General features: G+C 63.3%; 51 protein-coding genes and 3 riboswitches (1 of these 54 running past the window's edge). Of the genes, 11 read left to right on the top strand and 40 right to left on the bottom strand.

Features of this window, described 5'->3' with window-relative positions; translation table 11 throughout:
• The 14 genes from H8S62_RS13420 to H8S62_RS13355 all read right to left on the bottom strand — a co-directional run.
• Positions 1–636, bottom strand: partial view of an ATP-binding protein gene (locus tag H8S62_RS13420; protein ID WP_173023798.1) — the 5' portion only. It extends 150 nt beyond the left edge of the window; 636 of the gene's 786 nt are visible here — the first part of the coding sequence; the start codon lies at positions 634–636; its stop codon lies beyond the left edge, outside the window.
• A 49-nt stretch (positions 637–685) separates the two neighbouring features.
• Entirely contained in the window at positions 686–970 is a 285-nt protein-coding gene (gene eutM, locus H8S62_RS13415; protein WP_155145878.1) for an ethanolamine utilization microcompartment protein EutM, read from the bottom strand.
• A 39-nt stretch (positions 971–1,009) separates the two neighbouring features.
• A complete protein-coding gene (gene eutM / locus H8S62_RS13410) occupies positions 1,010–1,294 on the bottom strand; it encodes an ethanolamine utilization microcompartment protein EutM (protein ID WP_155145880.1) in 285 nt (94 codons plus the stop codon).
• Positions 1,295–1,355: 61 nt separating this feature from the next.
• Positions 1,356–2,837: an acetaldehyde dehydrogenase (acetylating) gene (locus H8S62_RS13405; RefSeq protein WP_186919792.1), complete on the bottom strand. Its 1,482-nt coding sequence runs from the start codon at positions 2,835–2,837 to the stop codon at positions 1,356–1,358.
• A 34-nt stretch (positions 2,838–2,871) separates the two neighbouring features.
• Complete coding sequence (locus H8S62_RS18385; protein ID WP_186919790.1) at positions 2,872–3,432, bottom strand: BMC domain-containing protein; 561 nt, start codon at positions 3,430–3,432, stop codon at positions 2,872–2,874.
• Between the two features lie 55 nt (positions 3,433–3,487).
• A complete protein-coding gene (eutL, locus tag H8S62_RS13395; RefSeq protein WP_155145887.1) occupies positions 3,488–4,138 on the bottom strand; it encodes an ethanolamine utilization microcompartment protein EutL in 651 nt (216 codons plus the stop codon).
• Between the two features lie 20 nt (positions 4,139–4,158).
• The gene (eutC, locus tag H8S62_RS13390; RefSeq protein ID WP_186919789.1) at positions 4,159–5,043 is read right to left on the bottom strand and encodes an ethanolamine ammonia-lyase subunit EutC; all 885 of its coding nucleotides are present in this window, start codon (positions 5,041–5,043) and stop codon (positions 4,159–4,161) included.
• Between the two features lie 16 nt (positions 5,044–5,059).
• Positions 5,060–6,430, bottom strand: a complete 1,371-nt coding sequence (locus tag H8S62_RS13385) for an ethanolamine ammonia-lyase subunit EutB (RefSeq protein WP_186919787.1) — start codon at positions 6,428–6,430, stop codon at positions 5,060–5,062.
• A 27-nt stretch (positions 6,431–6,457) separates the two neighbouring features.
• Positions 6,458–7,888: an ethanolamine ammonia-lyase reactivating factor EutA gene (eutA, locus tag H8S62_RS13380; protein ID WP_186919785.1), complete on the bottom strand. Its 1,431-nt coding sequence runs from the start codon at positions 7,886–7,888 to the stop codon at positions 6,458–6,460.
• Positions 7,889–7,978: 90 nt separating this feature from the next.
• Entirely contained in the window at positions 7,979–9,403 is a 1,425-nt protein-coding gene (locus H8S62_RS13375; RefSeq protein ID WP_173023799.1) for a histidine kinase N-terminal domain-containing protein, read from the bottom strand.
• A gap of 3 nt (positions 9,404–9,406) precedes the next feature.
• On the bottom strand, positions 9,407–9,991 hold the full coding sequence (locus H8S62_RS13370) for an ANTAR domain-containing response regulator (protein ID WP_155145895.1): 585 nt from the start codon (positions 9,989–9,991) through the stop codon (positions 9,407–9,409).
• A gap of 16 nt (positions 9,992–10,007) precedes the next feature.
• A complete protein-coding gene (locus tag H8S62_RS13365) occupies positions 10,008–10,451 on the bottom strand; it encodes a EutP/PduV family microcompartment system protein (protein WP_186919783.1) in 444 nt (147 codons plus the stop codon).
• A gap of 4 nt (positions 10,452–10,455) precedes the next feature.
• Positions 10,456–10,806, bottom strand: coding sequence for an ethanolamine utilization microcompartment protein EutS (gene eutS, locus H8S62_RS13360; RefSeq protein ID WP_155145899.1), 351 nt, complete (start codon positions 10,804–10,806; stop codon positions 10,456–10,458).
• Between the two features lie 328 nt (positions 10,807–11,134).
• Positions 11,135–12,268 (bottom strand): 1-propanol dehydrogenase PduQ, encoded by a 1,134-nt coding sequence (locus H8S62_RS13355; protein ID WP_186919781.1) that lies wholly within the window; start codon positions 12,266–12,268, stop codon positions 11,135–11,137.
• A gap of 302 nt (positions 12,269–12,570) precedes the next feature.
• On the opposite strand from H8S62_RS13355, the gene H8S62_RS13350 reads away from it, so the two are divergent.
• Entirely contained in the window at positions 12,571–13,803 is a 1,233-nt protein-coding gene (locus tag H8S62_RS13350) for a GNAT family N-acetyltransferase (RefSeq protein WP_155145904.1), read from the top strand.
• Between the two features lie 52 nt (positions 13,804–13,855).
• Here H8S62_RS13350 and H8S62_RS13345 read toward each other — a convergent pair whose 3' ends face one another.
• From H8S62_RS13345 to H8S62_RS13335, 3 genes are all read right to left on the bottom strand, one after another.
• Positions 13,856–15,055, bottom strand: coding sequence for a DUF2284 domain-containing protein (locus tag H8S62_RS13345; protein WP_186919779.1), 1,200 nt, complete (start codon positions 15,053–15,055; stop codon positions 13,856–13,858).
• 117 nt (positions 15,056–15,172) lie between these two features.
• The gene (locus H8S62_RS13340) at positions 15,173–15,742 is read right to left on the bottom strand and encodes a chromate transporter (RefSeq protein WP_173023800.1); all 570 of its coding nucleotides are present in this window, start codon (positions 15,740–15,742) and stop codon (positions 15,173–15,175) included.
• Positions 15,739–16,299, bottom strand: a complete 561-nt coding sequence (locus H8S62_RS13335) for a chromate transporter (RefSeq protein ID WP_243141752.1) — start codon at positions 16,297–16,299, stop codon at positions 15,739–15,741. The genes H8S62_RS13340 and H8S62_RS13335 overlap by 4 nt, the downstream gene beginning before the upstream one ends.
• Before the next feature lie 110 nt (positions 16,300–16,409).
• On the opposite strand from H8S62_RS13335, the gene H8S62_RS13330 reads away from it, so the two are divergent.
• On the top strand, positions 16,410–17,282 hold the full coding sequence (locus H8S62_RS13330; RefSeq protein WP_155145906.1) for a LysR family transcriptional regulator: 873 nt from the start codon (positions 16,410–16,412) through the stop codon (positions 17,280–17,282).
• Between the two features lie 61 nt (positions 17,283–17,343).
• Here the strand turns inward: H8S62_RS13330 and H8S62_RS13325 are convergent, their stop codons facing one another.
• The 6 genes from H8S62_RS13325 to H8S62_RS13300 all read right to left on the bottom strand — a co-directional run bounded on the left by H8S62_RS13325 (position 17,344) and on the right by H8S62_RS13300 (position 23,522).
• Complete coding sequence (locus H8S62_RS13325; protein ID WP_186919778.1) at positions 17,344–18,183, bottom strand: class I SAM-dependent methyltransferase; 840 nt, start codon at positions 18,181–18,183, stop codon at positions 17,344–17,346.
• On the bottom strand, positions 18,180–18,989 hold the full coding sequence (locus tag H8S62_RS13320; RefSeq protein WP_186919776.1) for an ATP-binding cassette domain-containing protein: 810 nt from the start codon (positions 18,987–18,989) through the stop codon (positions 18,180–18,182). The genes H8S62_RS13325 and H8S62_RS13320 overlap by 4 nt, the downstream gene beginning before the upstream one ends.
• Positions 18,982–19,926 carry an ABC transporter ATP-binding protein gene (locus tag H8S62_RS13315; protein ID WP_186919774.1) on the bottom strand — a complete coding sequence of 315 codons (945 nt, stop codon included), beginning with the start codon at positions 19,924–19,926 and terminating at the stop codon, positions 18,982–18,984. Before H8S62_RS13315 ends, H8S62_RS13320 begins: the two co-directional genes overlap by 8 nt.
• A gap of 2 nt (positions 19,927–19,928) precedes the next feature.
• A complete protein-coding gene (locus H8S62_RS13310; protein WP_186919773.1) occupies positions 19,929–20,765 on the bottom strand; it encodes an ABC transporter permease in 837 nt (278 codons plus the stop codon).
• Entirely contained in the window at positions 20,762–21,715 is a 954-nt protein-coding gene (locus tag H8S62_RS13305) for an ABC transporter permease (protein ID WP_186919771.1), read from the bottom strand. Before H8S62_RS13305 ends, H8S62_RS13310 begins: the two co-directional genes overlap by 4 nt.
• A 163-nt stretch (positions 21,716–21,878) precedes the next feature.
• The gene (locus tag H8S62_RS13300) at positions 21,879–23,522 is read right to left on the bottom strand and encodes an ABC transporter substrate-binding protein (RefSeq protein ID WP_243255694.1); all 1,644 of its coding nucleotides are present in this window, start codon (positions 23,520–23,522) and stop codon (positions 21,879–21,881) included.
• A 242-nt stretch (positions 23,523–23,764) separates the two neighbouring features.
• Positions 23,765–23,967, bottom strand: a riboswitch (cobalamin riboswitch).
• A 528-nt stretch (positions 23,968–24,495) separates the two neighbouring features.
• On the opposite strand from H8S62_RS13300, the gene hpsG reads away from it, so the two are divergent.
• From hpsG to H8S62_RS13275, 5 genes are all read left to right on the top strand, one after another.
• Positions 24,496–26,982 carry a (2S)-3-sulfopropanediol dehydratase gene (gene hpsG / locus H8S62_RS13295; RefSeq protein WP_186919768.1) on the top strand — a complete coding sequence of 829 codons (2,487 nt, stop codon included), beginning with the start codon at positions 24,496–24,498 and terminating at the stop codon, positions 26,980–26,982.
• A gap of 12 nt (positions 26,983–26,994) precedes the next feature.
• Positions 26,995–27,897, top strand: coding sequence for a glycyl-radical enzyme activating protein (locus H8S62_RS13290; protein ID WP_186919766.1), 903 nt, complete (start codon positions 26,995–26,997; stop codon positions 27,895–27,897).
• Between the two features lie 266 nt (positions 27,898–28,163).
• A complete protein-coding gene (locus H8S62_RS13285; RefSeq protein ID WP_186919764.1) occupies positions 28,164–29,450 on the top strand; it encodes a cytosine permease in 1,287 nt (428 codons plus the stop codon).
• Positions 29,451–29,464: 14 nt separating this feature from the next.
• Positions 29,465–30,046: a cysteine hydrolase family protein gene (locus H8S62_RS13280; protein WP_155145924.1), complete on the top strand. Its 582-nt coding sequence runs from the start codon at positions 29,465–29,467 to the stop codon at positions 30,044–30,046.
• Positions 30,047–30,142: 96 nt separating this feature from the next.
• Complete coding sequence (locus tag H8S62_RS13275) at positions 30,143–31,534, top strand: sigma-54 interaction domain-containing protein (protein WP_186919762.1); 1,392 nt, start codon at positions 30,143–30,145, stop codon at positions 31,532–31,534.
• 135 nt (positions 31,535–31,669) lie between these two features.
• On the opposite strand, the gene sigK is transcribed toward H8S62_RS13275, so the two are convergent.
• Positions 31,670–32,371, bottom strand: coding sequence for an RNA polymerase sporulation sigma factor SigK (sigK, locus tag H8S62_RS13270; protein WP_186919760.1), 702 nt, complete (start codon positions 32,369–32,371; stop codon positions 31,670–31,672).
• Between the two features lie 487 nt (positions 32,372–32,858).
• On the opposite strand from sigK, the gene H8S62_RS13265 reads away from it, so the two are divergent.
• A complete protein-coding gene (locus H8S62_RS13265; protein WP_186919759.1) occupies positions 32,859–34,652 on the top strand; it encodes a Na/Pi symporter in 1,794 nt (597 codons plus the stop codon).
• A 737-nt stretch (positions 34,653–35,389) separates the two neighbouring features.
• On the opposite strand, the gene H8S62_RS13260 is transcribed toward H8S62_RS13265, so the two are convergent.
• The 7 genes from H8S62_RS13260 to H8S62_RS13230 all read right to left on the bottom strand — a co-directional run bounded on the left by H8S62_RS13260 (position 35,390) and on the right by H8S62_RS13230 (position 45,303).
• On the bottom strand, positions 35,390–36,196 hold the full coding sequence (locus H8S62_RS13260) for a hypothetical protein (RefSeq protein WP_186919757.1): 807 nt from the start codon (positions 36,194–36,196) through the stop codon (positions 35,390–35,392).
• Between the two features lie 527 nt (positions 36,197–36,723).
• Complete coding sequence (gene ade / locus H8S62_RS13255) at positions 36,724–38,529, bottom strand: adenine deaminase (protein WP_186919755.1); 1,806 nt, start codon at positions 38,527–38,529, stop codon at positions 36,724–36,726.
• 201 nt (positions 38,530–38,730) lie between these two features.
• The gene (gene xdhC, locus H8S62_RS13250) at positions 38,731–39,219 is read right to left on the bottom strand and encodes a xanthine dehydrogenase subunit XdhC (protein WP_155146040.1); all 489 of its coding nucleotides are present in this window, start codon (positions 39,217–39,219) and stop codon (positions 38,731–38,733) included.
• The gene (xdhB, locus tag H8S62_RS13245) at positions 39,212–40,099 is read right to left on the bottom strand and encodes a xanthine dehydrogenase subunit XdhB (RefSeq protein ID WP_186919753.1); all 888 of its coding nucleotides are present in this window, start codon (positions 40,097–40,099) and stop codon (positions 39,212–39,214) included. The genes xdhC and xdhB overlap by 8 nt, the downstream gene beginning before the upstream one ends.
• A gap of 48 nt (positions 40,100–40,147) precedes the next feature.
• On the bottom strand, positions 40,148–42,439 hold the full coding sequence (gene xdhA / locus H8S62_RS13240) for a xanthine dehydrogenase subunit XdhA (RefSeq protein WP_186919752.1): 2,292 nt from the start codon (positions 42,437–42,439) through the stop codon (positions 40,148–40,150).
• A 76-nt stretch (positions 42,440–42,515) separates the two neighbouring features.
• Positions 42,516–43,922, bottom strand: coding sequence for an NCS2 family permease (locus H8S62_RS13235; protein ID WP_186919750.1), 1,407 nt, complete (start codon positions 43,920–43,922; stop codon positions 42,516–42,518).
• A 103-nt stretch (positions 43,923–44,025) separates the two neighbouring features.
• Complete coding sequence (locus H8S62_RS13230; protein ID WP_186919749.1) at positions 44,026–45,303, bottom strand: amidohydrolase family protein; 1,278 nt, start codon at positions 45,301–45,303, stop codon at positions 44,026–44,028.
• A gap of 77 nt (positions 45,304–45,380) precedes the next feature.
• A riboswitch (purine riboswitch) is annotated at positions 45,381–45,477 on the bottom strand.
• Positions 45,478–45,550: 73 nt separating this feature from the next.
• A riboswitch (purine riboswitch) is annotated at positions 45,551–45,648 on the bottom strand.
• 283 nt (positions 45,649–45,931) lie between these two features.
• Between H8S62_RS13230 and H8S62_RS17805 the strand changes: the two genes are divergently transcribed.
• Both H8S62_RS17805 and H8S62_RS13220 read left to right on the top strand, forming a co-directional pair.
• Entirely contained in the window at positions 45,932–46,417 is a 486-nt protein-coding gene (locus H8S62_RS17805) for a zinc ribbon domain-containing protein (protein WP_207723543.1), read from the top strand.
• A 29-nt stretch (positions 46,418–46,446) separates the two neighbouring features.
• Positions 46,447–46,824, top strand: a complete 378-nt coding sequence (locus tag H8S62_RS13220) for a hypothetical protein (RefSeq protein ID WP_155146052.1) — start codon at positions 46,447–46,449, stop codon at positions 46,822–46,824.
• 178 nt (positions 46,825–47,002) lie between these two features.
• Here H8S62_RS13220 and pgsA read toward each other — a convergent pair whose 3' ends face one another.
• The 9 genes from pgsA to H8S62_RS13175 form a co-directional block, all read right to left on the bottom strand.
• Positions 47,003–47,530 carry a CDP-diacylglycerol--glycerol-3-phosphate 3-phosphatidyltransferase gene (pgsA, locus tag H8S62_RS13215; protein WP_186919747.1) on the bottom strand — a complete coding sequence of 176 codons (528 nt, stop codon included), beginning with the start codon at positions 47,528–47,530 and terminating at the stop codon, positions 47,003–47,005.
• 4 nt (positions 47,531–47,534) lie between these two features.
• Positions 47,535–48,866: a 30S ribosomal protein S12 methylthiotransferase RimO gene (gene rimO, locus H8S62_RS13210; RefSeq protein ID WP_186919745.1), complete on the bottom strand. Its 1,332-nt coding sequence runs from the start codon at positions 48,864–48,866 to the stop codon at positions 47,535–47,537.
• A gap of 163 nt (positions 48,867–49,029) precedes the next feature.
• The gene (locus H8S62_RS13205; protein ID WP_155146057.1) at positions 49,030–49,671 is read right to left on the bottom strand and encodes a regulatory protein RecX; all 642 of its coding nucleotides are present in this window, start codon (positions 49,669–49,671) and stop codon (positions 49,030–49,032) included.
• Entirely contained in the window at positions 49,658–50,779 is a 1,122-nt protein-coding gene (gene recA, locus H8S62_RS13200) for a recombinase RecA (protein WP_155146060.1), read from the bottom strand. Before recA ends, H8S62_RS13205 begins: the two co-directional genes overlap by 14 nt.
• Positions 50,780–50,864: 85 nt before the next feature.
• Complete coding sequence (gene prmC / locus H8S62_RS13195) at positions 50,865–51,728, bottom strand: peptide chain release factor N(5)-glutamine methyltransferase (protein WP_186919743.1); 864 nt, start codon at positions 51,726–51,728, stop codon at positions 50,865–50,867.
• A 126-nt stretch (positions 51,729–51,854) separates the two neighbouring features.
• Positions 51,855–52,838: a DUF1385 domain-containing protein gene (locus H8S62_RS13190; protein ID WP_155146064.1), complete on the bottom strand. Its 984-nt coding sequence runs from the start codon at positions 52,836–52,838 to the stop codon at positions 51,855–51,857.
• Between the two features lie 159 nt (positions 52,839–52,997).
• Entirely contained in the window at positions 52,998–54,434 is a 1,437-nt protein-coding gene (locus H8S62_RS13185) for a sensor histidine kinase (protein WP_155146066.1), read from the bottom strand.
• 88 nt (positions 54,435–54,522) lie between these two features.
• Positions 54,523–55,209, bottom strand: coding sequence for a response regulator transcription factor (locus H8S62_RS13180; RefSeq protein WP_155146068.1), 687 nt, complete (start codon positions 55,207–55,209; stop codon positions 54,523–54,525).
• 98 nt (positions 55,210–55,307) lie between these two features.
• Positions 55,308–56,684: a hypothetical protein gene (locus H8S62_RS13175; protein ID WP_155146070.1), complete on the bottom strand. Its 1,377-nt coding sequence runs from the start codon at positions 56,682–56,684 to the stop codon at positions 55,308–55,310.
• Between the two features lie 279 nt (positions 56,685–56,963).
• On the opposite strand from H8S62_RS13175, the gene H8S62_RS13170 reads away from it, so the two are divergent.
• Positions 56,964–57,584 (top strand): flavodoxin family protein, encoded by a 621-nt coding sequence (locus tag H8S62_RS13170; RefSeq protein ID WP_155146072.1) that lies wholly within the window; start codon positions 56,964–56,966, stop codon positions 57,582–57,584.
• The last annotated feature ends 87 nt before the right edge of the window (positions 57,585–57,671 follow it).

Raw genomic sequence — 57,671 nt, 5'->3', positions numbered from 1 at the left:
GCGGATCTGGTTGAGCAGGGCGTAGTCCCTGCCCATGGTGCAGTCGGGCAGGACCATCTGCTGGATGCCGAAAAACTTCTTCGGGTCGTGGGACCGCTCCCGCAGCTCGGCGTGGGTGAGGCCCAGGATGGTCCCGCCGCTGAACGCCTCGTCCAGCACGTCGCAGCGCATCATCTCCCGGAGAATGGCGAGGATGCCGCCCAGGTCGTCCACCAGCTTCTGCTTCCCGCCCTCGGCGATCTGGACCTGGGCAAGCACAATCATGGCCTGCAGACTGTCCAGCCTGCCCCGGAACAGGATGCGGGGGTGATTTTTGACCACCAGCACATTTCCGTAGAGGTGGGTCATGTGCTCGGGCTTTTCCATATAGTAGGCCCCGGTCTCATAGTCCACAAATCTGGGCTTGGGAGGCTCGGGCGCGGACATCACAATCTGCGGCATGGGGGGCACTTCCGTGGCGACGACCCTTGGGCCGCCCGCTCTGGGCTGCGCGCCCTCCTGCGCAATTCTGATCTTGCGCTGCTGGAGGTATTCCCGGGCCGCCGGGGTCAGGATTTTACCCACGGGGATGTAATAGGTGTCCGGCTGGCTGTTTCTCAGCTCCAGCCGTAGGATCTCCTCGGTGATTGCCTTCACGCGCTCCACCCCTTCCTTTGGTAGATGGACACGGGCTTAAGCCCGTGCCTTACTTCTCCAGGGTGGGCAGAATGCTCTCCACCTCGTTGTGGGGACGGGGGATGACATGGACGGAGACCAGCTCGCCCACCCGCTCGGCGGCGGCGGCGCCCGCGTCGGTGGCGGCCTTGACCGCACCCACGTCGCCCCGGACCATCACGGTCACCAGTCCGCCGCCCACGTGGACCTTGCCGATGAGGGTGACGTTGGCCGCCTTCACCATGGCGTCGGCGGCCTCAATGGAGGACACCAGGCCCTTCGTCTCAATCATACCAAGCGCTTGCATTGCAGACATAACAGAAACACTCCTTTTATTGATATTGTCGGGGCTCTCTCAGCCCAGCGTGGGGAGAATGGATTCCACTTCCTCGTGGGGACGGGGGATGACATGGACGGAGACCAGCTCGCCCACCCGCTCGGCGGCGGCGGCGCCCGCGTCGGTGGCGGCCTTAACCGCACCCACGTCGCCCCGGACCATCACGGTCACCAGTCCGCCGCCCACGTGGACCTTGCCGATGAGGGTGACGTTGGCCGCCTTCACCATGGCGTCGGCGGCCTCCACGGAGGACACCAGGCCCTTCGTCTCAATCATACCAAGAGCTTGCATTGTGTTTGCCATCGATAACGCTTCCTTTCAAAGACGATGTGCCGAAGGCACAGGGCTTCTATCTCAATTTACCTCAGCCGGCCTGAAGGCGGCCGATGATTCTGCGGACAATTTCGTCCACGTCCACGCCTGAGAGATCCGCGCCCGTGCGGCAGATGCCGTCGGAGCAGTCGGGGACCTCGGCGCGGATGTCGGCCAGCTCCCGCTGTCCGTGGGCCACGTAGCGCAGGTTCAGCAGGTGCATGGGACCCACGTTCTCAGAGGTGGCCGAGCCGCCCACCGCGCCGCAGCCCAGGGTCAGGGCGGGCTGGAGGGCCGTGGTCCCGCCGATGCCGCCCAGGGCGCTGGGGGTGTTCACCAGCACGCGGGAGGCGGGGACGCGCCGGGCGAAGTAGTCCACCATCTTCTCGTCGTTGGTGTGCATGGAGAAGGTGTGGCCCGCACCCTCGTAGTGGAGAATTTCGCAGACCTTGCCGCACACATCCCGGTAGTCGGCACCGGTGTAGAAGCCCAGAATGGGCCCCAGCTTCTCGTTGGAGTAGGGGTGGCCCCGGCCCACGCCGGTCTCCCGCGCCACCAGCACCCGGGCGCCGGCGGGGACCCTGTCCAGGCCGGCCAGCTTGGCGATGGTGTCCACGCTCCGCCCCACAATCTCCGGGTTCATGGTGCCGTTGGCCCGCAGGATGAAGCGGCCCAGCCGCTCCCGCTCCGCGTCGTCCAGAAAGTAGGCCCCCTGGCGCTCCATCTCGGCCTGCACGGCGCCGGCCATGTCCTCGTCGCAGATAATGGACTGCTCAGAGGCGCAGACGGTGCCGTTGTCAAAGGTTTTGGAGTCCAGAATACGCTTGACCGCCAGCGGCAGGTCGCAGGTCTTTTCCAGATAGGCGGGGCCGTTGCCGGGTCCCACGCCGATGGCGGGCGTCCCGGAGGAGTAGGCCGCGCGGACCATGGCGGAGCCGCCGGTGGCCAGGATCATGGCGACGTCCCGGTGGCGCATGAGGTTGTCGGTGGCCTCCATGGTGGGGATGGTGATGCAGGAGACCAGATTCTCGCTGCCCCCCGCCTCGGCTACGGCCTGCCGGATGACCTTGACGGTCTCCAGAATGCTCCGCAGGGCCGCGGGATGGGGGGAAAACACGATGGCGTTGCCCGCCTTGATGGCGATTTCGGCCTTGTAGAGCGCGGTGGAGGTGGGGTTGGTGGAGGGGATCAGCCCCGCGATGACGCCCACGGGCACCGCGATGGTCCGCACGCCCTTGGCGTCGTCCCGGCCCACCTCGCCGATGGTCTTCATGTCCTTGATGTACTCGTAAACGCCCCGACTGGCAAAGATGTTCTTGATGACCTTGTCGTCCACGATGCCGAAGCCCGTGTCCTCGTTGGCCATCTGGGCAAGCCTTCTCGCGTTGCGCACGCCCGCGTCGGCAATGGCCCGCACGATGTGGTCCACCTGCTCCTGGCTCATCCCGGCCAGCTCCCGCTGGGCCTCCTTGGCCGCCTCCACCAGCTCGCGGACCTCCTGCATGGACAGCAGGTCTTTATCAATCAGCTGCATAGCTTAATCTCTCCTGTTCTTGAAACGCGCGGGGTCAGCGGCCTTTCAAAAATGCGGTGATGGCCGTCACCAGTTCTTCCTTCTTGGCAAAGCGAATCTCCTTGCGCGTCATGCTCGCCAGCCCCAGCTGCCGTGCGGCGGCTCTCAGCTTCACCACCGCCATTGTCTCCAGCGCCTCCGGCGTCAGTTCGTCCGGCTCCGGAGCGCGCTCCTCACCCTCCCGGCCGTCGGAGTCTTTCGCCGCTTCCGGGGTCTCCGGCCCGGGAACCGGTTCTGGCTCGGACAGGCGGTCCGGGACCGGAGCGTCCGCCCTTGGCGGGGGTTCCCCTCCGCCGTCCAGCACGCCCTCCAGCTCTCCGTGGGGCCGGGCGATCACATGGGCGGAGAGCAGCTCTCCCACCCGCTCCGCCGCGGCCGCGCCCGCGTCCACGGCGGCCTTGACCGCGCCCACGTCGCCCCGGACCATCACGGTGACCAGCCCCCCTCCCACCTGCTCCTTGCACTGGAGGGTGACGTTGGCCGCCTTCACCATGGCGTCGGCCGCCTCGATAGAGGCCACCAGGCCCCGGGTTTCAACCATACCCAATGCCTTCATATGTACCTCCGTTCATCGCCCCCGCGGTCTCCGCGGGGGTCTGCTGTCCCCGCCGTCAGATCTTCGGCTGATCGGCGACAGACTCCACGGCGGCGGCAAAGGCGTCACAGGCGGACTTGCAGGCGGACTGGCTGCCGGTGAGCAGCGCGCCGCCGAAGTTGGTCTCGGACGGGGGCGCATAGAGCACGCACATCCGCACGTCGGCGGCCTTCAGGGCGGCATCCACGCCGTACATGGCCTCCAGCGGGGGGGCGATGAGATAGGCCAGGGCCTCGCCCTCCTGGATGCCCGCGCCCTCGGAGAGGTAGGAGCCGGTCCGGGAGATGCAGTGGGCGTAGTAGCAGATGCTGTCGTCCTCGTTGGCGGAGATGAAGTGGCAGACGTTTTCTATCACGTCCACGCAGGCCTCCAGGCCGGCTCTGGCCTCCGCCGGGTTGGGGGCGGCCAGGATGCCGATGACCTCTCCGGCCAGGGCGGTGTTGGCGTTGGCGGCGCCGGCGTAGAAGCTCTTGGCATAGACCACCTTGCAGTCCGCCTTCTTGGTGGCTTCGTCCAGTGCCGTGTAGGTCACGTCGTCGCTGTCGGCGGTGATGATGGCCAGGGACTTCTGGTCGGGGGCCAGGCCCAGCTCCTTCGCCATGTCGGGGGAGACGTTGGGGATCAGTCGGGTTGCCATAACGTGTGCGGGCAGTGGATCTCTCTTCATGGTAGTTTTCCTCCCTACTCCTACAGTTTCAAATCGGTGCCGCTGGCCTTCTTCTCCAGCATGATCTTGATGATCTCGGCGATGTGGGCCCCCGCCTCGGCGGGGATGGTGCCCGCCCGGTGGATGTTGGAGAGCACGGTGCGCCGCGCCTCGGGCATCCCCATAGTGGCCTTGTAGGCGATATAGGCGGACATGGACTCGGCAGTGATGAGGCCGGGCCGCTCGCCGATGAGCACGCAGGTGACCTCGGCGCCGGTAATCTCTGAGATCTCATCCATCACGCCCACCCGGCCGTACTTCACGAAGAAGGGGGTGCCCACATCGATTTTGTAGCTCTGCAGGCCCTGCATCAGGGCGGGCAGCAGGTCGCCGACGTTGGCGGCCACGGCGGCGGAGCTGAGGCCGTCGGAGACGTAGATTTGAACCGTCGGGTTCTTCTTGCACTTCTCCCGGACGGCGGCTGCGCCCTCGGCGCTGAGCCTGCGGCCCAAATCGGGACGGGTCAGGTAGGTGTCCTTGCTGTCGCACTGGGTCTGCACGGTCCACAGGCCCATCCGCTCCACAAACTCGGCGTCCACGTCGCTGAATACGGCGTCCTGGGCGGCGGAGTGGGCGGCGCGGAACTGGAGCTGGGGATCGGTCTTGTAGCGGGCGCCGGCCTTGCCGATGCCCAGGCGGCAGGGGGCGTTGGCCTTGAGCTCGGCAAAATCCTCTCCGTTCTCGGGGTCTTCCACCAGGTACTGCCTGCGGATGTCCACCTCGGTGATATCGGGGATGCAGCCGTCCTCCACCGCGGACGCGGGAGCGGCGCCGGCCGCCCCGTCGGAAACCGCGGCGCGGGCGGGCGTCATGTTCATCTCCGTGAGCACCTGCTCGATAATGCTTCTCAGGTCCTTCTCATCCATGATTTCCACCCCTTCCTTATCTCTTCAGGAACACGGAGGCGTCGCCCGCTTTGGGGGTCAGCCTGCCGTTCTCGGAGAAGCCCATCTTCTCCAGCCACATATCGAACTCGTGAATGGGGCGCAGGCCGAAGACCTCGCGCAGGGCCGCCGCCTCGTGGTAGCCGGTGCACTGGTACATCAGCATGCAGTCGTCGCCCTGGGGCACGCCCATGATGTAGTTGCAGCCCGCGGCCACCAGCAGGGTGGCAAGGTTCTCAATATCGTTCTGGTCGGTCTTCATATGGTTGGTGTAGCAGGCGTCGCAGCCCATGGGGATGCCGGTCAGCTTGCCCATGAAATGGTCCTCCAGGCCGGCACGGGTGACCTGCTTGGAATCATACAGGTACTCGGGGCCGATGAAACCCACGACGGTATTCACCAGGAAGGGGCTGTACCGCTTGGCAAACCCGTAGCAGCGGGCCTCCATGGTCACCTGGTCCCAGCCGTGGTGGGCCTCGCTGGAGAGCTCGCTGCCCTGCCCGGTCTCAAAGTACATCACGTTGGGTCCGGTGCAGGTGCCCTTGGAGAGCATGGTGGCCTTGCCCTCGTCCAGCATGGCGGCGGTGAGGCCGAAGGCCTCGTTGCCCTTCTGGCTGCCGGCGATGGACTGGAACATGAGGTCCAGGGGTGCGCCGAATTTCTGCGCGGCCTCGGTCTGGGTGGTCACGTGGGCCAGGACGCAGATCTGGGTGGGGATCTCCCACTTGTTCTTGAACTCGTCGAACATCTTCAGAATGCGGGCCACGCTCTCCACGCTGTCGTCCACGGGGTTGAGGCCGATGACGGCGTCTCCGCAGCCCAGGGACAGCCCCTCCATCACCGAGGCGATGATGCCCTTGGGGTCGTCTGTGGTGTGGTTGGGCTGGAGGCGGGCGGAGAAGGTGCCCGGCAGACCGATGGTGGTGTTGCAGTGGGCGGTCACGCGCATCTTCCTGGCCGCATAGATGAGGTCCAGGTTGCTCATGAGCTTGCACACCGCGGCGACGATCTCGCTGGTGATGCCCCGGGAGGCCCGGCGGATCATATCGGGCGTGGTGCGGATATCCAGCAGCCACTCGCGAAACTCCGCCACGGTCATATTTTTAAAGCCGCTGAAAATGGTCTCGTTGACGGCGTCCTGGATAATGCGGGTCACCTCGTCCTCCTCATAGGGGACGGCGGGGCTGTTGCGCAGATCGTTCAGTGTCAGATGGGAGAGAACCACCTTCGCGGCCACTCTCTCCTCTGCGGATTCGGCGGCAATGCCTGCCAGCTTGTCGCCCGACTTCTCCTCGTTTGCCTTGGCCATGACCTCGCGGATGGATTTGAACTCATACACATGGCCAAACAGCTTTGTCTTCAGGATCATGCTACTTCACCTCTCATAACGCTTTCATCAGGAATTAAAGATCAAGGTCTTAATCACGACGGGCAGCACCTGCCCGCCCGCGATGGGTTCGCCGATATCGATGTAGTCGCCGCTGAGGGTCTTGATGCCGTCGATGCAGATCACGTCCTTCTCATGCTGCAGCATCACGTTGAGGGCGTTGCCCAGGGCCTTGCCGATATCGTTTTCCACCACGACGATCAAGGGATGCCTGCTCCTGATCACCTCCTTCGCGCTTTCTGTCACCGCCGCCGCCAACGCCTGAATTTCCGCAAAGCCGGTGCGCTTCTCCCCGGTAAAGGCGATGGCGATCTGTTCCGCCTTCCCCTCCGGCATATACAGCGGCATCTGATCCAAAATGGAAGCCTTCAGCGTCTCCAGCGACGCCTCCTCTTCCTCGGACACCTTGAGAATGGGGACGTTTTTGATGGGCAGCTTATTCCGCTCATACCGGATGGTGCTCCCGCTGACCTCCGTGGTGTGGGTCCCCGCGCCCACCACGGTGGCCCGGATGGTCTCCAGGGCCTCGTAACGCTCCACCCTGCCCAGGTCCGGGTCCTCCCGGATGGCCCTGCCCAGCAGGACGCCGACGTCCCCGTAGCGGAACACGTCCCCGCCGGGCGGCTGGTACACGCAGTCCGCCACGCCGCCCGAGTAGGTGACGCCCCGAATCCGGGGCGTTTCCGGCAGCGGCCTCCCGGCGTTTGTATAGAGCCCGGCGTGGTCCCCGTCCGGCTGTATCAGGTGCAGGGCCTGGGCGAGCTGTGCCGCCATGAGGCGGCACACGGCATATAGCTTCTTCTCGTCTGCCGCCTCCCCCACCGAGATCGATATCCCGTGGCTGCGGGCCAGGTCGCGTATCTTGGGATAGATATAGCTCAGGCGGTCCTGCTCCACCTTGATAAGCCTGCCGCCGATGTCCAGGCAGCTGGTTCCCCGCAGGGCGCCCTTCTCATAGAGTGCGATATTGCTGGTGCCGCCGCCCACGTCCAAATTGGCGATCACCGTATGCTCCCGTTTCGACAGGGCGTCGGCCCCCGCGCCCCGCGCGGAGAGGACCGACTCCAGATCCGGCCCCGCCGTGGCCACCACAAAATCGCCCGCCAGGTCGGACAGCGCGGCCAGCACCTCATTGGCGTTGCGCTTCCGGGCGGTCTCGCCGGTGATGATGACCGCGCCGGTACGCAGCTCCCCCGGGGTCATGCCCGCCGCGCGGTACTCCTCCCGCACAATCTTCTTCACCGCCTCGGCGTCAATCTCCGTGGCCGATTTCAGCGGCGTAAAGTAGATTTTGCTGCGGTAGACGACCTCCTTTTCCACAATATCAATCCGCGGCACCGTGTAGCTCGTGGCCCGGTTCTCGATGGTCAGCCGGCTGAAAATGAGCTGTGTGGTGGAGGTTCCGATGTCAATTCCCACGCTGAGGATTACTTCATGCAAAAGGTTCACCCGCTTTCCGGAAAAAAAGAAGCCCGGGCGCAAGGATATTCCTTGCATCCGGGCTTCAGCGCTCCGTTTGATGCGCCGGCGTTACGTCACGTCGGCGGCCTCAATGATTTGATTTTTAAAGTCAAAGGTCGCGCAGGTCCCCGCGGGGCTGGACTCGATCTCCATCGTACCCCGGAGCTTATCCTTTACCAGCGTCTGGACGATGGACAGTCCCAGGCGGTTCTGCTCGGTATTGTTCACGTCAAAGCCGCCGCCGTTGTCAATCACCTGAATCCGGGAGTACAGCTCCCCCTGATTGACCACAATGCGGACCTGACCGTTCTCCCCGCCGCGGAAGGCGTATTTCAGGGAGTTTTGCAGCAGCTCATTGATAATGAGGGCCACGGAGGTGGCGATGTCGGAGTCCACCTTGAAGTCGTCCCCCTCCAGGGAGATGGTCACCTGATAGTGGGGATTGGCAAAGTAGCGCATGGTGTTGTTCTTGATGTTGAGAATAACCTCGCCTATCATAACCTCGTCCATGCCGCTCTGGGCCAGCAGCTCATGGGTGCTGGCGATGGACAGGATGCGGTTCATGCTCTCGCCCAGCACCTGATGGGTCTCCCTGCTGTCTGTGCGGCGCATCTGCAGCCGCAGGAGGCTGGCGATGGTCTGGAGGTTGTTCTTGACCCGGTGGTGCATCTCCTTGATGGCCACCGACTTCAATATCAGGGCCTTCTCCTGCTCCCGCCGCCAGGTCACGTCCCGCACCACGATGGCGAAGGCCATGTCCGGCGCGTCCAGCTGAATGCGCTTGATGTTCAGCACCTGCCGGCCCACCGTGGTCTCCACGTAGGAGTAGCCGCCGATCTCCTCCCCGCTCTCCTCCGGCTCCACCAGGCGGATATTGTCATAGGGCTGGCCCAGCACGTCCTCGATGTAGCCCAGCTTCTGATAGAGGTCCCGGGCCAGGGTATTGCGGAAGGTCACAATCCCCTCCTGGTTTACCATAATGAGGGCCTCGTCAATGCACTCCGTGAGCCAGTTGCTGTCGGAGGCCATGTGGGCCAAGGCCTTGGCAATGGTCTCAAAGCTGTGCTGGGAGAAGTGGATGCGCTCACTGACCTGCCGCTGCTCGTCCACCCGCTTTTCCCGGATCAGCACGCCGATGATGCGGCTGCCGCTGCGGATGGGCTCCACGGACTGGATGGTGTTGCCGTTTTCCTGGGTGATGGCCTTCATCTGCTTGGTGCCCACCCCCAGGCGCAGGGTCCGGGCCACGGCGGGCTCGTTCTCCGGCTTGGCCAGCAGGCCCACCACGGTCTTCTTGTAGGAGGATGGCACATCGGCTGGCTTCGCCTCGGCCACCACAATCGCGTCCCCGTCCCGTCCGGGGCAGTCAATGAAGATATCCGCGTCCTCCAGGTTCGCCAGGGGCTGTAAAACCCCCGCCATGTTTTCAATGATGCCAATCTCCTCGTCGGAGAGGTCGGTGTACTTCCTGCACAGCTTCCAAATCGTATCCACCGGCTATACCCCGCACTTCACGAGGATCATTTCCGCCACCCGGCGCATGGAGAGATTCTTCGCCTGACTGAGCCTGCGTATGTAGTCATAGGCCTCCTGCTCGGACATTTTCTGCTCCGCCATGACCTGGCCCTTGGCCTTTTCAATTATGCTCCGGTTCTCCAGCCGCTCGGAGACCTTGGCCATGTCCTTGCGCAGCCGCTGCATCTCCCTGCTGCGGGCCACGGCCAGCTCAATGTTGGGGACCAGGGACTTCTCGTCGATGGGCTTCACCAGATAGCCGCTTACCCCATAGCCCTTGGCCTGTTCGATGAATTCCCGCTCGCTGTAGGCCGTGAGCATGATGACGGTGTCCGCCAAATCCTCCTCATAGATAATCTTGGCTGCGGAAAGCCCGTCCAGAAACGGCATCTTGATATCCAAGAGCACCAGGTCCGGGTGGTAGAACTTGCAGTTCTCCACCGCGTCGAACCCGTCGGCCACCTCGGCCACCACGCTGTAGCCCTCTTCAGTCAGCAGCTCCCTCAAGTCCATTCTGGTAATCGGCTCGTCGTCTGCGATCACCACGCGGATTCTCTCCTTGTCCATGCGGTCCCCTCCTACCTCAAAGGAAATCCAGGTGCCTTACCAGCGCTTCCACACCCTCGCCGGTGACGCTGCTGACGACAAAGAGCTCCCCCGCGCCGGCGGCCTTCAGGTATTGCTTTGCATGCGCTACCTGCTGCTCCGTCGCCAGGTCCTGCTTTGTCACAACGCCCACGGCGGGCTTTGCGAACATGCTGCTGTACGCCGGAGGAAACATGCTCCCGTTCTCCGTCGCATCCTGCACCAGTACAATGATGTCCGCATCCGTCGCGGTCACCATAAGCGCGCCGCGGAAATAGCGGCGCTCCAGATATTCACCCGGCGTGTCGATCATACTCTGATTGATGACCTGCACCGTCTGGGTTTTATGGTATTTCAGCTCCTCATTGTTGATCCGCTGGCAGAGGGTGGTCTTTCCAGCCGCCGAACGGCCGATGAGGATAATGCGCTTTTTTCTTTCCATGCCTTCAGGTCTTTGTGATGGGCGCGGAGGCAAACCCCATCATGCCGCACAGGGTCTTCATCACGTCGTCCAGGGCGGCCTGAACTGCGGCCACGTCGCCGGTGATGACCAAGCTGCCGTTGAAGCGGTCCACAAAGCCGATGCGGACATCCGCCGACTTGGTGGCCACGTCGGCGGCGATCATCGCCGCCTCGCTGGGCGTAATGGTAAAAATACCGATGGCTCCGCTGGCGTCAATCAGGCCCAGCTTGGCGTACAAATCCTCATTTGGATTTGCAATCACATGGGCCAGTGTCACCTGTTTGCCGGGGACGAATTCCTGGATAATGCGCTTTTTCTCGTCAAGCTCTATCAACTTGGCACGCTCCTTACGCAAGCCGCCGGGCTTGCCCAGAATGGGCCGCGCGGCGCTCTCTTCACGCCGCCGGGTCAAAATTAGTCTGCCCCAAGAACGCAAAAAAGCCCCCTAGAATTTCGTAAAATTCCGGGAGCTGCATCGCTCTTGTAGCGTCACCTGACGAGCAGCACTAGCGCCGCGCTGTTCGCTTGTTGTGAAATATCCTTATCTACTTTTCCATTGCTTTGGCTATTTTAACAGAATTTTCTGACGCTGTCAATTGGAAATATCACATTGCAGCCAAACCCACCGCCGTGCCGGAAGTGCGGCGGTGGGTTCTTTTTCCTCAGGGCAGCCGGCCGGCAAAGGCCTTCCGGAAGACCTGCTCAATCTCATCCACGGTGCAGGTCCGGGGGTTGGTGGCGGTGCAGCGGTCTGCCATCGCGGCCTCGGCCATGCTCCTCACCTCCGCCTCAAATTCCCCCGGACCGACCCCGGCGGCCTGGATGGTGGCCGGGATGCTCAGCTTCTCCACATACCGCCGGGCGGTGCGGATCAGGTTCAGGGCGCTCTGGCGGATGCTGCTGCTCTCCAGCCCCAGCAGACGGGAGATCTGCGCGTAGCGCTTGGCAGTGGGGGTGAGCTTCTCGGCGCAGCCGGCGTTGAAGCTCATGACGTAGGGCAGCATAATGCCGTTGGCCCGGCCGTGGGGAATGTGGAATCTGGCCCCCAGCGCATGGGCCATGCCGTGGTTGAGGCCCAGGCCGGAATTGGAGAAGGCGACGCCCGCCAGGCAGGAGGCATTGTGCATCTTCTGCCGGGCGGCAAGGTCGCCTGGGCTGCCGTACGCGGTGAGCAGATTGCTCCGGACCAGCTTGATGGCCTTCTCCGCCGCGGCGTCGGAGAAATCGTTGGACGCGGTGGAGACGAACGCCTCCACCGCGTGGGTGAATACGTCGATGCCCGTGTCGGCGGTCACCGCGGGGGGTACGCTGGTGGTGAGCTGCGCGTCCAGCACCGCGAGATCGGGCAGAAGGCTGTCGTCAATCAGGGGGTACTTGAGCCCCTTCTCCCGGTCGGTGATGACGGCGAAGCGGCTCACCTCCGAGCCGGTGCCGCTGGTGGTGGGGACGGCGATGAAGGGACAGCTTCGCATATCCCGCTCCCTTGCGGCAAAATATACGATGGCCTTGGCCGCGTCGATGGCGGAGCCGCCGCCGAAGGCCACCACCGCGTCGGGCTGGAAGTCCAGAATCATCCCCACGCCCCTGGTGACGGTGCCGATGTCCGGGTCGGCCTGCACGTCGGAGAAAATGACGTACTCCCCGCCGGCCCTCTCCAGGCGGTCCGTGACATAGGCCACCCTGCCGCTCTCCGCCATGAATTTGTCCGTGACGATGAACACCCGGCGCAGCTTCTCCGCCAGCTCGTCCATGCCTCCCCCGATCAGGATTTTCGTTTTGACGTGAAACGTGTCCATATCCCTGCTCCTTTCCTGTTCCCGCTGAAACATAAAAAAGCGCCCTGAACTCTCGTTCAGGACGCTGCACCGCACCCAGTAAGGCCCCACCGCTGCCTCGCGGCCGGGCAGATATACTTTACTCCCGCCGCCCCCGGCCTGTCAAGGGCTTTTTCCCGGAGGCCGCCCGCCGCGAAAAAAGCAATTGACTTTTTTTGTGAACGCTGACATAATGGGCCTCGTCAAAGCAGGTGCGCACGGGGACCGTCCAGCCGGCCCCGCCGACAGGATTCAAATATGTCGCGATGTTAGGAGTGTATCAATTGGATATCAGGTTCGTTCTCCCCTCGGAGGCCGGACAGTTGGCGCGGAACGTGGTCACCTCGTTTCCATCCAAGACGCCGGCCGCCCTGCTGAAGAATCTGGAAGGCGAGCTGTACCGACCGGACGAGGGACGTTACCTCGGCTGTTTTGACGACGATGGGACCCTGCTGGGCTCCATTCTGATGATGGATTTCACCCTCAACGCAAGAGGTGTGATGATGCCGATGGGGGCTGCGGCCTACGTCTCCGCCAATTTTCTGCACAAAAAGGAGCGGATCGCCTGCACTCTCCTGAAGGTACTCATGCGGTACTACGCCAAGACGGGGACGCCGATTGGCTGTCTCCACCCCTTCAACCCCGCCTTTTACGGCAGCATGGGATATGGTTACTGCAATGAAAACATACTCTATGCGCCCAAGCCCTGCCACATCCGCTCCTTCGGGGACAAATCCGGCCTTTCCTACGCCGGTCCGGAGGAGCGGGCGTCCGTGCTGGCCTTCTACCGCCGCCATGCGGAGCGGACCCACGGCGCCACCGTCCACCACTTCATGGACCCCCACCGGATTTTCGACGCGCCCTACGTGGTGGTCTGCCGCCGGGCCGGGGCGATAACCGGCTATCTGACCTTCAGCTTCGTGGAGGTGGACCACTACACGGATATGTACCACGACCTTCTGGTGCACGAGATGGTCTACGAGGATTTGGACACGCTGCGCCGGTTCATGACCTTCTTCGCCTCCCAGTCAGACCAGATTGAGCGGGTGCGCATCTTCTCCTCAGACGAGTATCTCCACATGATGTTCACCAACCCCGACAGCGGCGAAAACCGTGCCCATGACGGCTGTATCCAGGAGATTGGCCGCCGCACCATGGGATATATGGTCCGCATCTTCGACGTGGCCGGATATTTCCGGCTCCAGACCCGCTGCTGCGCCCCTGTCAGCCGGGACTTTGTCCTGGCCCTTGAGATCAGTGACCACTTTATCCCTGAGAACAGCGGCACGTTTCTCCTGAGCATCAGCGGCTCCACGGTGTCGCCCGTTGAGCATGCTCGGCCGGACGTCACCCTCAGCGCCGATATCTCGGTCCTCTCCTCCCTGGTCATGGGCGCCTACCCGCTGGACCGTGCCCTGGCCTTTGGCCGGGCGTCCCTGAGCGACTCGGGCTACGCGGCGGATATCCAGCGCGCCATCGGCTGGGACACCAAGCCCGTCAATTACACCTATTTTTAAGTCATCCCAAAAAGGATGGGCTGTCCTAAAAAGGACAGCCCATCCTTTTCTGTCAGCCCAAAAGCGTCCGGGCACGCTGGTATTTGGAGCCCTGCGCGCACACCAGCCCCGGCAGGGCGCTCTGCAGCGCCGCAGCCAGCCGCGCCAGCCCCTCGCTCCCGCCCGCCTTGTGCTCCAGCTCCATCTGGCGCTCCCGGCACGGATGCCCCCCGGCCGGCCCGGTGTATGCAACCTCATCGAATGCCAGCTCATAGACGCCGCCGCCGTCCGCCACCCGCACAAGGCGGCGGTGATTCTCCACCTCCGCGCAGCGCTTCAGCATCTCGGGCCCGGTCCCGGGCAGCTCCGCCAGGCAGCTTCTGAGGAAAGTCCGCACCCGTTCCCCGCGCAAATCTCCGTCAAAAACCGGCAGTTCCTCCTCCCGCCGGGCGAACAGACCGCCCTGCCGCTCCGCCGGCTTCCCCTTCCATGTGAGCAGCGCAGCCTCGCCCGCCGTACGCATCCGCAGCGAGCACCCCCCGCGCAGAAGCGCGTCGTCGGCCGTGTCGTAGTACACATCCCGCTGGCGGACGTCGCCCTGCCGCTCCACAGTACAGCCCATACGCCGCAAGACGCCCATCACCTCATCCTGAAACTGGTCCCAGGGCTGCGTATCCGCGACGATATACTTCTGCTCCAGCTCCAGTCCGTCCTCCGGCTGCGCCCCGCGCTCCAGAAGGGCAGCCACGGCCACGTGATACTCCGGCAGGCCCTCCGCCGCCCAGAGCAGGGGCATCCCCAGCAGTTCTTCCGCGACGCGGCCCAAATCGAAGCCAAAGCCGGAAAAAGAAAGGCGCATCCGCTCCGGCCTGCGGCAGGGCTCCCCGTCCGCGCGGCTGCACCGGCTGCACAGCTCGCAGCGTCCCGCCGCCACGCTCCAGCTCCCCGGAAGCACTTTCTCAAGCTCCAAAAGCGATTCCCGCAGGACGGCCTTCGCCTCCCCGTAGGCGGCCCGGCGCAGCTCCTCCGTCCGCTCCGGCGTGACGGCCGCCGCCCGGGCGGCCTCGTCGTAAATCACCTTCACGCCGACAATGTGGACGCGCTCATAGGGCGCGAACGCCTCCCGGGCCGCCGGGACGCCGGGCGGACAGGACCAAATCCTGCCGTAATCCGGGCAAGCCTTGCAGGCCTCCGCAAACCGGCCGGGACTGCAGAACTCCTCCGGCCACTGTGCAGCCGGCAGCGTCACCGCCTTGACCTGGGCACGGTACATATTCAGCGCCCCCGTTTCCTTTGAAACTTTTTACTACATGGTATCTATTGTACGATACCTCGGCCCGGGGATCAATCCCTCCCCCTCGCAAAGGTCCCATGGAATTACCGCGGCCCGTCACGGGAGGGGCCGCAGATAGACCAGCACCCCCAGCCCGCCGGTGACGACCATCAGCAAAACGGGATTCACCTTCCATTTGCGCAGTGCGAACAGGGACGCGGCAAACACCGCCAGCGCGGCCCAATCCGGCGCGGCCTCAAGTGTGGGGGCGCCCGTGCCGAAAAAGGCGAGCAGTAAGATGGTGGCCGCCGCCGAGACAATCAGGCCCAGCGACGCCGCCTTCAAGCCGCCCAGCACCTCAAACACATACGCCGACTCCCGGTGCCGGTTGAAGAAGCGATACAGCGCCAACGAGAGCGCCACCCCGCACAGCACGCAGCCCACCGTCGCGGCCACAGCGCCCGGCACGCCTGCGATTTGAAGGCCCACAAAGGTGGACGTATTGACCGCCAGCGGCCCCGGCGTCATCTGGGAGATCGTGATGATATCGGTGAATACCTTCTCACTCACCCACCCGGCGCGCTCCACCACCTGCTCCTGAATCAGCGGGATGATGGCGTACCCGCCGCCGATACTGAGCAGGCCGATTTGCAGAAACGTCGTAAAAAGGCTCCATACCGCGCTCACCGATTCATCCTCCTCCCGAATAATACCCGGCCCGCGCACAGCAGGCAGCACACCGCCAAAATCAGCGCCACGTTGACGTCCAGCACGAAGCTGGCGAAAAAGGCGCACGGGATCATGGCTGTCAGCAGGGGCGAGCGCTCTTTCAAAATCATGCCGCACATATCGATGACGAGGTCCACAATCAGCGCCGCCACCCCAGCCTGCATCCCCTTCAATACCGCGGCAATGACCGCATTGGCCGCAAAGGCCGCATAAAAGGCGGAGACAAATCCCAGGATGACCAGGGGCGGCAGTACGGCGGCGGCGCAGCTCACCGCCGCGCCGCCGACCCCCGCCACCCGGTATCCGGCCAGCGCGGACAAATTGATGGCGATGGCGCCCGGCGTCGACTGGGCCACAGCGGCCATACTCACCAATTCGTCCTCTGTGAAATACCGCTTCTGCTCCACAAAATAGCGGCGGATCATGGGCACGACCACATAACCGCCGCCAAACGTGAAGGTGCTGATGAACAGGTTGATGCCCAGCAGCCAGAGATAGGGCTTTTTAGATTCCAAAGACGCACTTCCTTTCCATTCCCTATCAATTATATGGCTGGATTACCAATCTGTAAAATGATATAATCACATCATATCCATTAATATAATTCATGTCAGGAGCGTGGAAGATGAACCTGCGGCATTTGGAGATACTGGAGGCCGTCGCACAGACCGGGACCTTCACCGGCGCGGCGCAAAAGCTCTATCTCACCCAGTCGGCGGTCTCTCACGCCGTCGCCGAGCTGGAACGGCAGGCGGGGACCGCGCTGTTCGACCGCCTGCCCAGAGGGGTGCGCCTGACCCCCGGCGGCGCCCTGCTGCTGGAGGAGTCCCAGGGGGTCCTGACCTCCTTCCGCGATTTGGAGGCCCGTATGGACCGCCTTGAGGAGCGCGCGCCTGTCAAGCTGGTGTCCAGCATCACCATCGCCTCCTTCTGGCTGCCCAAAATCCTGCGCAGCCTGCGGCTCCGGCTGCCGGACCTCCAGATACAGGTGCGGGTGGTCAGCGCGGCCCGGGCCATCGGACTGATGCGGAGGGGGGACGCGGACCTGGCCCTGATTGAGGGGGCCGAGCCTGCGGGGGCATTCCTCAGCGCGGCCTTTGGCTCCTACCGGCTGTGGGCCGCCTGCGCACCGGATTTTCAGCTGCCTGCACGGGCCTTGACGCCCCAGGAGCTGTGCGCCCTTCCCCTGCTGCTGCGCGAGACCGGCAGCGCGATCCGCGACAGGTTGGACAGCGCACTGTACCTGGCGAACCAGACGGCCCGGCCCGTGTGGGAGAGCGTCAATTCCGCGGCGCTGATCTCTGCCGCCGCGGCCGGCCTGGGGGTTACTGTGCTGCCGGACCTGCTGCTGTCGGAGCCGGTCGGCCGGGGACAGCTGCGTGTTGTGGCGCTGGAGGGCATATCCCTTGAAAATGAGGTGCTGGCCGTCCGCCATAAAAGCAAGGTACTCACACGCAGCCTGGCGGCGGTTTTAGAGGAAATCGGGGTCTCTCTATGAGCGGAAACACGGGAAGCCCGGTCACCTCAGCCCTTCGTTAAAGACGCTCCCTTATTAAGGGTCAGCCTCGGGCCGCGGGGGTCCACCATACCACGCCGCTGCGGTAGGCTGCGGCTGCCCGCCAGCAGCCGTCGGGTCCCCGGGTGAAGTGGCGGCACAGGATTTCACGGGCGGTCTCCGGGTCCACACAGTCGGGCGCGCAGCGGGCGCACTCCCCCCGGACCAGGGCGTCGGCGTCCGGGTAGCAGAGCTCTTTTTCAAAGGGCAGAATAACGACGTTGGCGTCAATCCCCATCTGGTAGAGGACGCCCACAAAATAGATATAGTCCTTCCACTCCCAGGAGACCCGTCCCCCGGCGGCATCCAGCTCCCGGACCCAGGCCGGCGCCAGTCCGGTGTTCATCCCCGCCACGCACAGCTTGCCCGCAGCCGCGTCCATCCGGGCGAAGCAGCCGGCCAAATCCGCCTGACGGTAGAAGCAGTTGTACCCAAACACCAGGTCGTAGGTGCGCCCGGGTACAAAGTCCTCCCACTTCTCATGGAAAGTGCGGATATTGCGACAGCCCTGCTCCTCCCCGATCCGGAGGATGAAGTCCAGCACATCCCGGGAAATATCCACACAGGCCACCTCACGGCAGAGCCGGGCCAAATCCAGGGTATAGTTGCCCCAGCCGGGACCCAGCTCCAGAGCGGTCTCCACGGCGTGCTCCCGAAAGACGGGCAGGAGCCGCTCCAGGACGCGCCGGGAGGAGGTGTCCGGCGCGTAGCCGCTCTTGCGGCCCATGAAGGTCCTCCAGAACTCCCGCTCGGTCTCGTCGTCGGCCATGCGGGGGGATGTGCTCCTTTCCACCCGGTTTGCCCAGAGGCGGTTGAAGTCGGGCAGCTTGACGCGCTCTCTCATAGGCTTCTCCTTTTTGATACGGGCGGCTGCTCCCAGTGCGAATAGGAGTGGAACAGCTCCTTTGTATATGGGTGGCGGGGAGCCTCCATCACCTGGTCCCGGCTGCCCGTCTCCACCAGCTTGCCCCGCTGCATCACGCCGATGGCGTGGCTGATCCAGCCCAGCAGCTCAATGTCGTGGGTGATGTAGAGGTAGGTGAGCCCCAGCTCCCGCTGCAAATCCCTCAGAATGTTCATAATGTGGGCCTGGACCGACACGTCCAGCATGGAGGTGGGCTCGTCCAGCAGCAGCACCTCCGGCTCCAGCAGGAGCGCCCGGCAGATGACCAGCCGCTGCCCCTCTCCCCCGCTGACCTGGTGGGGGTAGCGCGAGAGGAGGTGCTCGGGGACGCCCACCTGCTTCAGTGTGCGCTGAATTTTCTCCATCCGGGCCTCCCGGTTCTCTCCCAGGCTGTGGATCTCCATGGCCTCCAGCAGACTGTCCCGGACCTTCATGGTGGGGTCCAGGGACGCCTCGGGGTTTTGGAAGATCATCTGCACCCGCCGGTGGTACGCCTTGCCCGCCCCCCGGCCCAGCGCGGCGATGTCCTCCCCCTCGAACAGGATCTGTCCGGAGGTGGGCCGGATGAGCCGGGTGATCATTCTGGAGAGGGTGGTCTTGCCGCAGCCGCTGTTGCCCACCAGACCGAAGGTCTTTCCCCGCTCCAGGGAGAAGCTCACGTGGTCCACCGCGTGGACGGTGCGGGCCCGGAACACGCCGTGGGAGAAGTCCCGGCACACGTCCCGCAGCTCCAGTACGTCAGGCATAGAGAAAGCACCTCACCTTCCCGCCGTCAGGCAGCTCGAAGTCCCCCGGCGCCTCCCGCCCGCAGCGCTCCATTGCCTTGGAGCAGCGCGGGTAGAAGGGACAGCCCCGGTGGCTCAGCCGCGCCGGGTCCGGCGCCGGGATGGGCGTCATACCCCTGCTGGGCAGGGAGTGGATCAGCCCCGCGGTATAGGGGTGCCTGGGCCGCTCCATGACCTCCCCGGCGGTGTCCTGCTCGATAAGCTGCCCCATGTAGAGCACCCGGATATCGTCGCAGAGCTGCCGCGCCAGGTGGAGGTCGTGGGTGATGACGATCATGCTGCTGTGGTGCTGCGTATAGATCTGCCGCAGCACGGTGTAGACCTGGTTGCGCAGCACCGCGTCAAGGCCCTTGGTGGGCTCGTCGGCAATCACCCAGCCGGGGCGGCACGCCAGGCCCAGGGCGGACACCAGCCGCTGGTTCATGCCGCCGCTCATCTGAAAGGAGTACTGCCCCAGAATAGACTGCGGCTGATCAAACCCGAACTGTCGCAGCAGCTCGGCCGCCTCTGCCTCCGCCGCCCTTTTCCCCAGCCTGCCATGGGTGGTGATGGCCTCGGTGATCTGCTTTTTGATCTTCATCACCGGGTCCAGGGAGGCGTTGGGGTTCTGGGGGATGAGTCCGATGGACGCGCCCCGGAGCTTGCGCAGCTCCCGCAGGGGCAGAGTTAAAAGCTCCTGCGCTCCGAAAAAGCACTCCCCCGTGACCTTGGCGGTGTTGGGCAGCAGGCGCAGCAGGGACATGCCCATCACGCTCTTGCCGCTGCCGCTCTCCCCGATGACCCCGGAGATGCGCCCCGCGCGGAACGTGGTGGAGAGGCCGTTGACGGCGCAGGCCGGCCCCTGGGCGGTCTCAAAGCAGACGGAGAGGTTGCGGATTTCAATATTGGGTACCGCCATGCTCACAGCTCCTTTACCGAGTCCTGCTTCACGTCCAGCCGGTCCCGCAGCAGGTCGCCCAGAATGTTGATGGACATGGTGAGCAGAATGATGCACAGCCCCGGCGCCCACAGAAGATGGGGCGCGCTGCGGAAATACCGCCGGGCGCTGCCGCTGATCATCTCGCCCCAGTCCGGGGTGGGAGGCTGAATGCCCAGGCCCAGGTAGCTCAGGCCCGCCACCGACAGCACAACCCGCCCCACCCGGGTAGTGAACAGAATGATAATGTTGGTGCGGATATTGGGCAGGACGTGCCGGAGGATGATACGCAGATGGCCCGCGCCCAGGCAGCGCATCCCCTCAATGTACATCTCGTTTTTCACCTTCAGCACCTCGCCCCGCACCAGCCGGGAAAAGCCGACCCAGGATGTCATGACCAGAGCCAGCACAATGCTCCGTGTGTTGGACCCCAGAATCCCCACCAGTGCAATCATCATCACCATGCCAGGCAGTCCCTGAAAGATGTTGGAGACGCCGGTGATGACCGCGTCCACCGCGCCCTCGCAGTACCCTGCGGCCACGCCGGCCACCAGCCCCACCCCCATGGAGCAGCAGGTGGCGGCCACCGCCAGCAGGAGGGACGCCCGCCCGCCGAAAATAATGCGGCTGAGCACATCCCGCCCCAGTGCGTCGGTCCCCAGCGGATGGGCCCAGCAGGGGTCGGCCAGGCGGTTTCCCATGTCGATCTGGGTGGGGCTGTAGGGGGCCAGCCAGGGGGCGAGGACGGTCATCAGCACAATCAACAGCAGTATCGTGCACACGACGGCCAGCTTGATATTCTGCTTTCTGCGCAGCGTCATGCGGCTCCCCCCTGAACGCGTATTTTCGGATTGACCGCGATGTAGAGCAGATCAATCGCCAGCGTAATGAGCACAAAGGTGGTGCCCGTGATGAGCACATACCCCTGGATAACGGGATAGTCCCGGTTTTGGATGGCGCTGAGCACATAGCTGCCCAGCCCCGGGATGGCGAAGATGCTCTCGATAATGGTGCTTCCGCCCAGGATGCCCCCAAAGTAATTGCCGATGAGGGTGATGATGGGCACCAGGGAGTTGCGAAAGGCGTGGCCGATCATCACAGCCTTCTGGGGAAGACCCTTGGCGTTGGCCACCACGATGTACTGCTCCCCCAGCTCCGCGAGGATATTGCCCCGGGTAATGCGGGAGGTGGAGCCCACGTTGGCCGCCGCCAGGGCGGCGGCCGGAAGGATCATAGAGGCAAGTCCCCGGTCCAGTCCGCTGGTGGGCAGCCAGCCCAGCCATTCCGCGAAGACCGTGATGAGAAAGAGTGCCAGCCAGAAGCCGGGAATGGACAGCAGCAGCGTGGAGACGGACTTTAAAACCGTGTCCACCCAGGTCCCGTGGCAGGCGGCCATCACCACGCCGCCGCCCACGCCGAAAAGGACAGCCACCGCCAGGGCCGACAGGGAGACCTTCAGCGTGAGGGGCAGCCGCCTGGCCAGCTCCTGGGCGATATCCCGGTTGCCGATGTAGGAGCGGCCCAGATCGCCCTGGAGGGCTCTGCCCAGCCAGCTGAAATACTGCGCCGGCAGCGGCTGGTCCAGCCCCAGCCTGGCGCGCATCTCTGCGCGGTCTCCTTCCGTGGGGAACTCGATACCGATGCGAAACAGCGCGTCGTCCACCGGGTCGCCGGGGGCGATGCGTCCCAGCAGAAACGCCGCCAGCGTGATGCCCAGCAGCACCGGGATGAGAACCAGCAGCCGTTTTGCGATATACTTTACAATAGCCATCATCTACCGACTCCCCGGAATCATTTCAGAGAGGGGACGTCCCCGCGGCGCGGGGACGTCCCCTCTCTGGGTCTCCGCCTTCTGCGGAATTTAAAATCGGAGTCCGGCCCCAGCCGCGGCGGTCAGGGTCGCGCCCCCGCAGCGGATGCGGGGGTATTTGAATTTACTTCGCCCAGCAGACCTGGGTGAAGCCGGTCAGGCCGTAGACGGTGGCCTGGTAGCCCGTGATGTCGCTGGAGCAGGCCACCACTTCCCGGGAGTAGAGCACGGGGATATTCGGGAAGTCGGCGGCGGAGATCTCCTGGAGCTCGGTGTAGATCTCAATGAGCCGGTTTACGTCCAGGGACGCGGCGGCCTCGTCGATGAGGGCGTCCACATGCTCGTTGCTGTAGCCCAGGCCGTAACTCACATTGGTGCCGCCGCCGGTGCGCATGAAGCCCTTGAACAGGGAGAAGGGGTTGGCGGAGGGCAGGCCCTGGATTTTCAGGCACAGGTTGTAGTTACCCGCCTTCATCTCATCCTTGCAGGGGCCCCAGTCCATCATCTGGATATTGACCTTGATATCGGTGCCCTCGATGTTTTCGAGCAGGGCCTGAATGTACTCGGCCTCCTCCTGGTAGGGGTAGCGCTTGGCGTCCACACCGGGGAGCAGGAACGTCAGCTCCACCGGCTGGTCCCCCACCACCTCACGGATGAGGTCCATCCCCTTCTCCGCGTCGTGCTGCACGCTCTGCTCGGAGAAGAAGGGGGAGGTATAGCTCAAAAAGCCGCCGGCGGCAAGTCCGTAACCGTTGTAAAAGCTGTCGATGATGGTCTGCCGGTCGATGAGCAGGGACAGGCCCTGGCGCATCCGCACGTCGTTAAAGGGGAACGCCGCGCCGTTTACATTGAGGAAGTGAGTGATGCCGGAGTCGCCCACGGAGACGGTGTAGGCGCTGTCGCCCTCAATCTCGGCGGCCTGGGAGGGGGAGATGGCGCCCAGATCGCACAGGCCCTGAACCTCCCCGGCCCGGAGGGCGGTGTAGCGGGTCTCGGCGTCGGGGATGACCTTGAACCGGAAGGTCTTGGCAATGCCGGGGGTGCCCCAGTAGCTGTCGCTGCGTTCAATCACGCAGTACTGGCCCAGTACGTTTTCGGTCACGGTGTAGGGGCCGGTGCCGATGGGGAACCCGGCGAAATTGCCGTCCTCGGCGAAGCAGGAGGGCTCAAAGATGGCGGAGCCGTAGTTGACCATGGTGTAATCCTGGAGCGGCAGCCCGGCCTCGAAGGTCAGCACCACGGTGTAGTCGTCGGTCTTCTCGTAGGAGAGGAGGCCGGGGTAGATGGACTCGATGTTCATGCCGTAGAAGGAGGACTCGAAGGGGCCCTTCTTCATGCGGTCGAAGTTGGCCAGCACGATGTCTGCATTGAAGGGCGTGCCGTTGGAGAAGGTCACGCCCTCACGCAGGTGGAAGGTCCAGACGGTGGAGTCCTCGTTGTGCTCCCAGGCGGTGGCCAGGGCCGGAGCGGGCTTGCCGGACGCGTCCTTGGTGAGCAGAGGCTCCCACACGCCCAGGGACATGGACGCGTAGTAGGCGTCCTGCTCGCCGGGGCACTGGTCCCGGGACGCGGCGAAGACGATCTCGCGGGTCTGGTCAATCTCCGCGCTCTGGCTCCCGGTGGGCGCGGGGCTGGACGTCCCGTCCGCCGTGCCGGGTGCCGAAGCGCCGGGCGTGGGGTCGGTTGGCTTCCCGGCGGTGCAGCCGCCCAGCGCCAGGGACAGGGCGCAGGCGACGGCCAGCAAGAGGGTAAGCGTTCTTTTTTTCATGGTTGAGCTCCTTTCCTGAATGGCTCCGGCCGGCGGCCGGAGAGAGTCGACGCATGAATCCGAGGCACAAAACCTGAAGCACATACGGGCCATCCCGGCCCGGCATCGGGAATTTCGGCTCTGCTATGCCGATACACAGCAAAAAGGGCCTCCCCGGCGGGAGGCCCTTTCCAAAATTCCATGTCGGCGGCGCGCAGAGCGCGCCGCTGCAAAACACCGCTTTTCCCCGCCGAAAAAACTGTGCACTCAAGGCTGCGCTGGCTGGTCTCCTGGCTTGGATTCATCCTCGCGCCCGCCTTCCCATCCGGCGTGCCGGACAGTGACGTCAATGAGCGCTCGTCATCCTTACAGTAGAGAGGGCTGCCGCGGACTCGCACCGCGTTCCCAATTAAAGCTTCTTACCCCGCGTCGCCGCGAGAAAGCTACCAACTGCCGATTCAATTGTCGTGAGGTATTATATATAGAAAGTCAGATCTTGTCAAGAGATGTTATATCATACGCCCGCTTCTGATATCTGCCCATGGAGCAGAGAATCCCTACTTTAATATGCCCATTGTCGTGAGCACATCTGTGTGCTGGCATTGATACCATGAAAGACGGTACGCTCGGGGCAGCAGCTGCTGCCCCGGCAAAGTCGAACCTGGGGGAGGAAACATGAACACGCCAAGGCTTGAGACAAAAAGGCTGATGTAAAGAAAATTCTGGAATATTTCCAGCGTCCATTTTGTGGAAGCAGGTCTAGAGGTTCGGCCGGGCTGCCGAAGCTGCCCTGTCATAAATGACACATTCACTTCAAAAATGACCGACGACGGGCCGGCTGTCTCTCGCGATCAAGCGGGAAGCCGGGCTTTGCATAACTGCAAAGTCCGGCTTCCCGCTTCTTTTTTACACATTTGGCATGGAATTTGCACTCACATTGGTCAGACACAGTAACCCATAAGCCCAAACTATCGTTAGGAAAGGACTTGAAGATATGGAACACTGCCTATCCCCCCACGAGGCCAAGGTGGAACAGGGCCTGCTCTGCATCACCGACGACGGTGCCGTCAAGCAGAGCCGGGTGAATCAGATGCTCTCCCACATCCTGGACCAGCCGCCCAGAGTGGCGGTGGAGCGGGCCAAGTGGTTTACCCGCTCCTTCCGTGAGACCGAGGGTCTCCCCAACAATCTGCGCTGGGCGCTGGCCCTTCGGACCTGCGCGGAAAACATGACCGTAACCATCAACACCGGCGAGCTCATCGTGGGCCAGATCGGCTCCGGCACCCGGTACGCCCTCATCTACCCCGAGCTGCGGGGCGGGTGGCTGACCGAACTGGCCGAGGCGGCGGACCGGGAGGGCGGCAAATTCCTCCTGACCGAGGAGGACGAGACCTGTGTTCTGGAGGAGATCGTCCCCTACTGGAAGGGCCGCACCTGGCATGAGGGCTATATCCGCCAGCTGCCGGAGGAGACCCGCCGGGTCCTCTGGGACGCGGCGGACGACTACGCCTGCAGGGGCGTGGTCAACGCCCTCACCACCCAGGACAGCGCCCTGGTCTGGGCCCTGGACTATGAGAAGGTGCTGAAAAAGGGCTTCCTCGCCATGGGGCAGGAGTTCCAGTCCGCCCTGGAAGCCCTGGAGGCCCGGCCCATCCCGGACCATATGGAGCGCCGCGCGTTCTACCGCGCGGGCGTGATTACCTGCAGCGCAGTCGTCACCTGGGCCGGGCGCTACGCCGACGAGGCCGGACGGCTGGCGAGGGAGGAGCGGGACAGCGCCCGCAGGGAGGAGCTTCTGGAGATCGCGCGGATCTGCCGCCGGGTGCCCGCCCATCCCGCCGGGAGCTTCCACGAGGCCCTCCAGGCCGTGTGGTTTGCCAACGCCTTCTCCCGGCTGGAGCAGATCGTGGCCGGTCAGATGGGCCTGGGCCGGATCGACCAGTACCTCTACCCCTACTTCAAGGCCGACCGGGAGAAGGGCCTTTTGGACGACGATAAGGCCCTGGAGCTGCTGGAGTGCCTGTGGCTCAACCTCTCCCGCATCCGCCGCCTGGTGCCCACCGGCTCCATCGCCAACTATCAGGGCTATCCCCACTTCGAGCAGGCCTGCCTGGGCGGTCAGACCCCCGACGGCCGGGATGCCTCCAACGAGCTGTCCTATCTCATTCTTCAGTCCAAAAAGGAGTTTCCCCTGGACTTTCCCGATATGTCGGTGCGCATCCACTCCATGACTCCCGCCCCCTTCCTTCAAAAGGCGGTGGAGGTTATCAAGGAGGGGACCGGCTTCCCCAAGCTCTACAACGACGAGGATATCGTCCCCCTCCTCATCGCCAAGGGCGCGACCTACGCCGAGGCCCTGAACTACACCGGCTGCGGCTGCGCCGAGGTGCGGGTCATCAACCGGGAGACCTATATGACCCAGGGCAGCCAGCTCAATATCCCCAGCGCGGTGGAGATGGCCCTCCGGGACGGGTATATGCCCCGGGTGGGCGGCCCCGGTGAGCGCATCGGACTGCCTACCGGTGACCCCAGCTCCTTTAGCACCTGGGCGGATTTCTGGAGCGCTTTCCTGGCCCAGCTGCGCAATATGTTCCACCACGCCTTCGTCAACCGCTCGGTAGGTGACCTGACCAAGCCCGCCTTTTTGGCCGCTCCCTTCCAGTCCATGCTCCACGACCTCTGCCTGGAGCAGTGTCTGGACATCCACATGGACCAGGCAAAGTTCCGGGGCGGTATCAGCCTCGGGAACCTTTTCGTCATCGGCGTGGGCACCACCATCGACTCCCTGGCGGCGGTGAAGAAGCTGGTCTACGAGGACCGCCGGATCACCATGGACGAGCTGCTCGCCGCCCTGGACGCCGACTTCCAGGGCTATGAGGTCATCCGCCAGCTCTGCCTGAACTGCCCCAAGTACGGCAACGCGGACCCCTATGCCGATGAGATTGGCCGGGCCCTGGACCTGGAGATGAACGCTCTGACCGACGCCTACCGCAACCCCTGGGGCGGCACGGACAACATCTCCTACGTGCCCGTCACCTCCCATGTGGGCCTGGGAGGCTACCTGGGCGCAACCCCCGACGGCCGCTCTGCGGGCAAGTCCCTCTCCGAGGGGGTCTCCGCCACCCAGGGCTGCGACGTGAACGGCCCCACGGCGGTTCTCACCTCCATCAAGTACGCCAAGAACATTCAGATGCAAAACCACGAGGCCAGGCTGCTCAACATCAAGTTTACCCCCCAGCTGGTAAAGGGCGAGGTGGGCACCCAGGCCCTGGAGTCCTTCATCCGTACCTGGTGCGACATGAAGCACTGGCACGTCCAGTTCAACATCGTCAACCGGGAGACCCTGCTCAAGGCCCAGAAGGACCCGGAGCGCTACCGCAGCCTGCTGGTCCGGGTGGCGGGCTTCTCCGCCCATTTCGTGGAGCTCTCCCCCGCCCTCCAGGACGAGATCATCGCCCGCACCGAGCACGAGACCATGTGACGGGGGACGGATATGGACGGAATGATTTTCAACGTGGAGCGGTTCGCCATCCACGACGGGCCGGGCATCCGCACGGTGGTCTTTCTCAAGGGCTGCCCCCTGCGCTGCGCCTGGTGCAGCAACCCGGAGTCCCAGCGGCCGGAGCGGGAGCTCTTCCACAGCGGGAAGAAGTGCCTGGGCGGGGTGGTGTGCGGTATCTGCGCCGCCGCCTGCCCCAACGGCGCCGTCGTCAATGCCGCCGGCGTCCTTACGTTCCGCCGGGAGCTCTGCGTGGCCTGCGGGACCTGCGCCGCCCTCTGCCCCTCCAGGGCGCTGGAGATGCAGGGGCGTGTGCGCAGCAGCGGCGACGTGCTTCAGGAGCTGCTGGCCGACGAGCCCTTTTACCGCAATTCGGGCGGCGGCGTGACCCTCAGCGGCGGCGAGCCTCTCCTTCAGGCAGAGTTTGCCGCGGAGCTGCTGGAGCGGTGCCGCGCCCTCCACCTCCACACCTGTGTGGAGACCGCGGGCCACGTTCCCTGGCACAAGCTGGCCCTGGCGGCTCCCCACGTCAAAGAGTTCCTCTACGATGTAAAGCTCCTGGACTCCGCCCGGCACAGGGCCGGGACCGGCGTGGGCAGCGAGCTGATTCTGGAGAATTTGAAGCGCCTCAGCCGGGAATTTCCCCACATCCCCATCACGGTGCGCACCCCGGTAATCCCCGGCTTCAACGACAGCGAGGAGGACATCGGCGCCATTGCCCGGTTTCTCGCCCCGCTGGAGTCGGTGAAGGGATACGACCTGCTGGCCTACCACAGCTTCGGCGCGGCAAAATACCGGGCCCTGGGCAGGGACTACGGCATGGACGAGACCGTCCGCATTCCCGCCGAACGTCTTTCCCGCCTCCGGGAAATTGCCCGGCTGGAGCAATACCGCTGACGCCGCCGTGAGCTTTGTGTCAGTTTTGACCCTTCACGTCATCTCTGACACATCACATCTGACATATACCGCCCAGCCCGCTCCGCCCGCCGCCCGGGAAGGCCGGAAAAACGGGCGGGCCGCGATATTCTCCAGGAAAAGGACTTTGGCATACCGCTTGCAATGTAATATAATGTCGAACCAAGGAGCCAATCCCTGAAAGCGGCTTTTTCAGCGGCCCTGCCGGGCCGCTGCGGAAGAATCATTTTGAAGAGGAGAGGACCGGCATGAAAGACCAGAGCAAGAACGCGAATCCTGCCCCTAAGACAGAGTTTGACGACGTTGCAGTCCCCCTTTCAGCGCGCAAATCCACCTTCAGCCTGCTGATGATATCCTTCGGCTACGTCTTTGTAGCCACCACCATGGAGATCGGCGGCAACATCTTCGGCGCCATGCACTTCGGGGAGGCCATGCTGGTGACCGTCATCGGCTGCGCGATACTGGCGGCCCTGGCCATCACCATGGGCATCATCAGCCAGAAGACCGGACTGAACTTCTGCCTGCTCAGCCGCTACTCTTTCGGCGAGGCGGGCAACTGGGTGATGGTCTTCATCGTGGCTTTCACCTCCATGGGCTGGTTCGCTGTGGACGCCGGCCTGGTGGGACAGACCGTCCACGCCCTCTTTCCCACCGTCCCGCCCATGGCCGCCGCCTTGGTCTGCGTGGTCATCTGCACCCTGGTCGCCCTCAAGGGCATCAAGGCGCTGAGCATTCTGGCCGATATCGCCGTGCCGGTGGTCATCGTCTTCGGCGTCATCTCCATCGTATTGTCGCTCAAGAGCACCGGCGGCCTCTCCGGCCTGGCGGCCAACAGCACCAGCGACGGCAGCTTCACCTTCAACGCCGCGGTGGTGGCCTGCGTGGGCATCTACGCCCAGGCCGCCGTCATGTTCACGCCCGATATCATGCGCTTCGCCAAGAGTAAAAAGTCTGCGGTTTGGATTATGCTGCTCTCCCTGATGATTGCCAACCCCTTCGTTCTGCTCATCGGCGGCTTCGGCGCGGCCGCCACCGGCGAGTACGACATTGCCTTCATCCTGGCCGCCCAGGGTCTGCTGGCCCCCTCCTTTATCGCCCTGATGCTCAATATGCTCTCCACCATGAACGGCTGTGTCTATACGGGTACCCTGGCCGTCACCAGCTCGGTCCCCAAATTCGCCCGCTGGAAGCTGGTCCTCGCCTTCGGCGTCATCACCTTCATCCTCACCGGCTTTGACATCTTCAACCACTTTATCACATTCATCAGCACCCTGACCAACACCATCCCCCCTCTGGCAGGTGTGTTCCTCTATGATTTCATCTTCACCTACCGCGACAGGTACCCCGCCCTGGAGCGCTCCAGCTTCCCCAAGGCGAATATTGCCAGCTTCATCGCCTGGCTCTGCTCCATCGCGGTCTCCTACTGCGTGCCCTGGGGCCTGTCCATCGTCAACGCCGTGGTCACCGCCTTTGTGGTCAAGCTGCTCTTCGATAAGGTATTCAAGCTCAACAACGCGGTCAAGGCCGCCGACTGAACCGGGAGGTATTTATGGGCAATCTACAGAAATTTGACAAGCTGGACCACGCCGCTATCCTCATTGTGGACATCACCAAGGAGTTTCTGGTCTCCGACGGCGTCAAGGTGGTGGCCGAGAGCGAGGCCATCGTGAAGCCCAACCAGGACCTGATTGCCGCCGGCCGGGCCGCGGGGGTCCCCATCCTCTACTGCAACGACACCCACCGCCCCGGAAAGCCTGACGCGGAATTCGAGCTCTGCTCCGACCACTGCTTTGCCGGCACCCCCGGCGCCGAGGTCATCGACCAGCTCGCCCCCCAGCCCCAGGACTATCAGATTCCAAAGCGGCGCTACAGCGCCTTCTTCCAGACGGATTTGGACATCACCCTCCGGGAGCTGGGTGTGAAAAACGTCATTGTGACGGGCGTGCTCACCAACATCTGCGTCCGCTCCACCGTGCACGACGCCTTCTTTCTGGGCTACCGGGTCTTTGTCCCCGCCGACTGCTGCCAGGGCTCCAGCAAGGCCATCCACGACGCCGCCCTCTGGGACATCGACCACTACTACGGATACGTCACCGACTCCGCCACGGCCATCCGCCTTCTCTCCCGCTAGTACGGGCGGTGGAAAAACCTTTCATATACCAAAGCCCGTCCGTCTGCTATAATCTCTTTATAAATATCCGGCTGAAGGGACGCTGTGGGGGCCATGATGGAGACTTTAAAGGGCTTGAACGCCTGGGACGTGCTCAATAATATCAACGACGGCGTGGTCATTGTGGACAGCGGGGGCAAGACCCTCTGGGTCAACACCGCCTGGGACCGCATCACCGGCCTCAACCGTCTGGACGTGCTGGGCAAGCGGATGGCCGACGTGGTGGGCGAGGGCTTCTATGACCGCTCCGTCACCGAGGCCGTCCTCCAAAGCCGGTCCATCACCACGATCCCCCAGTCCTCCAAGACGGGCAAGAGCCTGGTCTCCACCGGCATCCCCGTCTTCACCGGGGAGGATCCCCGGGAAATTCAGTACATCGTCATCTGCATGCGGGACATCACGGAGCTCAAGGACGCGGAACACCGCCTGAAGCTGGCCAGCGAGCAGAACGAGCAGTTTCTCCGCCAGCTGGAGGAATTTCGCAAGCAGTCCGCCCCCGGCCATATCGTGGCCGAGAGCAAGGCCATGCGGGACGTGCTGGAGCTGGCCGGGCGCATCGCCCGGGTGGACAGCACCGTCCTCATTACCGGCGAGTCCGGCGTGGGCAAGGGGCTGCTGGCCCGCTACATCCATGACTGCTCCCCCGGCCGCAGGGGCGGGCCGTTTGTCCCCATCAACTGCGGAGCAATTCCGGCCCCCCTGCTGGAATCGGAGCTCTTCGGATACGAGACCGGGGCCTTTACCGGGGCAAAGCGCGGCGGCAAGGCCGGACTTTACGAGACCGCCCACCAGGGCACTCTCTTTCTGGACGAGATCGGCGAGTTCCCCCTGGAGCTACAGCCCAAGCTGCTCCATGTCCTCCAGGACGGCGCGGTCACCCGGGTGGGCGGCACCGCCGCCCACCGTTACGATGTGCGCATCGTGGCCGCCACCAACCGGGACCTGGAGGCGCTGGTGGCTGCGGGTCGCTTCCGGGCCGACCTCTACTACCGCCTGGCGGTGGTTCCCATCCAGATTCCCGGCCTGCGCCGGCGGCAGGAGGATATCATCCCCCTGGCCGCCTTCTATCTGGACCGCTACAACAGGCGCTACGGACTCCGGCGGCAGCTCACCGCACCCCTGCTGGACCGCATGACCGCATACCCCTGGCCGGGCAATGTCCGGGAGCTGAGCAACGCTATTGAGCGCATGGTGGTCACCGCGGAGACCGATTTTCTCACCGCCGGCCAGTTCGACTTCAAGCTCCATGCCGGGGATGACGCAGCTCCGGCGGCGTCTGTTCCCAACCCAGGCGACGAGCGCCCCCTCCGGGTCCGTCTCGCGGAGGTGGAGGCCGAAATCATAGCCCGGGCCATCCGCGACCACGGCACCCAGGCCAAGGCCGCCCAGGCTCTGGGCATCAGCCTGAGCACTCTGATTCGCAGGCAGAGACACGGCCGCCCGGTTTGACCAAGGCGAGCGCCTCCCCTCTCCCGGCCCCGAGACTGTGAATTCCTGCCTCAGCCAACGCTCTATGCCGGACAGCGGGCGGCCCATGTTGGGCCGCCCGCTGTCCGGCATACTATTTTTATCTGCAAATCCATCCTATCGCCCCGACTCCCCCATCGCCTCCTCCAGCTTTTTCAGGGCTTTTTTCTCAATACGGGATACATACGACCGTGAAATCCCGCACTGGGCGGCTATCTCCCTCTGGGTGAGGGGATTGCGCCCTCCCAGACCGTAGCGGAGGTTGATGATCATCGCCTCCCGGTCGGTGAGGCAGCTCTGCACGCATTTGCGCACCTTCAGACAGGAGTCCCGTGCGTCCAGATTATCCAGCATATCGTCGTCCACGCTGATGACATCCATGAGAGAGAGGGAGTTGCCGTCCCCGTCAGCGTCCAGGGAGTCGGAGAGGGACACCTCTCCCTGGAGTTTGCGCTGCGAGCGGAAGTGCATCAGGATTTCATTCTCAATACAGCGGCTCGCATAGGTGGCCAGCCTCACGTTCTTATCCGGCTTAAAGGTGGAGATGCCCTTGATCAGCCCTATGGTGCCAATGGAAATCAGATCGTCCTGGTCTCCGGACTGGGTGTAATACTTCTTAATGATGTGGGCCACCAGGCGCAGGTTATGTTCAATGAGGATATTCCGCGCCTCCATATCCCCTTCGGCAAATTTCTCCAGGTACATCCGCTCCTCCTCGGCCTTCAATGGCCGAGGGAAGGAGCCGCCGCTCCCGCCGCCGGAGAGGCGCAGTGTGACAAAAAGGCCGTTGAGCATCAAAAATATCCAGGCTGAAAGCATATCGGAACCCCCTGATTCTATTCAGATACCCTATCCTATTCCGTGTGTGCAAGTCCCTATGTGTCGCCGATCCCGGCAATCGGGCGCGTCCAGTGCCCCAACGTCTCCACTTTCAGCGTCATTAATCGTCAGCGGGGCCGCGCTGCGGCCCCGCTCTCCTCATAATACGATGTATATGAAATGACCGGGCGGCCCGGCCACTCCATCTCTCCCCCGCCCGGTTCCGTTTTTTACAATACTTTTTCCAATCGGGTTCTCTCCGCGCCAAAGGCCCGGCCGGAATCCCTCCTGACCGCGAATCTCCTTTGTCACATTTGCGAATTGGTCCGGGCGCGAAAGGTTGCTTTTCGTCGAATCGTAAAAAATGTGTAAACCGCTTTACTAACCATTTACGAACCGGGACAAGCAGTCTATAATTTAGTCTGGATTGATAGGGAAAAAAGGAATACGAGAACTCTGACAAGGGCGTCAGGGATGGAGGCAAAGAGTGAGTACATTAGACGTGGTTTCGCTTCTGGGCGCAATCGCCACCTTCCTCTTCGGCATGTCGACGATGACGGACGGACTGGAAAAACTCTCCAGCGGACGGCTGGAAGGCATTATGGAGAAGCTCACCAACAATATTTTCATGAGCGTTCTGGTGGGCGCGCTGGTGACGGGATTGATCCACAGCTCGGCCGCCACCACCATCATGTGCGTGGGCTTCGTCAACTCCGGCATCATGAAGCTGGAGCAGACCGTAGGCATCATTATGGGCGCCAATATCGGCACCACCATCACCGCTCAAATCCTCCGCCTGGGCGATATCTCCTCGGACAATATCATTCTCTCGCTGATGAAGCCGGAGTATTTCGGCCCTCTGCTGGCCCTGGCCGGCATTGTGCTCTATATGTTCCTCAAGGGCGGCAAGAAAAAAATAGTGGGCCAGTTCCTGCTGGGTCTGGGCCTGCTGTTCATCGGCATGTCCACCATGAAGGTGGCCGTGGCCCCCCTCCAGGACGTCCCCGCCTTCCGGGAGCTCTTCGTGGCCTTCTCCAATCCCCTGCTGGGTATTCTGGTGGGCGCGCTGGTCACTGCGCTGCTCCAGAGCTCCACCGCCTCGGTGGGCATCCTCCAGGCCCTCACCTCCACCGGCATCGTCACCTTCAACATCGCCTTTCCCATTATCATGGGCCAGAACATCGGCACCTGTATCACCACGCTCATTTCCTCCGTCGGCGCCAGCAAGAACGCCCGGCGCACCGCCATGCTCCACCTCTACTTCAACGTCCTCGGCACCCTGGTTTTTCTCTGCGGGATATACGGCGCCCAGGCCGTCGCCTCCGCCGCAGCAGGCGGCCTGCCCTTCTGGGGCGCCACCATGAATATGGGCGACATCGCCACCCTGCACACCTTCTTCAATATCGGCTGCACCGTCCTGCTTCTCCCCTTCCACAAGGTGCTGGTCCGGCTGGTGGAGCGCACCGTACCCGGTGACGACGATCACGAGTTTGCCGTTCTGGACGAGCGCTTCCTCGCCACTCCCGCCGTCGGCCTGGACCGCGCCCACGACGCGGTGGTACATATGGGCTCCCTGGCCCGGGACAATTACCGCGCCGCCGTGGAGCTGCTCAGCGGCTACGACCCCAAAAAGCTGGAACTGCTTCAGGAGAACGAGTCGGCGCTGGACAAGCTGGAGGGTCTGCTGGACGGCTATCTGGTCAAACTCTCCGACCACGCCCTCTCCGGTGAGGAGAGCGCGCGGGTCTCCGAGCTGCTGCACACCCTGTCCGACTTTGAGCGCATCGGCGACTACTCCGTCAACGTGTCCGAGAGCGCCACCGTCCTCTATGAGCGGGGCATCTCCTTCTCCCCCTCCGCACAGAAGGAGATGGCCGCCATCACCGGAGCGGTGGGCGAGGCGCTGGACAAGTCCCTGGCCTGCTACACCACCCGCTCCCAGGCCATCGCCCTCCAGGTGGAGCCAATTGAGGAGGTGGTGGATCTGATGCGGGACGAGCTGAAGAGCCGCCACATCGAGCGGCTGAAGTCCGGTGCCTGCACCGTGGAACTGGGGTCCCAATTTCTGGAGCTGCTCATCAACCTGGAGCGTATCAGCGACCACTGCTCCAATGTGGCCATCCACATCCTCCAGCAGACCGCCCCCAAGGACGCCCTGGTCCGCACAGACTCCCACGCCTATATGAAGGCCCTCCACCGCGGGGACGACAAGGAGTTCGAGGAGCTGTACAACGAATACCGCGAGAAGTATTACAGCCCCATCGAGCGGTTTGAGCCATAAGACATCAAAAGGGTCGGCCCGTCCAATGGATGGGCCGACCCTTTTGATGCGCTGCACCGCCCGCCTCAGCCCGCGGGTCCTGACGCAGTAAAACAGCTGAAAGAGCCCGTCAGATACAAAATTTCGCTGCCACCACCTGAACGAAGAGGATATCCGGTGCGAAGCCGCGCACCACGCCCATAGGAATTCCCGCCATCAGGGTCGCCGTTGAGTATCAGCGTCGGCAGTACCGCGTGCACGAGGAGTGTGAACAGGATGCTGCCCGCGCCCGGCCGCTCTCTCCGCTTCGCGCAGCATTTTTCAGCCGGAACAGCGGCAGGACGGCGACAATTAGGATACCCGGCAGAATACCGTCGATGACCGCGTGCGTCTGAACATACGCCCCCCGCCCATCAGCCTGTAGGCGATATATAGGAGAGCGCGGGGCCATGGCGTTGGAGACAAAGTAGTCGCAGGCGTTGAACATCACAATGATTGCCACGCCCTGCCCGGGCAGAATCTGCATATTTGTGGTGTAGCTCTCCACAATGCCGCCGTGGGTGTAGATAAGCTCGCCGCTTCTGAGGTCCAGCCCCAGCCCATGCCGTACCGATAGCCCTCCTGGACAAAGACGGTGTCGCCCATGATGGTCTCCATGCTCTCTCCATGAAAGTTCGCTGTAAAAGCTGTGAAATGATACCTTCTCTTGGCATAAAAAGAGGCCCTGTCCGGTAGGGACAGGGCCTCTTTCGTATCCATCACATGAGCTTGACGGTATAGTACACGGCCATAATCAGCAGCCAGGCCACGGGCACCGCGTAGTAGACCATAACGGTCACCACCGCGCCCAGGGCCAGGGCGGCCACCAGGGCCGCCGCTATGACGGCGCAGGTGATGTAGAGCAGCGCATAGTTGGCGTTCTTGGGGAGCACCTCCAGGCTTTTGCCCTTAATGGAGAGAACCCCGCCTCTGCTCTGGAGGACCCGGGCCAGGACGGCCACCGCCACCAGGAAAATTCCCAGCAAGACCAGCAGCGCGTAAGTCCGCGCGCCGCGCCCGCCGTCCTTGAACAGGGCCCAGAGGCCGACGATCCCGGCGGTGCACGTCAGCGCCACGGTGAAAAACTCCCGCTGATAGAGGTAGTAGATCAGGGCCAGCACGGCGGTCACGGGGATGAGGTAGGTCAGTAGGTCCGCGCCGGAGGGATTGAACCGGTACACCAGGAAGGAGCAGACCGCCAGCCCCAGCAGGAAGGACGAGACCGCCCAGGGGAGCACGCCGCCCTTCCCCTGCCGCTTGCGTGAGAAGCACCAGACGAAACCGAGGACGGCCAGAATCAGAGCCGCGATGGGGATGAATTTTAGGGCTTGTCCGATGCCGTACGCCAGGTTGACGCTCCATTCGGACGTATCAAAATCAATGTAATATCTCTTCGTCAGAAACAGCAGCACTTCCATGACGACCGCCCCGCCGAACCAGTAGAGGACCTTGCTCAGGGCGATGTCTTCCTGGCGCTGGCGCTCGGCCTTGACGCGCTGCTTCTCCGTCCGTTCTCTGTTATCCATTCAGCCATCTCCTACAGGGAATTCCCGTTTCACAGAATCAATCTATTGTATTTTAGCAGAAAGCGTCGGGCTTTGCAATAAGAAAAACGGAGAAGCACAGGGCGCGCGCTTTCCTTTTATGAGCCCTTTTTTCCGCTGCGTCCCGCCGGCTTAGAATTCCGGCCCAGGTGTTGACCCCGGAGAGGTCTAAAAAGAGGATACGGCCCCGCGGCAGGAAGCCAAAGAGCGCCAGGCCCATCCCCAGCGCGGGGAAAAGACGGCGGTGACGAAACGGGGCCCGAGGGCGTAGACGAAGTGCAGGCAGGTCCCCGCCCTCCCGGGACGCCGAGCCTCCTGCTGCCGGCTCTGCACCGACAGGAGATGGGGCATGACCCAGCATTTCCACATGGCTCTGAACAGCGGCGGGCTGGAAATCGAACGCTGTGTGGACCTCACCACCCGGGCCTCTCAGGGGGGCCGGTCTGAATAAAAAAGAGGCGGGCATACCCTTCGGGTATGTCCGCCTCCATTGTGCGATGCCGCCGTCATCAATCCTCCGCAAAGAGGTCTGCGAAGGTGAAGTCCCGACAGTCCACCAGGCCCCGGTCGGTGAGGCGCAGCTCGGGGATGCAGGCCAGGGACACCAGCGCCATGGTCATGAAGGGCGCCGGCAGGGTGCAGCCCAGCGTCTCCCAGGCCTGACCCAGTGTCTCTACCAGGGCCGCCATCTCCTCCGCGCTCCCCTCCCCCATCAGCCCCGCGATGGGCAGGGGGGCGAGGCCTAAGACCTTGCCGTCCAGCACGGCGCACATGCCGCCCTCGCAGTCCAGAAGGGTGTTGGCGGCGAGGACCATATCCGCGTCGGACGCGCCCACCACCAAAAGGTTGTGGGCGTCGTGGGCCACGGTGGAGGCCATGGCCCCGCGGGTGATGCCGAAGCCCTTCAAAAAGCCCAGGCCGAATTTCCCGGTGGCCCTGTGCCGTTCGAAGACGGCGGCCTTGAGCACGTCGGCGGCGGGGTCGGCCCCCACCTGTCCGTTCCGGGCGTGGAGCGTCACGATTGCCTCACGGGTGGCGGCGCTGCCGCCGATGACCTCGACGGTGCGCACCCTGACGGGTCCCTCGTCCACAGGGGCCCTGACGGTCAACTGCTCCGCTGTGACCGGGCCGGGCAGGTGCATGGAGCGGCGGGCCCACTCGGGGAAGGCCGCGGCCGGCAGGGGCGCGGTGAGCGCACCGTCCTGGGCCACAGGCTCGCCGTCAATCACCACCAGCCGGACGCTGAAATTCTGCAGGTCATCGAAGAGCACCAGATCGGCGCACTTGCCGGGTGTGATGGAGCCCAGGTCCTGGTCCATCTGGAAGCACTGGGCGCAGTTGATCGTGACCATCTGCAATGCGGCCACGGCGTCGATGCCCTCGGCCACCGCACGGCGAAGAAGCCGGTCCACATGGCCCTCGGACACCAGGGTATGGGGGTGGGCGTCGTCGGTGACCAGGACGGCAAAGCGGCTGTCCACCTTATGCCCGGCCACCGCCCTGGCCACCTCGTGGAGATCCCGCCAGCCCGAGCCCTCCCGCAGCATGGCGTACATGCCCAGGCGCATCTTGGCCAGTGCCTCCTCTGCCCGGACCGACTCGTGGCAGCAGCGCACGCCGGAGGCGATATATGCGTTGAGGCCCCGGTCCATGTCGGGCATGGTGTAGTGCCCGGTGACGGTGCGCTCCGCCCTGAGGGTTTCGGCCACGATGGCGTGGGGACCGTCGGCCCCGGTGAGGATGCCGGGGTCGTTCATCATCTCCCCCAGCGCCACGCAGCGGGGGTCCTCCATGGCTTTCGCCACGTCGGCCGCGTCCACGCTGGCCCCGGTGTCCTCAAAGCCGGGGACCGCGGGGACACAGGAGGGCATGGTCAGCATGGCCTTGAGGGGGGTGCTTCCGGCAGCCTCCACCATCAGCTCCACGCCCCTGGGCCCCAGGACGTTGCAGATCTCGTGGGGGTCGAAGTAGACGCCCACGGTGCCGTGGGAGATTACGGCGGCAGCGAAGCCCACGGGGGTCAGCATGGAGGATTCGATATGGATATGCCCGTCCAGCAGGCCGGGTGCGAGGTACTTCCCCTCAGCGTCCACCACTCTGGTCTCCGGCCCGATGCAGTGGGTGGCGTCGCTCCCCACGTAGGCGATGCGGCCCATTGCACACGCCACATCCACGGGGTACTGAATCTCTCCGGTGCATACGTTGACCAGCCGGGCGCCGCGCACCACCAGCTGGGCCGGGGCCCGCCCCTGGGCCACGCCGGCCAGGGTTTTGGCGGCCTCCCAAAGCGGCGTGCGGCAAAATACGTTTTTCATAATCTCCCTCCTGTTCCTGTGGAAGAAATCAGGGCTTGGCGGCAGTGACGGAGTCCTTGCCCTGCGAAAACAAACGGGGGCCACGCAAAGCTTTTTGGCTTTGTGGGAGAGGAGGCGCGGACAGACTTTTCCACGGGATAGGAAGCGCGCGATTGACAGTCTGCTCCGGCGGGCCCGCCCCTCAGGGAAGCTGCGCCCAGCCTACGAGACGCCGTGCTTCTCCCAGGTCTCCTCCACAATACGCTCCATGGCGTTGAGAATATTCTCGTAGCCCGTGCAGCGGCAGAGGTGGCCGGAGATGAGCTTCTTGAGCTCCTCCCGGCTGTACCGCTTGCCGGTGCCCACGATCTCCACCGCGGTCATGATGAGGCCGGGGGTGCAGAAGCCGCACTGGACGGCGGCCTCCTCCACAAAAGCCTGCTGGATGGGGGACAGCTCCCCGTTGGGCCCCTTGATGCCCTCCACGGTAAGGACGCTCCGGCCCGCGCACCAGGCGGTGAGGTAGACGCAGGAGTTGACGGCCCTGCCGTCCACCAGGACGGTGCAGGCACCGCACTCCCCGGCCTCGCAGCCCTTTTTCACGCTGGTGAGGCCCAGGCGGTTACGCAGGGTGTCCGCCAGGGACTCCCGCACATCGTAGGCCACCTCCTGCTCCCGGCCGTTGACGGTCATGGTGATGATATCAAGCATGGATTTCACCTCCCGCAAACGTGATGGCCCGGCTCAGCGCCCGGCGGCTCAGCTCGGACACCAGCTGGAGCCGGAAGGCCCTGGATGCCCGCCAGCTGTCCCGGGGCTTCACCTCGGCCAGCACCCCCTGGGACACGGCGTCCAGCAGGTCGGCGTCCAGGGCCATGCCCTTCGCCTTCGACTCGGTCTCATGGCAGCGCATGGGGATGGGGGCGGCCACGCCGAAGGCGACGCGCAGATCGTCCACGCGCCGTTTGTCCTCCGTAAGCTTAACGCAGACAGCGCAGCCCAGGGTGGCGATCTCCATGGCCTCCCGCTTGCCGTACTTGATATAATGCCCGCCGTAATTCTCATAATCCGCCCTGGCGATGCGAATGGCGGTCAGGATTTCGCTGTGCTGCCGCACCGTTTTGCCCGGGCCGGCGTAGTAGTCGGCGATGGGCAGGCGGCGCACGCCGTCCGGGCCGGTCAGCTCCACCACGGCGTTCAGCGCGAAGAGGCTGGAGGCCGAGTCGGCGGAGGTGACGCCGTTGCTCACGTTGCCGCCGATGGTGCCCACGTTTCTGATCTGGGGGGAGCCCACCTGGTCCACCGCCCAGCAGAGGATGGGGATGCGCGACTGCAGGGCCTTGTTGTTGGTGATATCCGAGAAGGTGGCGGCGCCGCCGATGACGATGGTGCCGTCCTCCTCTATCCGGATGCCCGTCAGCTCCGGGAGCTGGTTGATGCTCACCAGGCTGCACCCGGCCAGCTTCCCCTCACGGGTCTGGATCAGCACATCCGTGCCGCCGGAGATCAGCATGGCGTCCGGGTCCGCCTCCAGCGCGCGGACGGCGTCGGGCACGTCCTTCGCCCGGTAAAATCGTTCAATATCGTACATAATATGCCTCCTGTGTCGCGGGCAGCCGCTCCCGGCGGCCCGTCTCCATTAGATCAGTCCCGCCTGGGTGAAGCGCTCCACCAGCTTCTGGGGCGTGAGGGGCAGGGAGTCCACGGCCACGCCGGTGGCGTGGAGGACGGCGTTGCGGACGGCGGGGGCCACGGGGATGGCGGGCGGCTCGCCCAGGGCCTTGTTGCCGAAGGGGCCGGTGGGGTCGGGAACCTCCACGAAGAGGGCGTTGAGCTTGGGGGTGTCCATCACCGTGGGGAGCTTGTAGTCCAGGAGGTTGGGGTTCAGGGGCCGGGCCTTGCCGTCGTAGATCAGTTCCTCGCCCAGCGCGTACCCCAGGCCCATGCTCATGCCGCCGTGTACCTGTGCCTCGGCCAGCTTGGGGTTGATGAGCACGCCGGAGTCGTGGACGTTGACGATATTAAGCACCTTCACCTTCCCCATGGGAATATCCACCTCCACCTCGCAGAAGCACACGCCGCTGGCGAAGGTGTTCTCCTTGCAGTGGGAGGTCTCCTCGGCGGAGATATGTACCGACTTGTCCAGGGAGTAGAATGCGGTGACGGCCACCTCGCCCAGGGGCAGGAGGGCCGCGCCGGAGGATGCGTCCACGATCTCCCCGCCCCGGAGGTCCAGGGCCTCCGCCGGCCGGGAGAGCATGCCGGCGGCGTAGTCCAGGATGCGCCTTTTAAAGACCGCGCCGGTCTTCTTCACCGCCTTGCCGCTGACGTAGGTCTGGCGGGAGGCGTAGGCCCCGGTGTCGAAGGGGGCGGTATCGGTGTCCTGGGCGGAGACGATGTGGATGCGCCCGGCGGGGATGCCGGTGCACTCCGCCGCCATCTGGATGAAGACGGTGTCGGCTCCCTGGCCGATCTCGGTGGCCCCCATCTGGAGCTGTACCGAGCCGTCCTGGTTGAGGAGCATCCGGCAGGAGGCGGTCTCCAGGCTGATAGGGTGCACGCCGGTCTTATAGCAGAAGATGGCCATGCCCACGCCACGGCGGACGGGGCCGGTCTGGCCCCTGTACTTCTCCCGCAGCTCCTTCCAGCCGATGAACCCGGCGCCCTTCTCCATGCAGGCCTTGAGGCCGTAGCTGTTGAACTTCACATGGGTGTGGGGGTCCTCGTAGTCGGGCCCCATGCAGTTGAGATAGCGGAACTCCAGCGGGTCCATGCCCACCAGGGCCGCCAAGTCGTCCGCCATGCACTCGGCGGCGAAGTCGGCCTGGGGAATGCCGTACCCCCGCATGGCCCCGCCGGTGGCGATGTTGGTGTAGACGGTGCGGCACTGGGCCTCCAGTGCCTTGCGGTCCCGGTAGAGCTGCTTGAAGCAGTTGGCGGCGTTGGCCACAATGGCGTGGCCGTGGGAGGCGTAGCCCCCCTGGTTGGAGTCGGCTCTCAGCCGCCGGGCCACCACCGCGCCGTCCGGCCGGACGGCGGCCTCCACCTGGAAGCGGATGGCGTGGCGGACGCGGGTATTGGCCAGAGTTTCCTCACGGGAAATCTCCAACTTGACACAGCGGCCCCCCACCTGCTGGCAGAGCCAGGCGTTCAGCGGCTCGTAGAGGACGTCCTGCTTGTTGCCGAAGCCGCCGCCGATGTAGGGCTTCACCACCCGCACATCCCCCCAGGGAATGCCCAGGGCCTGGCCGATGACCCGGCGGACGATATGGGGAATCTGGGTGGAGGTCACCACGGTGATCTTCCCGCCCGCCATATAGGCGTGGGAGACCGGCGGCTCAATGTGGCAGTGCTGGACGGTCTGGGTCTCATAGGTCTTTTCCAGCCGGAGGAGGTCCGGCTCAGAGGCCGCGGCCTCGTCGAAGGTCATATCGCCCACGCTGAGGGCGGAGCGGACCAGCACGTTGTCCGGCTTCTCCTCGTGGATGGGGGGCGCGGAGGAGTTCAGCGCGTCGTCCACCGTGACGCAGGCGGGGTACTCCTCGTACTCCACCCGAACGGCCCGGACGGCCCGGGCGGCGGCCACGTCGTCCACCGCCACCACGGCGGCGATATCGTCCCCGTAGACCCGGACCCTTTGATTTAAAAGCTTGCGGTCGGACACGTCCTGGTGGGCGGCCTCCACACTCCAGGGGTGGCCGGGGGTGGGGAACTGGATGTCAGGTACGTCGAAGCAGGTAAGGATTCTCACCACTCCGGGCACTTTCTCCGCCTCGGAGACGTCGATGGACACCACCCGCCCGTTGGCGATGGTACTGTGGACCACCCGGGCAACCAGGCAGTCCCTCGGCTCCAGGTCGCCGGTGTATTTGGCCGCTCCGGTGACCTTGTCGGCGGCGTCCACGCGGATTTTGGGGATTCCGATTTCCATATGGGGCACTCCCTTTCAGAGGAATGATGCATGGCCCGGCCCTCCCCAGAGGACCGGGCCAGTCGCGCAGTCGGTGTTAAATGAGGATATACTTGAGGACAAAGAGGATGGCCAGGATATACATGACGATGCTGATGGTCTTGCGGCGCTCCTTGCCGCCGAAGAGGTTGATGACCACGTAGGAGATGGTGCCCATGGCGATACCCTCGCTGATGGAATACATGAAGGGCATGGCCATGATGCAGATGAAGGCGGGGATGCCCTCAAACGGGTTGTTGAGGTCGATTTTGAGGACGGCGCTGACCATCAGGAAGCCCACGACGATGAGAGCCGGGGCGGTGGCGAAGGAGGGGATGGCCAGGAAGATGGGAGACAGGAAAAGAGCCACGCCGAACAGCGCCGCGGAGACGAGGCCGGTGAGACCGGTGCGGCCGCCCTCGGACACGCCGGAGGCGCTCTCCACGAAGGTGGTGATGGTGGAGGTGCCCAGCAGGGCGCCGGCGGAGGTTCCGACGGCGTCGGCCAGCAGAGCGCCGCGGATTTTAGGCAGCTTGCCGTCCTTATCCAGCATATCGGCCTTGGAGGCCACGCCGATAAGGGTGCCCAGGGTGTCGAACATGTCCACGAAGAGGAAGGCGAAGACCACCACCAGGAAGTCCAGCCATTTCCCACTGATGAGGGCGGAGAAGTCCACCTGACCCAGGGTGGGCAGGATGCTGGGCACGCCGAAGCCGGAGGTGAAGTTGGGCAGCACGCTGAAGAAGCCCATGTCCGGGTTGGGGACATAGAGGCCCACCAGCTCGCAGAGGATGCCCAGCAGCCAGGTTGCCAGGATGCCCCAGAGGATGTTGCCCTTGACCCTTTTCACCACCAGGACGGCGGTGATGAGCACGCCGATGACCGCCAGAAGGACGGTGATGCCCTCGGTGTTGAAGATGGCGGCGTTGTTGTGCCAGTTGTAGACGCTGACCTTGGTGCTGGCGTTTTCCACCACCAGCTTGCAGTTTTGCAGGCCGATAAAGGCGATGAAGAGGCCGATGCCCGCCGATACCGCGTGCTTGAGGGGCATGGGGATGGCGTTGAAGATGGCCTCGCGGACCTTGGTGAGGGAGAGCAGGATGAAAATGACGCCCTCCACGAAGACGGCGGCCAGCGCCATCTGCCAGGAGTAGCCCATGTTGCCGCACACGGTAAAGGCAAAATAGGCGTTCAGGCCCATGCCGGCGGAGAGGACGAAGGGGTAGTTGGAGAAGACCGCCATCAGTACGGTCGCCAGGATGGAGGCGATGCAGGTGGCCGTGAAGACCGCGCCCTTGTCCATGCCGGACGCGCTGAGGATGTCGGGGTTGACCGCCAGGATGTACGCCATGGTCATGAAGGTGGTGACGCCCGCGATGATCTCGGTCTTGACGTCGGTATGCCGCTCGCTGAGGTGGAACACTCTGTCCAGTGTGCCGCTGGGGGCTTTTGTCGGTGTACTCATGATTGGACCCTCTCTTTCATTCATAGAGCTTCGGGACAAAAGCGGCACACACCTGCCGCCTCTGTCTCCTTACCACGATGAGTTTCCCACGGTTCGCACGGATTTAAAAGATTTTCTGCCCCTTGACGTATTTCGCTGCCACATCCCTCTCTTCCGTCAGATAGACTGCCCGCTCCAGGCGGTCGCCCACGCTGAGTTCCAGCGGGGTTTTCAAATGGCTGTCGTCCAGGACCACGGCATCCAGCTCGTAGCCCGGGGCGAAGGAACCCACCTTGCCGAAGAAGGAACCGCCGCCCACGGTGCCCAGCCAGAAGGCCTCGGCCACCGTCAGGGGGGCCAGGGTCTGGTCCAGCAGCCGCCAGCGCAGCTTGGAGCACTGCACCGCATCCGCCACGGCGCGGAGTATGGAGAGGCTGGACCCGCCCGCCACGTCGCTGCCCAGGCCGATGTTCAGGCCCTCGTCCAGGTAGCGCCGCACGGGGGCCACACCGGAGGACAGGTTGGTATTGGACTGTGGACAGTGGGCGATATACACGCCCCGTTCCTTCATCAGCGCAATCTCCTCGTCGCAGGAGAGCACACAGTGGGCCATAATGGTCTTCGCCCCGCCGCCGAAGAGGCCGAAGGCGTCATAGGCGTCCCCGTAAAAACGGGAGGCCGGACACAGCTCCTGAACCCAGGCGCCCTCTCCACCGTTCTCCGACAGGTGGGACTGGACGGGGAGATGGTATTCCCGCTGAATCTCCGCAAGGCGTTCCATCAGCTCGTCGGTGCAGGAGGGGATGAAGCGGGGGGTCAGAATGGGGCGGGTGCGGCGGTACTTGCCCGAGGTCTCCTCCAGCCAGCGCACCGTCTCCTTGGCGGAGCTGCGCGCACCGCTCTCCCGGATGAAGTCCGGGCAGTTGCGGTCCATGTTCACCCGGCCCACCAGGGTCTCCAGGCCGGTCTCCTCCAGGAGATCCATCAAAAGCTCGGTGGCCTCGGTATGGGCCGTGGCAAAGATGCAGGCCCGGGTGGTGGCCCCCCGTTTCAGGTCCCCGGCGAAAATCCCGTAGGCCTTCCCGGCGTAGTCCAGGTCCCGGTACTTGGCCTCCTCCGGGAAGACATGGGCCTCCAGCCAGTCCAGCAGCTCCAGGTCCATGCCCAGCCCCCGGAAGGCGTACTGCGGTGCGTGGACGTGGAGGTCGGTGAGGCCGGGGATGATGAGCCTGCCGCTCCAGTCCTCCACAGGCAGGCCCCAGTAGGGCTCGGGCAGAATCTGATAGATACCGGCGGACACGCCGTCCACCGAGACCAGGAAGCCGTCCCGCACGGTCTCCAGGTGCCTGGGGTCCCTGCTGTAGCAGAAGTCCCCTTTCAGTACGAAGGAATTGCTGTTCATAGCCTGCCTCCCCTTAATCCGGCGGGATCGGACAAATGGGCGCAAAAAAGCCGCCGTCCGAAGCGTATAAGTATCCCGGCCGTTTACCGGGAACTCATAGCGCAGCTGTTACGGCAACTGGTAGAGACGCCCGACCAATCTCGGGCCTATATAAGTTCCTGCATTCAGTTTTGAGCTGGAATCGGCACGCCGGGAACAAGGGCAGCAAAAAAGCCGCCGTCCACGCTGCCGCCGCCTCCAAAAACAGATCTTGCTCTCAGAGACTTATAGCGCAGCTATTTCCGGTAGCTGGTAGAGACGCCCAACCAATTATGGGCCTATATAAGTCTGTCGCTCTTCACTTGTCTTCCTGTTGTGCTTTTATTATAATCACTAACGCTCCCCTTGTCAAGGCCCGCTCCTCTGTGCAATTTGACAGCATTTGGAGCGTCAGTCCATAGGCCGGAGGCCTTGTCTCCCAAGGGCTGGGACGATTGAAGCGACGCGTTTGTAAAACAAAAAGTCATTTGTCCTAAAAATTTTTATTCATTTTTACCATAAAAACGCTGCGGACACCGGACCATTGCGTGTTATCTGCTTTTATGGTATGCTTGGGCTGTAGTAAACGGCAACCGAAGGGAGGCAGCCTATGGCGCTCATTCACTGTCCCGAGTGCGGAAAAGAGATCTCCGACCAGGCCCCGGCCTGCATCCACTGCGGATACCCTTTGGCCCAGGAGGCGCGGGAGGCCGGACCCGCCCCGCGGGAGGGCACCTACGCCGTCGTGCTGATGAGCGACGTCCCCAAACCCGAGGAAGTTCTGGAGACGCTTCAGAACAGGGCGGGGATGACCCGTTGCGAGGCTTGCGACGCCGTTGGGAACCTCCCCTTCCCGGTCTGGCAGGGACTTACGCTGAAGGAGGCCTATGCCTCGGCCCGGGCCTTTGAAAACTGCGGCGTGGTCAAGGTGGTCCGGGACGAGGAGACTCTAACCCAGGAGGATATGGCCCGCGCGGACCCTACTCCGCCTCCGTCCGAACCGGGGCGCGCGGAGGGCGGATTGGGGTTTGGCGGGACGGTGCTGGCCGTCGTGGTGGGAATTATCGTGGCCGTTGTTCTGCTCTCCCTGTTCTGAGGCGGTGCGTCCCCCAGTGCGGGCTGATATTGGCCGCGGCCCTGCTCTATCTCTGCAACCGGCTGTTTTTCCTCCCTGGGACCACGGGGGCTGTCCACCTGTTTTTCGCCTGGTATTTCAGCGATCTGCTGGCAGGGGCGCTGATTCCCGCCATTGCCGCCCTCCTGCTGATTTTAGCACGGCTCCCACCCCTGACGCGCCCCCTGTCTGTTACGGGCTTCGCCCTGTTGTGCGGCCTCTTCTGGGAGCTGGTCACGCCGCTCTACAAGCCGGGGGCGGTATGCGACCCGCTTGATTTGCCGGCCTATCTGGCGGGGGCGTGGATTTACCTTGGACTCGTACACGCCGCGGCGCGGCCCGGCTCCCGTGCAGGCGGGATGCCCCGGAGCAGCGGCAGTCCCAGATGAAAGGGACCTCGGATGCGCAGCGACTGGGAAGACCTTTCCGTTTCGGAAACATGTAGAGGCCATTCTCACAGCTCTTTTTTTGAAGTGCGGTATTGCTCCTCATTGCCCCGGTGGCGAACAGAGTATCGCAACACAGAAAAAATGGGGTGAAACGATTGTTTCACCCCATTTTTTCTGTTTAAATATCTTTCCAGTTGATAACGTCCTTGTTTTTCACAAAATACTCCACGCCGGAGTAGAGGGTGGTCAGGACGATAACCGCCATCACCACAACGTCCGCCACGCCGTTGGGAAAGAGGAACATGACGCAGATGCCCACCATGGTGGATGCGGTCTTGATTTTTCCCGACCAGGCGGCGGCGATCACGCGCCCGCCCTCCACGGCGATGAGCCGCAGGGCCGTGACGGCGAACTCCCGGGCCACCACCACCAGCATGGCCCAGGCCGGGAAGCGGCCTGCGCTCACAAACCAGATCAGCGCGGCCATGACCAGCAGCTTGTCGGCCAGGGGATCCATGAACTTGCCGAAGTCGGTAACCTGATCGTAGTGCCGGGCGATATAGCCGTCGATAAAATCGGTCACGCTGGCCAAAACGAAGATGGCCAGGGCAATCAGCTGATTATAAGGGAAATCCAGGTAGAGGACCACCAGGAAGAGGGGGATGAGGAACACCCTGGTCAGCGTGAGCTTATTGGCTGTATTCATGGCCTCAATCCTCCTCGATCTCACCCATCAAATCTCCATCCTCCGCGCCTGTGATGCGCACCTGCACAAACTCGCCCGCGCTTACCACGCCCGCGGCGGTAAAGTACACCTTGCCGTCCACGTCGGGGGAGTCCGCATAGGAACGCCCGGCATAGCAGCCCATGTCGGGATCGAAGCCCTCGCAGAGAACCTCCAGTGTCTCCCCCATCCGCCGGGCGTTGAAGTCGTCCATCACCCGGGACTGGAGGTCCACCAGAAGCTCCACCCGCCGTGCGGCTACATCGACGTCCACCTGGTTCTCCATAACGGCCGCGGGCGTCCCCTCCTCAGGGGAGAACTGGAAGATCCCCGCCCGCTCAATACCCGCCGACCGGAGAAAATCGCACAGCTCCTCGAACTCGGCCTCACCCTCGCCGGGCAGGCCGCAGATCAGAGAGGTGCGCAGCACCAGACCGGGGAGCCGCGCACGCAGCTTATCCAGCAGGGCCACAATCTCCGCCTTGCTGCCACGGCGGTTCATGGCCTTCAGAATGCCGTCGTTGATATGCTGGAGGGGGATATCGATATAACGGAGGATCTTTGGCTCGGATGCGATGACGTCAATCAGCGCGTCATCCAGCTCGTCGGGGTACAGGTAGTGCAGCCGCACCCAGTGGAAGGGCAGCCTGCACAGCTCCCGGAGCAGCTCGCCCAGCATCCTCTTGTGGTAGAGATCAATCCCGTAGCGGGTGATGTCCTGTGCGATGACGATGAGCTCCTTCACGCCCCGGTCGGCAAGCTCCCTCGCCTCAGCGAGCAGGGATTCCATCGTCCGGCTGCGGTAGCGGCCCCGGAGATAGGGAATGATGCAGTAAGAGCAGCGGTTGTCGCAGCCCTCGGCGATCTTCAGGTAGGCCGTATAGCCGGGGGTGGAGACCATCCGGGCCCCATCCTCGATGGTGTCGTCAATATTCCCGAAGAAGGTGGGCTGGTCCCCCTCCATCACAGCCTCGATGGCGGGGACGATATCGGTATAGCTGCCAGTGCCCAGAATGCCGTCCACCTCGGGCATATCCTCCAGCAGCTCGTCCCGGTATCGCTGGGAGAGGCAGCCGGTGACCAGCAGCTTCCCCAGCACGCCCTGGTTTTTCAGCTCCGCCAGCTCCAGAATATGGTCGATGGCCTCGCTCTTGGCGGAGTCGATAAAGCCGCATGTGTTGAGCACGGCCACGTCAGCCCCCTCTGCGTCGGCGGTGACGGTATGCCCCGCGTCACGGCAAAGGGCCATCATCTGCTCAGTGTTTACCAAGTTTTTGGCGCAGCCAAGGGAGACAAACGCCACTTTATAAGTATTCAAGACAGCATACTCCTTAGAAAAATAGGTCAAATAAGGATATCACGAAACGGCCGGGTTGTACAGCCCCAATTGCAGGGCGCCGGAAAGCGGACATGGCAAATCGCGCCCCCGCGCGGGCCGGCGGCCCGCGCGGGGACACGACAGGCCGTGTCCGCTTCTCTTCTCATTCTTCCTCAAGCTCCGCGCCGTAACGGCGCAGGCCGGACTTGATGTCCTCCCAGCGGTAGCCCCGCCGGGCCAGTGCGTCGGAGACCCGCTTGAGCTCCCTGGCGTCGGGCTGGCGCCCTCTCAGCTTCTGGCGGATAAAGGCGTCGATCCCGTCCTCCGGCGCCTCGGCTTCCTCCAACGCGGCGTCCCAGTACGCCCGGGGCACTCCCCGCTTGAAGAGCTCGTCCCGGACCTTTCGGGGTCCAAAGCCCTTGGCGGAGTAGTGCCGGGCCACCGTTTGGGCGTACTCGGCGTCGTTGAGGTAGCCCAGCCCCTCCAGCCAGTCCGCCGCCGCCTCGGCGTCCTCCGTCGGAATCGCGGGCTTTTCAGGGTCCCGGGGGCGGGCGGTGAGCTTCTCCACCAGCTCCTTCCGGGACATGGGCCGGGCGGCAATGCGGTCCAGGGCCCTTTCCCGGACGTCAGACCGCCGCACCGCCTCCTCCAGCTCCCGCCGGAGGTCTTCCGTCAGCTCCATGCCGGAGTAGAGCCCGAAGGCCACCACCTCGTTCTCCCCAACCCGGAGAATGGAGTCATCCTCCAGACAGCACAGCCAGCGGCCCTGGATCTTCGTGGAGGGGAGCAGTTTAGTGATCCGCATCCTCGCCGTCCTCAAAGTCCTCGGCACTCACGTCCACGGCCCTGCCGGCCGCCCGGGCGGCCGCCCGGGACTGATTGCTCATAAGTTTATAGGAGTTCTTCCGGATCTCGGCCTCGATGAGGTCGGCAGTCTCAGGGTTGTCCTTCAGGAACTGCTTGGCCGCGTCCCGTCCCTGGCCCAGACGCAGCTCGCCCATATTGAACCAAGAGCCGGACTTCTGGACCACCTCCAGCTTCACGCCCAGGTCCAGAATCTCGCCGATTTTGGAGATGCCCTCGCCGTACATGATGTCGAATTCAGCCTCCCGGAACGGGGGTGCAACCTTGTTCTTGACCACCTTGGCGCGGGTGCGGTTGCCCACGATCTCGCCGCCGTTCTTCAGCGCCTCAATGCGGCGCACGTCGATACGGACGCTGGCGTAAAATTTCAGCGCCCGTCCGCCGGTGGTGACCTCGGGGTTGCCGTACATCACGCCCACCTTCTCACGCAGCTGATTGATGAAGATGACGATGCAGTTGGTCTTGGCAATGGAGCCAGCCAGCTTTCGCAGCGCCTGACTCATCAGCCGGGCCAGCAGGCCCACATGGGAATCGCCCATGTCGCCCTCAATCTCCGCCCGGGGGGTCAGAGCGGCCACAGAGTCCACCACCACCACGTCGATGGCGCCGGAGCGGACCAGGGCCTCGCAGATCTCCAGGCCCTGCTCGCCCGTGTCGGGCTGGGAGATCAGCATGGACTCAATATCCACGCCCAGGGCGCGGGCATAGGTGGGATCCAGGGCGTGCTCGGCGTCGATGAAGGCCACCTCGCCGCCCCGCTTCTGAGCCTCGGCCACAATGTGGAGGGCCAGAGTGGTCTTACCAGAGGACTCGGGGCCGTAGACCTCAATAATACGGCCCTTGGGCACGCCGCCAATGCCCAGCGCCAGATCCAGGGAGAGAGAGCCGGTGGGGATGGCCTCCACCACTACGCCCTGGTTCTCGCCCAGGCGCATGATGGAACCCTTGCCGTAGGTTTTTTCAATCTGGGCCATGGCGGTCTCCAGGGCCTTCTTCTTGTCAGACGCGGGAGACGCGGCCTCCACGCTGGACTTTTTCTTGTCAGCCATTGATAATCCATCCCTTCTTAGTTAAAGAAGAAAGAAAAAAGACGGGCGGCGCAATTGCCCAGCCGCTCTTTTCTTTTTTCCGCTTTTATTTTTCCAGTGTCCCCTCCACGACCCGCCAGATACCGGCGGTATCCCGGCTGGTCTGGATGTGCTCATAGCCGTTTTGCGCCATCAGCAGTTCCACATCGGGGGCCTGGCCGATGCCCACTTCAAACATCAGGCTGCCGCCCAGGCGCAGAGCCGCCCCCCATTTGGAGGCGATGTCCCGGTAGAAGTCCAGGCCGTCCGTCCCGCCGTCCAGGGCCAGCATGGGTTCGTAATCCCGGACAGATACGTCAAGCCCCGGCAGATCGCCCGAGGGGATGTAGGGCGGATTGGACACAATTACGTCAAAGTCCCAGAGCACCGCCGAGGGCGCCTGCCGGGCGTCAGCCTGGACACAGGTCACCCTGGCGTTCAGGTCGTTGCGGCGGACGTTCTGCTTGCAGATCTTCAGGGCCTCCTCACTGTAGTCCGCCAGCACCACCCGGCAGTCGGGCACATTGGCGGCCACCGCCAGCCCCACGCAGCCGCTGCCGGCGCACAGATCCAGCACCCGTGCCCCCTCCCCGGCGGCCCGGGCCAGGAGGATGGCCCGCTCGGCCAGGACCTCGGTATCCATCCGCGGAATGAGCACGTCCCGGGAAATATCCAGGGGCAGTCCGTAGAACTCCCACTCCCCGATGATGTAGGCCACCGGCTCGCCCGCCAGGCGGCGCTCCAACAGACCGGCCATGCGGGCCTCCACCTCGGCGGAGACGTAGAGAGGCAGATCCCGGTAAAATTGTTCCCGGGTTTTTTCGGCCGCGCAGCACATCAGCTCCCGGGCCTCCAGCTGTGCGGCGTCCACACCCGCCGCCTTCAATTGCTTCCTCGCATCGAGATACAAATTATTGTAGGTCGTTGCCAAACCGATTCCCCCAACAAGAGCAGCAGGCAGTCGGTCAACACACAATGACCCGCCGTGAGCGACGCGCAGGCCGCAATAAGCTCCGCGGCCCGCCCGGCTCCCTGCTCTTCCTTTTTCACATTTCCCTTACCAGGCGTCCTTCCCCTTTTCGCTGGGCAGCACCAGCTCCAGGGAGCGGATTCCCACCTCGATCATGGAGTCGTCCGGCTCGAAGGTGGTAAAGTTCTGCATCCACAGGCCGGGGGCGGTGCAGATGCGGGTGAGAGCGTTCTCATGGCCGCCCATATAGCGGTTGATCTCATAGGTGACGCCGACCACCAGCGGCAGAAGGGCCAGATGGACCAGGGTGCGCAGCCATACGTTGGTAAACTGGAAGAAGGCGAAAAAGACGCTGGAGAAGAGGATGGAGATAAAGATGACCACGAAGAGGAAACTGGTGCCGCAGCGGGGATGGTGCCGGGGCTGGGCCCGGACGTTCTCCACTGTCAGCGGAAGTCCCTTCTCATAGCAGAAGATGGTCTTGTGCTCCGCTCCGTGGTAGGAGAACACCCGCCGGATATCCTTCATCTTGGAGCACAGGAATAAGTAGCCCATGAAGATGGCGATTTTCAAAATTCCCTCCACCAGATTCCGGCCCCACAGGGGGAAATTGGGGAAGAAGTAGAGGATGCCGCCGGTGAGGAAGGTAGGCAAAATGAAAAAGAGCAGGACGGAGAAGCCGATGCCCAGCACCACCGCCAGGGTGATGAAGAAGCTGGCGGCCTTTTCGCTGCCCAGCCTGGCGTCCAGCCACTTTTCAAATTTGGAGGGTTCCTCCGGCTCCTGCTCTTCCTCCTCGGGATAGAATTCGGCGGAGTACATGAGGGCCTTGACGCCGTTGGCCATGGAGGATCCGAAACTGAAGATGCCCCGGATGAAGGGCACGCCCAGAATGGGGTGCTTGTCCTTGATGAGGATGCGCTCCTCCACCTTCTCCTCCAGGCCGCCGTCCGGCCTGCGGACGACGATGGCCTTTTTCTCGGGGCCCATCATCATGATGCCCTCAATGAGCGCCTGCCCGCCAATCATTGTCTTGAAGGGCGTGGCGCAGGACTTATTTTCGTTAGACATTCGGTAACTCCCTTATCTATCAAAATCCGCAAAAGTCAGTCTTATCTGCCCGCGGTCCACAGCGAAGGCGGCTCCTCGGAGCCGCCGCGCGCCGCGTCTCTTTTTAATTTAATTGCAGTATATCAGACGCCATTCTAAATTGCAAGCGTTTTATCGAACCTATGTTCCAATCGGCAGGCGAATGGTGACGACACACCCGCCGCCCTCGGCGTTTCCGATGTCCAGAGTGCCGTTATGGCGGGAGATAATCTCGTCGCACACCGCCAGGCCGATGCCGCTGCCGCGGGCCTTGGAGGAGCCCTTGTAGAACTTGTACTTGACGTGAGGCAGCTCCTCCTCGGGAATGCCGGGGCCGTAGTCCCGGATGGTGATGACCACCGAATCCTCCTCCCGGCCGATGGCGGTGTCGATGCGCCTGCCGGACCCGCCGTGCTTGGCGGCGTTGTCGAAGAGGTTGGAGAAGACCTGTCTCAGCCGCTCGGGGTCGGCCTCAATGGTAGGAAATTCCTCCTCGGTATCCTCATAGTTGAGGGCGATCCCCTCCTTGCGGAAGAACTCCTTATAGGTGTAGACCGCGTCCTCCAGCTCGGCCTTGATGTCCACGCTCTCAATGGATAGGGTAAAGCGGCCGTCCTCAATCCGCGAGAACTCCAGCAGCTCCTCCACCATGTTGGTGAGCCGCCGGGCCTCGGAGACAATGATGCCCATACCCTTGCGCACGTCCTCCGCGTCCCGGACTTCGCCGTTCTGGATGGTCTCGGCCCAGCCGTTGATGGCGGTGAGTGGGGTGCGCAGCTCGTGGGAGACCGAGGCGATAAACTCGCTTTTCATCTTCTCGGACTGTTTGATCTTGAGCGACATATCGTTGATGGTGTCGGTGAGGTCGCCGATCTCGTCGTCAAACTTCTTCTCAATCTGAATGCCGTAGGACCCGGCGGCGATGCGCTTGGCTGTTTCGGTGATGCCGGCCACCGGCTCCACGATGGAGCGGACGAAGTAGAGATTGGAGAAATAGACCAGCGCCAGAATCAGGGCTCCCACCGCCAGGGCGATGCCGATGACGGCGGCGATCTGCCAGTCCACCAGCCGCAGGGAGGTGACCATCCGGGCCACCGCCTCCACCTGTCCGTTGATGACCAGGGGGCTGGAGACTGCCATAATATGCTCCCCGGTGTGGGGGTCGCTCCCCGTCCAGATTCTGGTCTCCACCTTTTCGATGGCCTCGGCGATGTCCGGGGTTCCGGGGGCGGTGCCGGTAGACAGGCCGTAGCTCTCGTCCATGCCGTAGCTGGAGACCTGGACCGTGCCGTCGGCGGCGCTGATGAACTGGACCTGAATGTGGTCCTGATCGCCGAAGCGATTGGTGACATACTCCTGGGCGTAGGTGAGGTAGTCGTTCTTATTGCTGATATTCCCGCCGCTCACGGCGCTCTCCGCCTTGCCCTTGAGCTCGAAGCTCATGCTGGAGTAGTAGTACCCCGCCAGGGCGATGGAGAAGGCCGTCACCGCCAGCAGGACGATGAGCAGCACAACGCTGATGGAGTTGACCATCCAGCGCTTTCGTATGCCCTTGAACTTTTTTTGTCTTGCTTCCATTACCTCACCACCGGGTCAAAGAAAATGAAAAAACACTTCAATCAGCGCCCCGCTCTGCGGGGCCCCGGACGACCCGCTTCGGCCCGCCCTAGAACCCCCACTTGTACCCGTATCCCCACACCGTCGTAATATAGGACGGGTTCTGCGGGTCGTCCTCGATTTTGATGCGCAGGCGGCGGATGTTCACATCTACAATCTTCAGCTCGCCGAAATAGTCCCGGCCCCATACCGCATCCAGAATCTCCTCCCGGGAGAGGGCCTGGCCCGGCTTCTCCATGAAGAGCTTGACGATGGAGTACTCCACCTGGGTGAGCTTCACGCGCTGTCCGTTCTTCTCCAGCGTGCGGTTGCGGGTGTTGAGCAGGAAGGGCGGCTGGCTGATTTCTCCGCTGTCCTCCACCGCGCCGCCCCCCGCCCGGCGGTAGAGCGCGTCGATGCGGGCGGTGAGCTCCGCCGGGGAGAAGGGCTTGGTCACATAGTCGTCCGCGCCGGTCATCAGGCCGGTGACCTTGTCCATCTCCTGGGTCCTTGCAGTTAACATAATAATACCAATCTGACTGTTGCTGGCACGGATACGGCGGCAGACCTCAAAGCCGTCCATGTCGGGCAGCATGATGTCCAGCAGCGCAACCTTGATATCCGGATTCCGGCGCAGCTGGCTGAGGGCCTCCTCGCCGGTTCCGGCCTCAATGGCCTCATAGCCCGCGCGCTTGAGGTTGATGACCACAAAGCTGCGGATATTGGCCTCGTCTTCCAACACGAGAACTTTTTTCATGGTGCTCCCTCCTTGTACTCCAATCGTTTCCGCGCCGTTGCGGACACGCGGAAATGCAGTGATTTTTCATCATTCGGCCGGCTGTCCAGGGGCAGAGGCTATGTCCCGGAGGACCAGTCGGTTTTGCTCTGGCAGAACCGCTCCAGCACGTCCGCCTGGTCCAGGCCGTAGTCCCGGGTTCCCGTCAGCTCGGCGGAGTAGATGGTATTCTCATCCTGGTCCAGGGTAAAGCGGCCGCCCATCCGGGCGCGCATATGCCGGTTGGGCCCGGTGAGCTTATAGATGGTCAGGACGCTCTCCCCCTCTTCTCCTGCCGCGCCGGTCAGAGAGAAGACGGTGGCCTCCTCCCCGGAGCTTGCGTACTGGGTCACATCCACGCGCCCCTCCCAGCTCTCAGGCAGGATAAAGTACCAATTATCCTTAAAATTGTGGTAGGTTGTGAAGACCTTAACGCCCTTCCCGCTCAGGTCGAACTGAACCCACTCGTAGAGCACCTCTGCGGTGACCACTGAATCGCTGGAGGCCATATCGACGGGCATGGGGATTTCCAGAACGTTGTCGCCGTTGATGTCGGTAATCTTGGCATCGTCCTTATCCCGTCTGGTGATATAACTCACGCCGCCGGCGATCTCGCTCCCCGGTTCGTTCTCTTCCATCGTTATGTTTACCAGGGCCTCATCCCGCCAGGCGAAGATGTCGGTGAGGATCTCCTCCCCCTGGTAAGAGGTGACGAAGAGGGCGGGTACCGGCGTGTCACCCCGGAGGTAGCCCTCCTGGACAAAGGGGACCTTCAGGCTGTCGGTCACCAGCTCCGTGACGCCCTGGGAGAGCATGGCGGAGCTGCGCAGGAGCAGACTGTCCCCGTCCGAGTCCCAGAATTCCACACGGTTTCGCCCCTCGATGGGGTCCATCCGCACCAGTACCAGTTCCTTGCGGTTGTCCATGTCCAGGTCCTGGAGCTTGAAGCTGTTGTAGCTGCTGCGCATGAGCTCGGTGACCTCAAACCGCTCCACGGAGTAGACCGACAGCGTGGTGGCGTTGCCGCCCGACAGCCAGCTCACCACCAGCTCCTTGGCCGGACCGCCGTTGACGTCCTCATAGGTGATGGACTGGATGGCGGACCCGTCCCCCTCAATGGCGGCGCCGACCTCGTAGCCGCTGTCGGTCAGACGGAAGATGTAGATTTTCAGCGGCTTCTCATCGGCGCTGGCGGTGCTCACCCGGAAGAAGGCGATGGCCTCCATCACGCCGTCCCCATCCAGATCCTTGAGCTGGACGGGCTGGTTGTTCTCGCCCCGCTGGGGCGCGGAGTACTCCGCGCCCGCGCCGGTGATCTCCTCGATCTTGGCCTGGAGGTTCTGGTACTCCTCCGGGAGCTTGGGCAGGGAGTAGAGCTCGTCCACCGAGCGGAAGCAGCCGGACAGCAGTCCCAGCAGGACAGCCGCCAGCAGCAGCAGAGCACATTTCTTTTTCATATCGTCAGGCCCTCCGCGGTCAATGTTGGGCATAAATATCTGTTTTGTATCATATCATAATTCTTTTATCATTGGTATGGGAATTTGTAAATAATGTGACCGCCGGAAGATCTCCACCGGGTCGGACGTTTTTCCCCAGGAATGCAGCATTTTGAGGAATGTGCTTGAAAAACTGTGCGGATGGAATATAATTCTAGGGAATGGCAGACAGTTTGCGCCTGTTCTCTGTTTTCCTGACGGGAATTTGCCGCAGACGCAGCAATTAAGGAGGTATGACTCATGAAAGTACTGCTCATCAACGGCAGCCCCAATGAGCACGGCTGCACCTACACCGCCCTGAGCGAGGTGGCTCAGACGCTGCACGGGCATGGCATTAAGACGGAGCTTCTCTACCTGGGCAAAAAGCCCGTGGCCGGGTGCATCGCCTGCGGCGGCTGCGGCCGGACCGGAAAATGCGTCTTTGACGATCAGGTCAACGACGTGCTCTCCCGGCTGGACGCCATCGACGCGGTCGTGGCGGGCTCCCCCGTGTACTATGCCGCCGCCAGCGGGCAGATTACCTCCTTCCTCAACCGGCTCTTCTACGCGAGCGGCGGGCGCATGGCCGGGAAGCCGGGCGCGGCGGTGGTCTCCTGCCGCCGGGGCGGGGCCAGCGCGGCCTTCGACCAGCTCAATAAATATTTCACCATCTCCAGTATGCCGGTGGTCTCCTCCCAGTACTGGAACCAGGTCCACGGCTCCACGCCGGAGGAAGTGCGCAGGGACGAGGAGGGCCTCCAGACCATGCGTACCCTGGGGGAGAACATGGCGTGGCTTCTCAAATCCATCGAGGCAGGGCGGAAGGCCGGCGTGCCCGCGCCGGTGCGGGAGTCGCCTTTAAGGACCAACTTCATCCGGTGATGAATTGCACAGGCGGCGGGAATCGTAGAGGGAGCGGGATGCTGATGCATCCGCCGTCGGTCCCCGCCTGCATGGTGATTGCGCCCT

Origin of the sequence: Lawsonibacter faecis (genome assembly GCF_014287675.1) — a bacterium.
In the GTDB taxonomy this organism is placed as follows: Bacteria; Bacillota; Clostridia; order Oscillospirales; family Oscillospiraceae; genus Pseudoflavonifractor; species Pseudoflavonifractor faecis.
This window is presented reverse-complemented; position numbering and strand designations above follow the sequence as displayed.

Bases quoted from the DNA above. Each gene is read 5' to 3' on its own strand.
- H8S62_RS18385 (WP_186919790.1), bottom strand. From the start codon at position 3,432: ATGAAGGCATTGGGTATGGTTGAAACCCGGGGCCTGGTGGCCTCTATC.
- H8S62_RS13185 (WP_155146066.1), bottom strand. From the start codon at position 54,434: ATGGAAGCAAGACAAAAAAAGTTCAAGGGCATACGAAAGCGCTGGATG.
- H8S62_RS13325 (WP_186919778.1), bottom strand. From the start codon at position 18,183: ATGAGAGAGCGCGTCAAGCTGCCCGACTTCAACCGCCTCTGGGCAAAC.
- eutM (WP_155145880.1), bottom strand. From the start codon at position 1,294: ATGGCAAACACAATGCAAGCTCTTGGTATGATTGAGACGAAGGGCCTG.
- H8S62_RS13290 (WP_186919766.1), top strand. From the start codon at position 26,995: ATGGACGGAATGATTTTCAACGTGGAGCGGTTCGCCATCCACGACGGG.
- H8S62_RS13205 (WP_155146057.1), bottom strand. From the start codon at position 49,671: ATGCGGATCACTAAACTGCTCCCCTCCACGAAGATCCAGGGCCGCTGG.
- H8S62_RS13330 (WP_155145906.1), top strand. From the start codon at position 16,410: ATGAACCTGCGGCATTTGGAGATACTGGAGGCCGTCGCACAGACCGGG.
- eutM (WP_155145878.1), bottom strand. From the start codon at position 970: ATGTCTGCAATGCAAGCGCTTGGTATGATTGAGACGAAGGGCCTGGTG.
- H8S62_RS13190 (WP_155146064.1), bottom strand. From the start codon at position 52,838: ATGTCTAACGAAAATAAGTCCTGCGCCACGCCCTTCAAGACAATGATT.
- recA (WP_155146060.1), bottom strand. From the start codon at position 50,779: ATGGCTGACAAGAAAAAGTCCAGCGTGGAGGCCGCGTCTCCCGCGTCT.
- H8S62_RS13300 (WP_243255694.1), bottom strand. From the start codon at position 23,522: ATGAAAAAAAGAACGCTTACCCTCTTGCTGGCCGTCGCCTGCGCCCTG.
- hpsG (WP_186919768.1), top strand. From the start codon at position 24,496: ATGGAACACTGCCTATCCCCCCACGAGGCCAAGGTGGAACAGGGCCTG.
- H8S62_RS13180 (WP_155146068.1), bottom strand. From the start codon at position 55,209: ATGAAAAAAGTTCTCGTGTTGGAAGACGAGGCCAATATCCGCAGCTTT.
- H8S62_RS13230 (WP_186919749.1), bottom strand. From the start codon at position 45,303: ATGAACAGCAATTCCTTCGTACTGAAAGGGGACTTCTGCTACAGCAGG.
- H8S62_RS13260 (WP_186919757.1), bottom strand. From the start codon at position 36,196: ATGGATAACAGAGAACGGACGGAGAAGCAGCGCGTCAAGGCCGAGCGC.
- H8S62_RS13305 (WP_186919771.1), bottom strand. From the start codon at position 21,715: ATGGCTATTGTAAAGTATATCGCAAAACGGCTGCTGGTTCTCATCCCG.
- H8S62_RS13365 (WP_186919783.1), bottom strand. From the start codon at position 10,451: ATGGAAAGAAAAAAGCGCATTATCCTCATCGGCCGTTCGGCGGCTGGA.
- H8S62_RS13235 (WP_186919750.1), bottom strand. From the start codon at position 43,922: ATGAGTACACCGACAAAAGCCCCCAGCGGCACACTGGACAGAGTGTTC.
- xdhC (WP_155146040.1), bottom strand. From the start codon at position 39,219: ATGCTTGATATCATCACCATGACCGTCAACGGCCGGGAGCAGGAGGTG.
- pgsA (WP_186919747.1), bottom strand. From the start codon at position 47,530: ATGAATACAGCCAATAAGCTCACGCTGACCAGGGTGTTCCTCATCCCC.
- xdhB (WP_186919753.1), bottom strand. From the start codon at position 40,099: ATGTACGATATTGAACGATTTTACCGGGCGAAGGACGTGCCCGACGCC.
- H8S62_RS13310 (WP_186919773.1), bottom strand. From the start codon at position 20,765: ATGACGCTGCGCAGAAAGCAGAATATCAAGCTGGCCGTCGTGTGCACG.
- H8S62_RS13170 (WP_155146072.1), top strand. From the start codon at position 56,964: ATGAAAGTACTGCTCATCAACGGCAGCCCCAATGAGCACGGCTGCACC.
- H8S62_RS13320 (WP_186919776.1), bottom strand. From the start codon at position 18,989: ATGCCTGACGTACTGGAGCTGCGGGACGTGTGCCGGGACTTCTCCCAC.
- H8S62_RS13355 (WP_186919781.1), bottom strand. From the start codon at position 12,268: ATGGACACGTTTCACGTCAAAACGAAAATCCTGATCGGGGGAGGCATG.
- H8S62_RS13385 (WP_186919787.1), bottom strand. From the start codon at position 6,430: ATGATCCTGAAGACAAAGCTGTTTGGCCATGTGTATGAGTTCAAATCC.
- H8S62_RS13345 (WP_186919779.1), bottom strand. From the start codon at position 15,055: ATGTACCGTGCCCAGGTCAAGGCGGTGACGCTGCCGGCTGCACAGTGG.
- H8S62_RS13280 (WP_155145924.1), top strand. From the start codon at position 29,465: ATGGGCAATCTACAGAAATTTGACAAGCTGGACCACGCCGCTATCCTC.
- H8S62_RS13275 (WP_186919762.1), top strand. From the start codon at position 30,143: ATGGAGACTTTAAAGGGCTTGAACGCCTGGGACGTGCTCAATAATATC.
- eutL (WP_155145887.1), bottom strand. From the start codon at position 4,138: ATGAAGAGAGATCCACTGCCCGCACACGTTATGGCAACCCGACTGATC.
- H8S62_RS13405 (WP_186919792.1), bottom strand. From the start codon at position 2,837: ATGCAGCTGATTGATAAAGACCTGCTGTCCATGCAGGAGGTCCGCGAG.
- xdhA (WP_186919752.1), bottom strand. From the start codon at position 42,439: ATGGAAATCGGAATCCCCAAAATCCGCGTGGACGCCGCCGACAAGGTC.
- H8S62_RS13315 (WP_186919774.1), bottom strand. From the start codon at position 19,926: ATGGCGGTACCCAATATTGAAATCCGCAACCTCTCCGTCTGCTTTGAG.
- H8S62_RS13285 (WP_186919764.1), top strand. From the start codon at position 28,164: ATGAAAGACCAGAGCAAGAACGCGAATCCTGCCCCTAAGACAGAGTTT.
- ade (WP_186919755.1), bottom strand. From the start codon at position 38,529: ATGAAAAACGTATTTTGCCGCACGCCGCTTTGGGAGGCCGCCAAAACC.
- H8S62_RS13175 (WP_155146070.1), bottom strand. From the start codon at position 56,684: ATGAAAAAGAAATGTGCTCTGCTGCTGCTGGCGGCTGTCCTGCTGGGA.
- H8S62_RS17805 (WP_207723543.1), top strand. From the start codon at position 45,932: ATGGCGCTCATTCACTGTCCCGAGTGCGGAAAAGAGATCTCCGACCAG.
- H8S62_RS13370 (WP_155145895.1), bottom strand. From the start codon at position 9,991: ATGGACAAGGAGAGAATCCGCGTGGTGATCGCAGACGACGAGCCGATT.
- eutC (WP_186919789.1), bottom strand. From the start codon at position 5,043: ATGGATGAGAAGGACCTGAGAAGCATTATCGAGCAGGTGCTCACGGAG.
- sigK (WP_186919760.1), bottom strand. From the start codon at position 32,371: ATGCTTTCAGCCTGGATATTTTTGATGCTCAACGGCCTTTTTGTCACA.